The sequence below is a fragment of the Pseudomonas sp. FeS53a genome (assembly GCF_000931385.1).
Lineage (GTDB): Bacteria > Pseudomonadota > Gammaproteobacteria > Pseudomonadales > Pseudomonadaceae > Metapseudomonas > Metapseudomonas otitidis.
Genome location: NZ_JYFT01000041.1, coordinates 56,881 through 110,717 on the forward strand (window position 1 = coordinate 56,881; position 53,837 = coordinate 110,717).

53 protein-coding genes and 1 tRNA gene (1 of these 54 running past the window's edge) are annotated in these 53,837 nt (G+C 66.0%); 19 read left to right on the plus strand and 35 right to left on the minus strand.

The window, feature by feature from the left end:
• The 3 genes from guaA to SZ55_RS12140 form a co-directional block, all read right to left on the minus strand.
• A protein-coding gene (gene guaA / locus SZ55_RS12130) for a glutamine-hydrolyzing GMP synthase (RefSeq protein WP_044405949.1) crosses the window boundary here: on the minus strand, positions 1-493 show its 5' end (the start). It extends 1,088 nt beyond the left edge of the window; only the first 493 of its 1,581 coding nucleotides appear in the window; it begins with the start codon at positions 491-493; the stop codon falls past the left edge of the window.
• A gap of 98 nt (positions 494-591) precedes the next feature.
• The gene (gene guaB / locus SZ55_RS12135) at positions 592-2,061 is read right to left on the minus strand and encodes an IMP dehydrogenase (RefSeq protein ID WP_044405951.1); all 1,470 of its coding nucleotides are present in this window, start codon (positions 2,059-2,061) and stop codon (positions 592-594) included.
• Between the two features lie 94 nt (positions 2,062-2,155).
• On the minus strand, positions 2,156-2,932 hold the full coding sequence (locus SZ55_RS12140; protein ID WP_044405953.1) for a sulfite exporter TauE/SafE family protein: 777 nt from the start codon (positions 2,930-2,932) through the stop codon (positions 2,156-2,158).
• 100 nt (positions 2,933-3,032) lie between these two features.
• Here SZ55_RS12140 and SZ55_RS12145 point away from each other — a divergent pair, with 100 nt between their 5' ends.
• From SZ55_RS12145 to leuA, 7 genes are all read left to right on the plus strand, one after another.
• The gene (locus SZ55_RS12145; protein ID WP_044405955.1) at positions 3,033-3,947 is read left to right on the plus strand and encodes a LysR family transcriptional regulator; all 915 of its coding nucleotides are present in this window, start codon (positions 3,033-3,035) and stop codon (positions 3,945-3,947) included.
• Between the two features lie 51 nt (positions 3,948-3,998).
• Positions 3,999-4,550 (plus strand): hypothetical protein, encoded by a 552-nt coding sequence (locus SZ55_RS12150; RefSeq protein WP_044405957.1) that lies wholly within the window; start codon positions 3,999-4,001, stop codon positions 4,548-4,550.
• A 45-nt stretch (positions 4,551-4,595) separates the two neighbouring features.
• Positions 4,596-5,975 carry an exodeoxyribonuclease VII large subunit gene (xseA, locus tag SZ55_RS12155; RefSeq protein WP_044405960.1) on the plus strand — a complete coding sequence of 460 codons (1,380 nt, stop codon included), beginning with the start codon at positions 4,596-4,598 and terminating at the stop codon, positions 5,973-5,975.
• Between the two features lie 3 nt (positions 5,976-5,978).
• Entirely contained in the window at positions 5,979-6,800 is an 822-nt protein-coding gene (locus tag SZ55_RS12160) for a peptidoglycan DD-metalloendopeptidase family protein (RefSeq protein WP_044405962.1), read from the plus strand.
• A 130-nt stretch (positions 6,801-6,930) separates the two neighbouring features.
• Complete coding sequence (locus SZ55_RS12165) at positions 6,931-8,166, plus strand: mechanosensitive ion channel family protein (RefSeq protein WP_044405964.1); 1,236 nt, start codon at positions 6,931-6,933, stop codon at positions 8,164-8,166.
• Between the two features lie 87 nt (positions 8,167-8,253).
• A complete protein-coding gene (locus SZ55_RS12170) occupies positions 8,254-9,924 on the plus strand; it encodes a flagellinolysin (protein WP_152644475.1) in 1,671 nt (556 codons plus the stop codon).
• A 282-nt stretch (positions 9,925-10,206) separates the two neighbouring features.
• Complete coding sequence (leuA, locus tag SZ55_RS12175; protein WP_044405968.1) at positions 10,207-11,877, plus strand: 2-isopropylmalate synthase; 1,671 nt, start codon at positions 10,207-10,209, stop codon at positions 11,875-11,877.
• 67 nt (positions 11,878-11,944) lie between these two features.
• Here leuA and SZ55_RS12180 read toward each other — a convergent pair whose 3' ends face one another.
• From SZ55_RS12180 to trmJ, 23 genes are all read right to left on the minus strand, one after another.
• On the minus strand, positions 11,945-13,666 hold the full coding sequence (locus SZ55_RS12180) for a GEVED domain-containing protein (protein ID WP_044405971.1): 1,722 nt from the start codon (positions 13,664-13,666) through the stop codon (positions 11,945-11,947).
• A 154-nt stretch (positions 13,667-13,820) separates the two neighbouring features.
• The gene (locus SZ55_RS12185; RefSeq protein ID WP_044405973.1) at positions 13,821-14,186 is read right to left on the minus strand and encodes a winged helix-turn-helix transcriptional regulator; all 366 of its coding nucleotides are present in this window, start codon (positions 14,184-14,186) and stop codon (positions 13,821-13,823) included.
• Positions 14,187-14,216: 30 nt separating this feature from the next.
• Positions 14,217-15,011 carry an amidohydrolase gene (locus SZ55_RS12190; RefSeq protein WP_044405975.1) on the minus strand — a complete coding sequence of 265 codons (795 nt, stop codon included), beginning with the start codon at positions 15,009-15,011 and terminating at the stop codon, positions 14,217-14,219.
• Positions 14,999-16,147, minus strand: coding sequence for a pyridoxal phosphate-dependent aminotransferase (locus tag SZ55_RS12195; protein WP_044405977.1), 1,149 nt, complete (start codon positions 16,145-16,147; stop codon positions 14,999-15,001). Before SZ55_RS12195 ends, SZ55_RS12190 begins: the two co-directional genes overlap by 13 nt.
• A gap of 126 nt (positions 16,148-16,273) precedes the next feature.
• Positions 16,274-17,752: a ribosome biogenesis GTPase Der gene (gene der / locus SZ55_RS12200; protein WP_044405979.1), complete on the minus strand. Its 1,479-nt coding sequence runs from the start codon at positions 17,750-17,752 to the stop codon at positions 16,274-16,276.
• A 78-nt stretch (positions 17,753-17,830) separates the two neighbouring features.
• A complete protein-coding gene (gene bamB, locus SZ55_RS12205; protein WP_044405981.1) occupies positions 17,831-18,970 on the minus strand; it encodes an outer membrane protein assembly factor BamB in 1,140 nt (379 codons plus the stop codon).
• 2 nt (positions 18,971-18,972) lie between these two features.
• Positions 18,973-19,617 (minus strand): YfgM family protein, encoded by a 645-nt coding sequence (locus SZ55_RS12210; protein WP_044405983.1) that lies wholly within the window; start codon positions 19,615-19,617, stop codon positions 18,973-18,975.
• Positions 19,618-19,643: 26 nt separating this feature from the next.
• Positions 19,644-20,933 carry a histidine--tRNA ligase gene (hisS, locus tag SZ55_RS12215; RefSeq protein WP_044405985.1) on the minus strand — a complete coding sequence of 430 codons (1,290 nt, stop codon included), beginning with the start codon at positions 20,931-20,933 and terminating at the stop codon, positions 19,644-19,646.
• Positions 20,934-20,947: 14 nt separating this feature from the next.
• Positions 20,948-22,060, minus strand: coding sequence for a flavodoxin-dependent (E)-4-hydroxy-3-methylbut-2-enyl-diphosphate synthase (ispG, locus tag SZ55_RS12220; RefSeq protein ID WP_044405987.1), 1,113 nt, complete (start codon positions 22,058-22,060; stop codon positions 20,948-20,950).
• Positions 22,061-22,063: 3 nt separating this feature from the next.
• A complete protein-coding gene (locus tag SZ55_RS12225; RefSeq protein WP_044405988.1) occupies positions 22,064-23,080 on the minus strand; it encodes a RodZ domain-containing protein in 1,017 nt (338 codons plus the stop codon).
• Entirely contained in the window at positions 23,077-23,835 is a 759-nt protein-coding gene (gene pilW / locus SZ55_RS12230; protein ID WP_044405990.1) for a type IV pilus biogenesis/stability protein PilW, read from the minus strand. Before pilW ends, SZ55_RS12225 begins: the two co-directional genes overlap by 4 nt.
• Positions 23,836-23,848: 13 nt before the next feature.
• A complete protein-coding gene (gene rlmN / locus SZ55_RS12235) occupies positions 23,849-24,997 on the minus strand; it encodes a 23S rRNA (adenine(2503)-C(2))-methyltransferase RlmN (RefSeq protein WP_044405992.1) in 1,149 nt (382 codons plus the stop codon).
• Between the two features lie 24 nt (positions 24,998-25,021).
• Positions 25,022-25,453: a nucleoside-diphosphate kinase gene (gene ndk / locus SZ55_RS12240; protein WP_044405994.1), complete on the minus strand. Its 432-nt coding sequence runs from the start codon at positions 25,451-25,453 to the stop codon at positions 25,022-25,024.
• Positions 25,454-25,547: 94 nt separating this feature from the next.
• Entirely contained in the window at positions 25,548-25,748 is a 201-nt protein-coding gene (iscX, locus tag SZ55_RS12245; RefSeq protein WP_044405996.1) for a Fe-S cluster assembly protein IscX, read from the minus strand.
• 10 nt (positions 25,749-25,758) lie between these two features.
• Positions 25,759-26,097, minus strand: a complete 339-nt coding sequence (gene fdx, locus SZ55_RS12250) for an ISC system 2Fe-2S type ferredoxin (protein WP_044405997.1) — start codon at positions 26,095-26,097, stop codon at positions 25,759-25,761.
• 4 nt (positions 26,098-26,101) lie between these two features.
• Positions 26,102-27,961, minus strand: coding sequence for a Fe-S protein assembly chaperone HscA (hscA, locus tag SZ55_RS12255; RefSeq protein ID WP_044405999.1), 1,860 nt, complete (start codon positions 27,959-27,961; stop codon positions 26,102-26,104).
• A gap of 49 nt (positions 27,962-28,010) precedes the next feature.
• Positions 28,011-28,532 carry a co-chaperone HscB gene (gene hscB / locus SZ55_RS12260; protein ID WP_044406001.1) on the minus strand — a complete coding sequence of 174 codons (522 nt, stop codon included), beginning with the start codon at positions 28,530-28,532 and terminating at the stop codon, positions 28,011-28,013.
• 8 nt (positions 28,533-28,540) lie between these two features.
• Positions 28,541-28,864, minus strand: a complete 324-nt coding sequence (iscA, locus tag SZ55_RS12265) for an iron-sulfur cluster assembly protein IscA (protein ID WP_044406003.1) — start codon at positions 28,862-28,864, stop codon at positions 28,541-28,543.
• Between the two features lie 16 nt (positions 28,865-28,880).
• Positions 28,881-29,267 (minus strand): Fe-S cluster assembly scaffold IscU, encoded by a 387-nt coding sequence (iscU, locus tag SZ55_RS12270; RefSeq protein ID WP_044406005.1) that lies wholly within the window; start codon positions 29,265-29,267, stop codon positions 28,881-28,883.
• Positions 29,268-29,296: 29 nt separating this feature from the next.
• A complete protein-coding gene (locus tag SZ55_RS12275; protein WP_044406007.1) occupies positions 29,297-30,511 on the minus strand; it encodes an IscS subfamily cysteine desulfurase in 1,215 nt (404 codons plus the stop codon).
• A 30-nt stretch (positions 30,512-30,541) separates the two neighbouring features.
• Complete coding sequence (iscR, locus tag SZ55_RS12280; protein WP_044406009.1) at positions 30,542-31,048, minus strand: Fe-S cluster assembly transcriptional regulator IscR; 507 nt, start codon at positions 31,046-31,048, stop codon at positions 30,542-30,544.
• Positions 31,049-31,186: 138 nt separating this feature from the next.
• Complete coding sequence (cysE, locus tag SZ55_RS12285; protein WP_044406011.1) at positions 31,187-31,963, minus strand: serine O-acetyltransferase; 777 nt, start codon at positions 31,961-31,963, stop codon at positions 31,187-31,189.
• Complete coding sequence (gene trmJ / locus SZ55_RS12290) at positions 31,963-32,736, minus strand: tRNA (cytosine(32)/uridine(32)-2'-O)-methyltransferase TrmJ (RefSeq protein WP_162484936.1); 774 nt, start codon at positions 32,734-32,736, stop codon at positions 31,963-31,965. Before trmJ ends, cysE begins: the two co-directional genes overlap by 1 nt.
• Before the next feature lie 156 nt (positions 32,737-32,892).
• On the opposite strand from trmJ, the gene suhB reads away from it, so the two are divergent.
• On the plus strand, positions 32,893-33,708 hold the full coding sequence (gene suhB, locus SZ55_RS12295) for a type III secretion system regulator SuhB (RefSeq protein WP_044406015.1): 816 nt from the start codon (positions 32,893-32,895) through the stop codon (positions 33,706-33,708).
• A 60-nt stretch (positions 33,709-33,768) separates the two neighbouring features.
• Here the strand turns inward: suhB and SZ55_RS12300 are convergent, their stop codons facing one another.
• The 6 genes from SZ55_RS12300 to queA all read right to left on the minus strand — a co-directional run bounded on the left by SZ55_RS12300 (position 33,769) and on the right by queA (position 39,932).
• The gene (locus tag SZ55_RS12300) at positions 33,769-34,335 is read right to left on the minus strand and encodes a glycine zipper 2TM domain-containing protein (RefSeq protein ID WP_044406016.1); all 567 of its coding nucleotides are present in this window, start codon (positions 34,333-34,335) and stop codon (positions 33,769-33,771) included.
• A gap of 173 nt (positions 34,336-34,508) precedes the next feature.
• A complete protein-coding gene (secF, locus tag SZ55_RS12305) occupies positions 34,509-35,423 on the minus strand; it encodes a protein translocase subunit SecF (protein WP_044406017.1) in 915 nt (304 codons plus the stop codon).
• Positions 35,424-35,430: 7 nt separating this feature from the next.
• Positions 35,431-37,293 (minus strand): protein translocase subunit SecD, encoded by a 1,863-nt coding sequence (gene secD / locus SZ55_RS12310; protein WP_044406018.1) that lies wholly within the window; start codon positions 37,291-37,293, stop codon positions 35,431-35,433.
• Between the two features lie 60 nt (positions 37,294-37,353).
• Positions 37,354-37,695 carry a preprotein translocase subunit YajC gene (gene yajC, locus SZ55_RS12315; RefSeq protein WP_044406020.1) on the minus strand — a complete coding sequence of 114 codons (342 nt, stop codon included), beginning with the start codon at positions 37,693-37,695 and terminating at the stop codon, positions 37,354-37,356.
• Positions 37,696-37,752: 57 nt separating this feature from the next.
• On the minus strand, positions 37,753-38,868 hold the full coding sequence (tgt, locus tag SZ55_RS12320; protein WP_162484937.1) for a tRNA guanosine(34) transglycosylase Tgt: 1,116 nt from the start codon (positions 38,866-38,868) through the stop codon (positions 37,753-37,755).
• Positions 38,869-38,882: 14 nt separating this feature from the next.
• Positions 38,883-39,932, minus strand: a complete 1,050-nt coding sequence (gene queA, locus SZ55_RS12325) for a tRNA preQ1(34) S-adenosylmethionine ribosyltransferase-isomerase QueA (RefSeq protein WP_044406024.1) — start codon at positions 39,930-39,932, stop codon at positions 38,883-38,885.
• 106 nt (positions 39,933-40,038) lie between these two features.
• Here queA and SZ55_RS12330 point away from each other — a divergent pair.
• The 3 genes from SZ55_RS12330 to SZ55_RS12340 all read left to right on the plus strand — a co-directional run bounded on the left by SZ55_RS12330 (position 40,039) and on the right by SZ55_RS12340 (position 41,266).
• Positions 40,039-40,124 (plus strand) — tRNA-Leu (locus SZ55_RS12330).
• A 327-nt stretch (positions 40,125-40,451) separates the two neighbouring features.
• Positions 40,452-40,664: a cold-shock protein gene (locus SZ55_RS12335; RefSeq protein ID WP_044406025.1), complete on the plus strand. Its 213-nt coding sequence runs from the start codon at positions 40,452-40,454 to the stop codon at positions 40,662-40,664.
• A gap of 104 nt (positions 40,665-40,768) precedes the next feature.
• Positions 40,769-41,266 (plus strand): RDD family protein, encoded by a 498-nt coding sequence (locus SZ55_RS12340; protein WP_044406027.1) that lies wholly within the window; start codon positions 40,769-40,771, stop codon positions 41,264-41,266.
• Between the two features lie 49 nt (positions 41,267-41,315).
• On the opposite strand, the gene lptG is transcribed toward SZ55_RS12340, so the two are convergent.
• Complete coding sequence (lptG, locus tag SZ55_RS12345; protein WP_044406028.1) at positions 41,316-42,377, minus strand: LPS export ABC transporter permease LptG; 1,062 nt, start codon at positions 42,375-42,377, stop codon at positions 41,316-41,318.
• A complete protein-coding gene (gene lptF, locus SZ55_RS12350) occupies positions 42,370-43,488 on the minus strand; it encodes an LPS export ABC transporter permease LptF (RefSeq protein WP_044406030.1) in 1,119 nt (372 codons plus the stop codon). Before lptF ends, lptG begins: the two co-directional genes overlap by 8 nt.
• Before the next feature lie 141 nt (positions 43,489-43,629).
• Between lptF and SZ55_RS12355 the strand changes: the two genes are divergently transcribed.
• From SZ55_RS12355 to SZ55_RS12390, 8 genes are all read left to right on the plus strand, one after another.
• Complete coding sequence (locus SZ55_RS12355; protein ID WP_044406032.1) at positions 43,630-45,114, plus strand: leucyl aminopeptidase; 1,485 nt, start codon at positions 43,630-43,632, stop codon at positions 45,112-45,114.
• Positions 45,115-45,171: 57 nt separating this feature from the next.
• Positions 45,172-45,591, plus strand: coding sequence for a DNA polymerase III subunit chi (locus SZ55_RS12360; protein ID WP_044406034.1), 420 nt, complete (start codon positions 45,172-45,174; stop codon positions 45,589-45,591).
• An 8-nt stretch (positions 45,592-45,599) separates the two neighbouring features.
• On the plus strand, positions 45,600-46,112 hold the full coding sequence (locus tag SZ55_RS12365; RefSeq protein WP_044406036.1) for a hypothetical protein: 513 nt from the start codon (positions 45,600-45,602) through the stop codon (positions 46,110-46,112).
• 90 nt (positions 46,113-46,202) lie between these two features.
• Positions 46,203-49,052, plus strand: a complete 2,850-nt coding sequence (locus tag SZ55_RS12370; RefSeq protein WP_044406039.1) for a valine--tRNA ligase — start codon at positions 46,203-46,205, stop codon at positions 49,050-49,052.
• A gap of 79 nt (positions 49,053-49,131) precedes the next feature.
• Positions 49,132-50,481 (plus strand): sodium:proton antiporter NhaD, encoded by a 1,350-nt coding sequence (gene nhaD, locus SZ55_RS12375; protein ID WP_044406042.1) that lies wholly within the window; start codon positions 49,132-49,134, stop codon positions 50,479-50,481.
• Between the two features lie 14 nt (positions 50,482-50,495).
• A complete protein-coding gene (locus SZ55_RS12380; protein WP_044406046.1) occupies positions 50,496-50,960 on the plus strand; it encodes a hypothetical protein in 465 nt (154 codons plus the stop codon).
• A gap of 41 nt (positions 50,961-51,001) precedes the next feature.
• Entirely contained in the window at positions 51,002-51,298 is a 297-nt protein-coding gene (locus tag SZ55_RS12385) for a winged helix-turn-helix domain-containing protein (protein ID WP_044406049.1), read from the plus strand.
• 35 nt (positions 51,299-51,333) lie between these two features.
• Positions 51,334-53,163 carry an SLC13 family permease gene (locus SZ55_RS12390; RefSeq protein WP_044406051.1) on the plus strand — a complete coding sequence of 610 codons (1,830 nt, stop codon included), beginning with the start codon at positions 51,334-51,336 and terminating at the stop codon, positions 53,161-53,163.
• Between the two features lie 11 nt (positions 53,164-53,174).
• Here the strand turns inward: SZ55_RS12390 and SZ55_RS12395 are convergent, their stop codons facing one another.
• Complete coding sequence (locus SZ55_RS12395) at positions 53,175-53,636, minus strand: bacteriohemerythrin (protein WP_044406053.1); 462 nt, start codon at positions 53,634-53,636, stop codon at positions 53,175-53,177.
• Between the last annotated feature and the right edge of the window lie 201 nt (positions 53,637-53,837).

Genomic DNA, 53,837 nt, shown 5'->3' on the forward strand with positions numbered 1-53,837 from the left:
GGCAGCTCGGGGTGCTGGCGAGGATGTGGAAGCCCTCGGGCATGGCGGTGACCTTGTCGCCGTGGCTCATCCACACGTCCAGGCCCAGCAGGCCGTCCGCGTCGACGTGGTCTTCGATGCCGTCCAGCAGGCGCGCCTTGCCGACCACGTCGACACGGGCGTAGCCGAATTCGCGCAGGTCGGACCCCTGCACCTTGCCACCCAGTTGCTCGGCCATGGTCTGCATGCCGTAGCAGATGCCGAACAGCGGGACGTTGAGGTCGAACACCGCCTGCGGGGCGCGCGGGCTGTTGGCCTCATGCACCGACTCCGGGCCGCCAGCAAGGATGATGCCCTTGGGCGCGAAGGCGCGGATGGCATCGTTTTCCATGTCGAACGGGTGGATCTCGCAGTACACGCCGATCTCGCGAACGCGGCGGGCGATCAGCTGGGTGTATTGGGAACCGAAGTCGAGGATCAGGATGCGGTGAGCGTGGATGTCTTGATGAGCCATGTGCTTCCCCTGGGAAAGTGGCTGAAACGCTGAAGGCTGAAGGCTGGACGAAACCCTGTCCGTCCAGCCCCCAGCCTCCAGCTCCAGTGAAGTGTCAGTTAGCCGACCCGGTAGTTCGGCGCTTCCTTGGTGATCTGCACGTCATGCACGTGGGACTCGGCCATGCCGGCACCGGTGATGCGAACGAACTGCGGCTTGGTGCGCATCTCTTCGACGGTGGCGCAGCCGGTGTAGCCCATGGAGGCGCGCAGGCCGCCCATCAGCTGGTGGACGATGGCGGTCAGGCTGCCCTTGTACGGCACGCGGCCTTCGATGCCTTCCGGCACCAGCTTCTCGGCACCGGCGGCGGAGTCCTGGAAGTAGCGGTCGGACGAGCCCTGGGACTGCGCCATGGCACCCAGCGAACCCATGCCGCGGTAGGCCTTGTAGGAGCGGCCCTGGAACAGCTCGACCTCGCCCGGCGCCTCTTCGGTACCGGCGAACATGGAGCCCATCATCACGCAGGACGCGCCGGCCACGATGGCCTTGGACAGGTCGCCGGAGAAGCGGATGCCGCCGTCGGCGATCAGCGGAACGCCAGTGCCGGCCAGAGCGGCAGCAACGTTGGCGATGGCGGAGATCTGCGGTACACCGACGCCGGCGACGATACGGGTGGTGCAGATGGAGCCCGGGCCGATGCCGACCTTGACCGCATCGGCGCCGGCCTCGGCCAGGGCCTTGGCGGCTTCGCCGGTGGCGATGTTGCCGCCGATCACCTGGACCTGCGGGTAGGTTTCCTTGACCCAGCGAACGCGGTCGATCACGCCCTTGGAGTGGCCGTGGGCGGTGTCCACCACCACCACGTCGACGCCTGCGGCAACCAGGGCTGCGACGCGCTCGCCGGTGTCGGCGCCGGTGCCGACCGCTGCGCCGACGCGCAGGCGGCCCTGCTCGTCCTTGGAGGCCAGCGGGTAGGTCTTGGCCTTCTCGATGTCACGGAAGGTCACCAGGCCACGCAGGTAGAAGTTCTCGTCCACCACCAGCATCTTCTCGATGCGGTTCTCGTAGAGCTTGGCCTTGATGTCGTCCAGCGGGGTGCCCTCGTGGACGGTGACCAGCTTGTCCTTGGGGGTCATGATCGCCGCCACGGTGTCGCCGACGTTCGGCTTCACGCGCAGGTCGCGACCGGTGACGATGCCGACCAGCTCGCCCTCTTCCACCACCGGGAAGCCGGAGAAGCCGCACTCGCGGGCGATCTGCAGCAGTTCGAGGATCTTGGTGGAGGGGGTGACGGTGACCGGGTCACGAACGATGGCGGTCTCGTGACGCTTGACCTTGCGGACCTCGGAAGCCTGCTGCTCGATGGTCATGTTCTTGTGAACGATGCCGATGCCGCCTTCCTGAGCCATGGCGATGGCCAGCCGGGCTTCGGTCACGGTATCCATCGCGGCGGACACCAGGGGAATGTTCAGTTCGATGCCACGGGTCAGTCGGGTCTTGAGACTGACGTCCTTCGGCAGGACCTCGGAATACCCCGGGATCAGGAGTACGTCGTCGAAGGTAAGGGCTTCTTGGCTGATGCGCAGCATGGCGGGGGCTCCCAGGCGGGAAAATTGGAAGCGCGGCATTATATCTCAGCTGCGCACGGGCGCTCAATTGGCCATCACACACCGACGACAGGTCTCATGCCTGCGTCAGATAACGCGCCACCAGCGCCACCCCACTGCACAGCACCAGCCAGGTCACCAGCCGGACGAACGCCTCCCGCGACAGGCGCAACGTCACCCGCCGCCCCACCCACAACCCGGCGGCCATCCCCGGCAGCAGGCACAGGGCGATCAGCAGCAACGAGGCATCGGCATAGAAGCCCGCCAGCAGGAACAACCCCAAGCGGACGAAGGTGCTGCACCCGATCAGTGCGCTCTGGGTGGCGCGGATCTGCTCCTTCGCCTCCAGCCGCCCGCTCAGGTAGAGGGAATAGAGGAAGCCGCCACTGCCGAACAAGGCCCCGAACAAACCGCCGAACAGCCCGAACGGCACCACCCAGCCCACCGCCATCGGCGCACGGCGCACCGGCTGGAGGAACAGCGAATACAAGGCATAGAGGCAGACGAACACCCCCAGCAGCAGCATCAACAGCTCCGAGCGCAAGGTTGCCAGACCATAGACCCCTACCCCGCAACCCAACGCCATCAAGGGCAGCAGCCGGCGCAACTCGCTACCCGACACCGACCGACGCGCCGGCAGCCAGTTGCCGAACGAGGCGGTGAAATCCAGCAGCACCAGCAACGGGATCACCTGGGACAACGGCAGCCAACCCACCAGCAAGGGCGCGGCCACCAGCGCCGTACCGAACCCGGCGATGCCGAAGACCACATAGGCCAGCGCGATGACACCCTCCAGCAGCAGCCACTCCAGCGGCGTGAACGGCAGCGCCCCCAACAGCTCGAACAGGTGCATGAACGACTCCTTCCGAAAAACAGGTGGACTCTAGCGAGCACGCCTGCCATCTCACCAATACAATCCAAGCCCTCTCTCTATCTCGAAAAGGCATGGATCGATGGTCTCCCTTCGCCAACTGCGCTACTTCGTGGAAATCGTCGACGCCGGCAGCCTCAGCCGTGCGGCGGAGCGCCTGTTCATCGCCCAATCGGCCCTGAGCCGACAACTGAGGGAGCTGGAGGACGACCTGGGCACCGAACTGCTGCTGCGCGGCCCGCGCCAGGTGACGCTGACCGAAGCCGGCCAGGCCTTCCTGCCCCGGGCCCGGAGCCTGCTGCTGGACCTGGAAGCCGCCAGCGACCTGGCCCGCCAGGTCGGCCAGGGGCAGCACGGCAGCCTGCGCCTGGGCCACTCCAGCTCCGTGCCGCTTATCGCCCCGCTGCAGGCGGCACTGTGCAGCTACCTGGAAGCGCACCCCGGCGTCAGCCTCGAACTCATTCAGCAATCCTCCGAACAGCAACTGGCGGACCTGCGCGAAGGACGCCTGGACGCCTGCCTGCTGCGCCTGCCGGTCCTGCGCCAGCACCCCGGGTTGAGTCTCCGCCCGCTGTACCGCGAGCCCCTGCTGCTGGCGGTCGCCGTCGACCACCCGCTGGCGCGACGCGACGGGCCGGTGCCCCTGGCCGATCTGCGTGAAGAGGCCTTCGTCTCCATCCCCCACCTGCAACGGGGCGGCCTGAGCTACCGCGCCGCCGAACTGTGCCTGCGGGAAGGCTTCTTTCCCCGTGCCGCGCGGGTGGTGTCGCGCAAGACCAGCCAGCTGCACCTGATCGAAGCCGGCCTTGGCGTGGCCCTGGTGGCGGCCTCCATGAGCCGCATCGCCCCTGCCGACGTGCGCTTCCTGCCGCTGGCCGATCCCCAGGCCGACAGCGAGGTCGCCCTGGCCTGGCGCAGCGAGACCCGCGCCCTGGACCGGGGCCTGGTGGAGCACCTCTGCCAGCACCTCGCCAGCGACCCGACCACCGCCGATTGACGAGGCTGGCGGGGCGGGTAAGCTGCGCGCCCTCGTCCACCGGAGCCGGCCATGGAAACCCGTCAGTTGATCATCGTTCCCCAGGTCTCCAGCGTGCCCGGCCACCAGGCCCTGGCCGGGCGCCTGCTGCGCTGGCTGGTGCAGAGCGGCGTGGTCGAGGCGGTCCCGAGCGCCTTCGGCCGGGGCGGCAACCGCGCACTGCACGCCCCCGCTGCCGGTGCCCACCGCGTGGTGGAACATCCCGAGCACCTGCCCATCGGCCAGCAGGGCTGCGGCCTGGAGATCGTCGACAAGCGCTGCATCTATACCCCGGTGCGCGGCTTCCTCAACGAAGCCGGCTGCCCGGAATGCCGCCGGGAGATCGGCGAGCCGCTGTTCGACAGCCTGGAAGCCTGGTGGCCGGGCGAGACCGACAACTTCACCTGCCCCGAATGCGGCTTCGAGGACGACATCAACGGCTTCCTCTACCTGCAGCCCTGCGGCTTCTCCAACCTGGCCTTCATCTTCAACCACTGGGTGGAGGCCGGTTTCACCCGCGCCTTCCTCGACGGCTTCGCCGACCGCCTGGGTTTCCCCCTGCGCGTGGTGCGCGTCGAAGACTGACGCGCGCATTGGCGCCGTCCCCGTGCGCCCGTATCATCCCGCGCCATGTACAAGGACCCCTTCCAACGGCTGGGCCTCGACCGCGAGGTGCTGACCGTCAGCCAACTGAACCAGCGCGCCCGCCACCTGCTGGAGGACGTGTTCCCCCAGGTCTGGGTGGAAGGCGAGATCTCCAACCTCGCCCGGCCCGCATCCGGCCACCTCTATTTCACCCTCAAGGACAGCCAGGCCCAGGTGCGCTGTGCGCTGTTCCGGCAGAACGCCCTCAAGGTGCGCCAGGCGCTGCGTGACGGGCTGGCGGTGAAGGTGCGGGGCAAGGTCTCGCTGTTCGAAGGCCGTGGCGACTACCAGATGATCGCCGACGCCGTGGAGCCCGCCGGTGACGGCGCCCTGCGCCTGGCCTTCGAAGCGCTCAAGGAGAAGCTCGCCGGCGAGGGCCTGTTCGCCACCGAGCGCAAGCGCCCGCTGCCGGCCCATCCTCAGCGCGTAGGCATCGTCACCTCCCCCACCGGCGCGGTGATCCGCGACATCATCAGCGTGTTCCGCCGCCGTGCGCCCCAGGTCAGCCTGACCCTGGTGCCCACCGCCGTGCAGGGCCGCGAGGCCACCGCGCAGATCGTCCGCGCCCTGGCCCTGGCGGATGCCCAGGGCTTCGACGCGCTCATCCTGGCCCGGGGCGGCGGCTCCCTCGAAGACCTCTGGTGCTTCAACGAAGAGGCCGTGGCCCGCGCCGTCGCTACCTGCAAGACCCCCATCGTCAGCGCCGTGGGCCACGAGACGGATGTGTCCATCAGCGACTTCGTCGCCGACGTTCGCGCGCCGACGCCCTCTGCGGCCGCCGAGCTGCTGGCACCGGATTCCAGCGGCCTGCGCCAGCGCCTGGAGGGCCTGGAGCGCCGCCTGCAGCTGCGCATGCGCCAGCTGATCGCCCACCAGCACCTGCGCCTGGACGGGCTGACCCGACGCCTGCGCCACCCGGGCGAACGGCTGCGCCAGCAGGCCCAGCGCCTGGATGACCTGGAGATGCGCCTGCAACGCGCCCTCGACCGCCAAGTGAGCCAGCGCCGCGAGCACCTGGCCCGCCTGGAGACGCGCCTGGCGGCCCAGCACCCGGGGCGCGCCCTCGGCCTGCTGCGCCAGCGCCTCAACGCCCTGGCCGCGCGACTGCCCCGGGCCATGCGCGAAACCCTCGGTACCCGTCGCCTGGAACTGCAAAGCCAGGTGCAGACGCTGCACGCCTTCAGCCCCCTGGCCACCCTCGGCCGCGGCTACAGCATCCTCCTCGACGAGCGCGGCCAGGCCATCCGCAGCGCCAGCCAGACCCAGCCCGGCCAACGCCTCAAGGCACGCCTCGGCGAAGGTGAGCTGGAGGTACGGGTCGAGGACAACCATCTGGCCCCCGTCACCCTCTCACTGCTGGACTGATCGATGCGCCTGTTGCTCGCCCTGCTGCTTCTCGCCGCCCTCCCCGTCCAGGCCGAGGGCTTCATCACCCGCCTGCTGGACAAGCCGGTGCCCGGCGGTGTCGCCGTGGTCCAGCTCGGCCAGGGCGCCCAGGCGCCCACGGCCCGCTACCAGGGCAAGCCGGTGCTGGTGGTCAAGGAAGAGGGACGCGACTGGATCGCCATCGTCGGCATCCCACTGGGCACCGCCGCTGGCGAACAGCGCATCGAGGTGAGCGACGATCGCCGCCTGGCCTTCACGGTCGGCCCCCGCCACTACAAGGAACAGCGCATCACCCTGAAGAACACCCGCCAGGTGAACCCGCTGCCCGAGGACCTGAAGCGCATCGACCGCGAACTGGCGGAACAGACCCGCGCCTACCGCAGCTTCAGCCCCGGCACGCCGAGCAACCTGCTGTTCGACAAGCCGGTGAACGGCCCGCTCTCCAGCCCCTTCGGCCTGCGCCGCTTCTTCAACGGCGAGGAGCGCAACCCGCACTCCGGCCTGGACTTCGCAGTGGGAGCCGGCACCCCGATCAAGGCCCCGGCGGCCGGCAAGGTCATCCTCATCGGCGACTACTTCTTCAACGGCAAGACGGTTTTCGTCGATCACGGCCAGGGGCTGATCAGCATGTTCTGCCACCTGTCCAAGGTGGACGTTAAGCTCGGCCAGGCACTACCACGCGGCGGCGTGGTGGGGCGCGTCGGCGCCACCGGCCGGGCCACCGGGCCGCACATGCACTGGAACGTCAGCCTGAATAACGTGCGGGTCGACCCGGCCATCTTCATCGGTGCCTACACCCCCTGAACGTGACGGCCCAGGGCGCAGCGACACCTGCGCTTACACCCCCGGGCTTGGGCCGCCGGGCTGCGTTTTGCTAAGGTCCGGCGGTTTTGGGGCAGACCCCCACCCATCGGAACCCTGAAGGGAGCAGCCCATGCAAGACACGTTCAACCATTCCCTGGAGTGGCTGCGACAGCACCCGGAACTGCACACGCTCGTCGCCTCCTCCGTCCTCCTCCTGCTGGCCTGGCTGTCCAACTGGATCGTCCGGCGCATCCTCCTCAAGGGCCTGCTGCGCCTCGTTGGCGGGCAGATCCAGGACCAGGGGCTGATCAAGCGCCTGGCCAACGTCGTCCCCGCGCTGGTGCTGACCGCCGGGGTGAAGGTGGTGCCCGGCCTGCCCGCTGCGCTGGTGACGGTGGTCACCAATGTCTGCGCGGCGTTCATCATCCTCACCCTGGCCCTGGCGATCAGCGCCCTGCTGGACATCGTCAACAGCCTCTACAACCGCCGCCCAGACGCGCACCTGCGGCCCATCAAGGGCTACCTGCAGGTGCTGAAGATCGCCGTGTTCGCCATCGCCGCGATTCTCATGGTGGCCAGCCTGATCGACCGCTCGCCGCTGATCCTGCTGTCCGGCCTCGGTGCCATGGCCGCGGTGCTGATGCTGATCTTCCAGGACACCCTGCTGTCCCTGGTGGCCAGCGTGCAGATCACCTCCAACGACATCATCCGTGTCGGCGACTGGGTGGAGATGCCCCAGCTGAACGCCGACGGCGACGTGATCGACATCGCCCTGCACACGGTGAAAGTGCAGAACTGGGACAAGACCATCACCACCATCCCCACCAAGCGCTTCATCACCGACTCGTTCAAGAACTGGCGGGGCATGCAGGAGTCGGGCGGACGGCGGATCAAGCGCAGCCTCTACCTGGACCAGAACAGCGTGCATTTCCTCAGCGCCGACGAGCAGGCCGGCCTGCGCCGCTTCCGCCTGCTGGACAGTTACCTCAAGGCCAAGGAAAGCGAACTGCTGAGCTGGAATGCCCAGCTGGACGAGTCGGCCCGCCTGCCGGTCAACAGCCGTCAGCTGACCAACATCGGCACCTTCCGCGCCTACGTGGAGCAGTACCTGCGCCACCACCCGGAGATCCGCCAGGACATGACCCTGCTGGTGCGGCAGATGGCGCCGACCGCCGACGGCCTGCCGCTGGAGCTGTACTGCTTCACCAGCACCACGGCCTGGGCCCGCTACGAGGCGATCCAGTCGGACGTCTTCGACCACCTCCTGGCGATCCTCCCGGAGTTCGGCCTGCGGGTCTTCCAGCATCCCAGCGGTGCGGACCTGCGCGAGCTGCAACGCCCGCGCCCCCGCCATTCGTCGGCCTGAGACGAACGGCCATCAAGAAGCCAGCACGACCGCCGATGACCCTGACGAGCCGGAATTTCCCGGCCTCAGGGTCCGAGCGATCGATTGATGCTGACGGTCAATACCAACACCGCCTCATCGTTCACGCAGCGGCAACTGGGCGACACCAACAGGACGCTCGACAGGGCCATGCAGCGCCTCTCCACCGGCCAGCGCATCAACAGCGCCAAGGACGATGCGGCCGGCCTGCAAATCTCCAATGCCCTCACGTCTCAGGTGCGCGGCCTCGGTATTGCCGTGCGGAACGCCAATGACGGCCTGTCCATGCTGCAGGTGGGCGAAGGCGCGCTGCAAAGCGTGACCGGTGCGCTGCAGCGCATCCGCACGCTCGGGCTGCAGGCCATGAACGGCTCCAACACCGCCACCGAGCGCGCCGCGCTCAACCAGGAGGCGCAGCAGCTCCTGCAGGAGATCAACCGGGTCAACGAAACCACCACCTTCGGCGGCCGCCAGGTGTTCAACCAAGACAGCACCTCGCGCCTGGGCAAGCTCGATGAACGCGCCGTGCTCAACTCGCTGCAGGGGTTCTGGATCGGCGAAGGCGAAAAGCGCGTGCTGGATGCCTACGGACTGAAGGCGGACGGTGCTCCGCTGACCATCACCCTGACCAACGATCCGTCGAGCAACGCACTGGCCTCCGTCTCCGGCACTCCGGGGGCTGGCGGCAAGTACTACGACCAGGTGCTGAATGTGAACCTGGCCTATTTCGATGGCTCCACCCTGCCCAACGGCGGCACCAACCCCGGCCAGTACACCGACCGCGTGCTGGCCCACGAGATGGTGCACGCGGTGATGGGGCGGACGATGAATTTCAACGCCCTGCCCGGCTGGTTCAAGGAGGGCACGGCAGAGGCCGCCCAAGGCGCCGACGAGCGCCTGGCTGCCGACATTGCCGCCAGCGGCATCGGCGGGGKGATGGGCGCCTTCGGCAGCATCGCCAGCAGCGCCGGCTATTCGGCCTCCTACGCGGCCGTGCGCTACATGCACGCCGAGATCAAGGCAGCCGGCGGACTGGGCATTCGCGACGTGATGCAATACCTCGCCGGCCACGCCAACTCAACCCTGGACGACGCCCTGGCCAACGCCAGCCGCGGGGCCTTCGCCAGCACGGCGGACTTCACCACGAAGTTCAACACCGATGGCGCGGCCTTCATCGTCGCCATGAACCTGACCAACGCCGACACCGGTGCCATCGGCGGCTTCGATGCCGATGGCGGCGACGTGCTGACCGCCGAGAACGTGCTGCCCAACCGAGGCGTTGGCGTGCCAGGCTCCATCGGCTTCAAGCTCATCCCACCCAAGCTGTTCGACCCCAACGCCACCGGCGGCGGGACCCAGGTTTCCCTGCAGGTGGGCGCCAAGGCCTTTGAAACCATCGACGTGGGGCTGGACGCGTTCAACGTCGGCGCCATGGCACTGAACAACATCGACCTGATCAAGACACCCGGCCTGGCGGTGATGGACATCGACGATGCGCTGGCCTACGTCGACAGCCAACGTGCCTACATGGGCGCCATCCAGAACCGCCTGGACGCCACCATCTCCAACCTGCAGAACATCGGCGAGAACGTCAGCGCCAGCCGCTCGCGCATCCTCGACGCCGACTACGCCAGCGAAACCGCCACCCTCGCCTCCCAGCAGATCCTGCGCCAGGCCGCCCAGAGCGTGCTGGTGCAGGCCAACCAGATACCGCAGTCGGTCCTGACGCTGCTCCGCTGACGCGCAATTCCCCTCAAGCAACGCCCACCCAGAAAGCATAAAAACCCTTTAAAAATCCGCTTTAAGCTGCTTTCCACCAATTTTTCCGCAAGACTTGCCATCCACAACCCGAATCAATAGGGTTGTCCGCATGCAAAACGCTCACACCCTCATCCTCCTCCGGCAGCATGCCTGCCTCCGCCTGGTCAGCCCGCGACTGCGTAGCTGAACAGCGTCGCCTCATCCCGGCTTTTTCATTCGCCCAGGGCCCGCAACGACCAGGCCCAACACAAGGATTTCGCCATGAGCATGCTCAAAGACCCGTCCAGCAAGTACCGTCCGTTCCCCGCCATCAACCTGCCGGACCGCACCTGGCCGTCGAAGACCATCACCGAAGTGCCGATCTGGTGCAGCTCCGACCTGCGCGACGGCAACCAGTCGCTGATCGAGCCGATGGATGCGCAGAAGAAGATGCGCTTCTTCAAGACCCTGGTGCAGGTCGGTCTCAAGGAGATCGAGGTGGCCTTCCCCTCCGCCTCCGACACCGACTTCAACTTCGTCCGCGAGCTGATCGAAGGCGGCCACATCCCCGATGACGTGACCATCCAGGTGCTGACCCAGGCCCGCGAAGACCTGATCACCCGCACCTTCGAATCCCTCAAGGGCGCGAAGAAGGCCATCGTCCACGTCTACAACGCCACCGCGCCGTCCTTCCGCCGCATCGTCTTCAACCAGGACCGCCAAGGCGTGATCGACATCGCCACCAACGCCGCGCGCCTGATCAAGCAACTCGCCACCGAGCAACCTGAAACCCAGTGGACCTTCCAGTACTCGCCGGAAATCTTCAGCTCCACCGAGCAGGACTTCTCCCTGGCGGTGTGCAACGCGGTGATCGACGTCTGGGAACCGACCCCGACCAACAAGATCATCCTCAACCTGCCCGCCACCGTTGAGTGCGCCACGCCGAACGTCTACGCCGACCAGATCGAGTGGTTCGGCCGCCACATCAACAAGCGCGACAGCGTGATCATCAGCCTGCACACCCACAACGACCGCGGCACCGGCGTGGCCGCCACCGAGCTGGGCCTGCTGGCCGGCGCCGACCGCGTGGAAGGCTGCCTGTTCGGCAACGGCGAACGCACCGGCAACGTCGACCTGGTGACCCTGGCGCTGAACATGTACACCCAGGGCCTGCACCCGAAGCTGGACTTCTCCGACATCGACGCCGTGCGCAAAGTGGTGGAAGAGTGCAACCAGCTGCCGGTCCACCCGCGCCACCCCTACGTGGGCGACCTGGTGCACACCGCCTTCTCCGGCTCCCACCAGGACGCCATCCGCAAGGGCTTCGCCCAGCAGCAGGACGGCGCGCGCTGGGAGGTGCCCTACCTGCCGATCGACCCGGCCGACATCGGCCGCAGCTACGAGGCGGTCATCCGCGTCAACAGCCAGTCGGGCAAGGGCGGCATCACCTTCCTGCTGGAGCAGGAATACGGCATCAGCCTGCCGCGCCGCATGCAGATCGAGTTCAGCCAGGTGGTGCAGAAGGAAACCGACCGCCTCGGCCTGGAAATGACCGCCGAGCAGATCCACAAGCTGCTCGACGCCGAGTACCTGCAGGCCACCACGCCCTACACCCTGAAAGGCCATCGCCTGCAGGAAGAGAACGGCACCAGCGCGGTGGACATCGAGGTCCAGGTCAAGGGCGAGACCCAGCACCTGCGCGGCATGGGCAAGGGCCCGCTGGAAGCGCTGGTGGCCAGCCTGCCGGTGAAGGTGGAAGTGATGGACTACTCCGAGCACGCCATCGGGGCCGGCAGCAACGCCAAGGCCGCTGCCTACATCGAGCTGCGGGTGAACGGCGGCCGCGCCCTGCACGGCATCGGCATCGACGAGAACCTGACCACCGCCAGCTTCCGCGCCCTGTTCAGCGCCCTCAACCGCGCCCTGAGCCAGGCCGAGGCCGAAGCGGCCTGAGTGCAACCGCGCTGAAAAAAGAACCCCGCCGATTGGCGGGGTTCTTCGTTTCAGGGGAGCGTCGGACTCAGTAGCTGACCACCGGCGACACCCGCTGGTAGCGGCCATCGATGACCGCCTTCAGCCAGGTGCGATAGCGCTTGCCGGGGGTGTAGGCGAAGTAGTGGTAGCTCAGCTCGTTCTCTGCACCGCGCTCCAGCACGATCTGGCCATCCTCTTCGATCACCCAGGTCAACATGGTGTGCGTGCCCTGGGTGCGGGTGAGGTTCTGGCTGCCGTCCACCGACAACTGGTAGAGCGGCAGGTAGTCCTCGACCGGTGCCGCGGCCCGACCGTAACGCACCACGTTGGATACGCGCTGGTAGTAGCCGTTCTCGAAGCGGGTCAGCCAGACGCGGTAGCGCTTGGTGGGATAGAAGGGCGAGTAGGTGAAGGTCAGTTCGTTGGCTGCATTGCGCTGCAAAACGGTATTGCCGTCCTCTTCGATTACCCAGGTCAGGGGATCGTTGAGGCTGCCGCTGCGAGTCACCTCATTGTTCGCGCCGATGGTCAGCTGGAAGAGATCGGTGAGCCCCGGTGAGAAGTACTCGGCATCGGAGACCTGCACCGATTCGCCCCCAACGGTCTGTTCGATCCAGACCTTGTACTGGCGCCCCTTCTGGAAGGGATAGCGCAGTTCGGACGCACCGCCGGTGGGCTGGCGCAGTACTTCGACACCGTTCTCGCGGATGACCCAGCTCAGCGGCTTGCCGCTCGGTCCGTTGTGGCGGAGCTGGAAGTCCGCCTCCACCTCCAGGTCGATATAGGGCGACGGGAACCCCTCGCGGAAGGCCAGCGGGACGGAGATCGCCTCATCCTTGCCATTCACGTTGGCCTCGGCCCAGACCTGGTAGCGCTCACCATAGGTGAAGGCGAACTGCAGCGGCACGCCCGCCTGGGCCGGCTGGCGCACCACCTCGGCCCCTTGGCGGGCGATCACCCAGTTGCCCTGGAAGGCGGCCGAGGGGCTGATACTGCCCTGGCTGGCATCACGGGTCAGTACCACGCGATCGGTTACACCGGGCTGGTAGCTGACGGTATTGGACACGGTCTTGTAACCATCACCGTTGTTGGCTTCGAGCCAGATTCGGTAGCGACTTCCAGCGAGGTTGCGCCAGTACCGATCACGCAGGTTGCCGGCAGCATTGCGGTGGAGAACGCGCTCACCGTCCATCTCCACGATCATGCCCAGCTTGTCTCCCAGCTCACCGCTACGGGTCACCCAGAAACCGGGCTCCAGGGTGAGGGTGTAGGGGAACGTGGACGGTGCCGGGCCATCCGGCAGCTTGACGGTGTAGTCCTCGGTCTCACCGTAGCCAATGCTGCCGCAGGGCTGGGCCGCAGAGCCCCAGCGCATCTGCACGCGCATGCGCGTGGTGCCGGTGACGCCGGAGGGAATGGCGATGGGGGCGGACACAGCCGCGCTGCCCTGGGCGGTCAGGACCTTTTCGCTGGCCTCGAAGGTGCCGTTCTGGTTGAAGTCGATCCAGGCACCCCAGTTCTCGTTGTATTGGGAACCACGGAAGCCGGGACGCAGTTCCAGGCGGTCGCCCTTGCCAGTGAGCTGGAAAGGTGGCTTGCCGGTGGCATCCAGGTAGCCACCGTCACTGCCGGAGACCTGGGCCGTGCCATTGACGCTGACCCCGGCCACCCACTCGCTGCTGCTGTTGCCCCGGCTGTCGCAGTAGGTGGCGGCCATCACCGGGCCCATCGCCAGGCAGGTGCCCAGCGCCATGAGTGTCTTGTGCATTGAATTCGCTCCTTGCGTTCATGTTGGGCAGGGAGCGGCAACAACAAACCAGGCACACCTTGTGACCTGTCATCGACGCATCCCTGCATCGGCCATGTTAAGGGCTACGGCAACGGCTTTCCGGGAATTATTGGCAAACTGCCATCACGACGATTCAACCCTGTTGCTGCCAGTGGCACTTGCCCCAGGCGCACATTGCATCGAGCACCGGGCGCAGGCTGAGGCCGTGCTCGGTGAGGCTGTACTCCACCCGCGGCGGCACCTCGGCGTATACGGTGCGGGTGACCACGCCGTCGCGCTCCAGCTCCCGCAGTTGCTGGGCGAGCATCTTCTCGGTGATGTCCGGTACCAGGCGCTTGAGTTCGGAAAAGCGCCGGGTCTGCCCCATCAGGTGGTAGACCAGCAGCGCTTTCCACTTGCCCCCGACCACCGCGAGGGTGACCTCCACCGGTGTGTTGAACACCCGGTCCCCCAGCACCAGCCGGGGCCCGGAGGCAGGGAGCGGCTTCTGTTCGCTCATGCTTGATCCTCTTCCGTCGTCGCCTGGCGCTCAGGGCGCAAGCTGGAAGCCGTCGGCGTCGAGGTAGGCCGGGAAACGCTCGCGGTAGGTGGCGAGTGCGGTGGCCGACAGGGTCGTGCAGAAAACGCCATCGCCGTCATCGGCATTCAGCAAGGGCTCCCCCTGGAAATCGAGCACCTGACTATCGCCGCTGTAGGGGTGGCCTTTTCCGTCGCTGCCTACACGGTTGACGGCGGCGACGTAGCAGAGGTTCTCGATGGCACGGGCGGGGATCAGACGATTCCAGTGATGACGGCGGGCAGCAGGCCAGTTGGCGGTGTACAGCAGCAGGTCGGTGTCGTGCGGGTCACGGCTCCAGACCGGGAAGCGCAGGTCGTAGCAGATCAGCGGGCGTACCCGCCAACCCTTGAGCTCGAACAACGCCTGGGTCTCCCCCGGGCTGTAGTGCTTGTGCTCGCCGGCCATGCGGAACAGGTGGCGCTTGTCGTAATGCAGCACCTCGCCATCCGGGCGGGCCCAGAGCAAGCGGTTGCGGTGGCTGCCATCGGCAGCACGGATGATGACGCTGCCGGTGATCACGGCACCCAGCCGGGCAGCCTGGACCTTGAGCCAGGCATGGGTGGGGCCCTGTTCGGGTTCGGCAAGTGCTTCGGAGTCCATGGAGAAGCCGGTGGTGAACATCTCCGGCAGGATCACCAGGTCAGCGCCTTGCGCGGAATCCAGCAGGGTTTCGAACCGGGCCAGGTTGGCGTCGCGGTCGTGCCAGACCAGGGTGGTCTGAACCAGAACCAGCTTCAGGTCGGGCAGAAGGCTCAGATCGCGCATAGTTTTTCCGCTGCCTGGCGCAGCGTCTCCTCACGTTTGGCGAAGCAGAAGCGCACCAGCCGCAGGTCGGCCGGGGCGTGCTGGTAGAACACCGAGACGGGAATGGCGGCCACGCCGTGCTCACGGGTGAGCCACTCGGACATGGCGACATCGCCCAGGTCGGGGCGGATGCCGCTGTAGTCGACCAGCTGGAAATAGGTGCCGGCGGCGCGGGTGAAGCGGAAGCGCGAGTCAGCCAGCAGGTCACAGAAGAGGTCGCGCTTGGCCTGGTAGAAGCCGGGCAGCTCGGCCAGGTGCTCGGGGTGGGCGGCCATGAAATCGGCCAGCGCCCACTGCAACGGGGTGACACCGCAGAAGTTGACGTACTGGTGGACCTTGCGCAGCTCGGCGGAGAGCGCCGGAGGCGCCACCACGTAGCCGGTCTTCCAGCCGGTGACGTGGTAGGTCTTGCCGAAGGAACTGACCACGAAGGCGCGGGCATAGAGTTCGTCGTGGGCCAGTACGCTGACGTGTTGGACGCCATCGAACACCAGGTGTTCGTAGACCTCGTCGGACACCAGGTAGATGTCACGACTGCGGATCAGCGCCGCCAACTGGTCCAGCTCGGCACGGGAAATCAGCGCGCCGCTGGGGTTGTGCGGGCTGTTGAGGATGATCATGCGGGTGCGCGGACTGAGCGCATCCTGCATCCGCTGCCAATCGATGGCGAAACCCGGCAGGGCCAGCGGTACGTGCACGCAGCGCCCACCTGCCAGTTCCACCGAGGGCTCGTAGCTGTCGTAGCAGGGGTCGAGGACGATGACCTCGTCACCGGCGCGGACCACCGCCTGGATGGCGCAGAAAATGGCCTCGGTGGCGCCGGGGGTGATGGTCACTTCGCTGTCGGCGCTGACCGTGCGGCCGTAGAAGGTCGCCACCTTGGCGGCGACCTGCTCGCGCAGCGCCGGCAGCCCGGTCATGGGCGCGTACTGGTTGTGCCCCTGGGCGATGTGCTGGCCGACGGCGTCGCACAGCGCGGCGGGTGCGGCAAAGTCAGGAAAGCCCTGGGACAGGTTGATGGCGCCGACTTCGGCGGCCAGTTGCGACATGCGGGTGAAGATGGTGGTGCCGACGTTGGGCAGCTTGCTGGTGATCATTGCAATCCGGCTGTTGGCGACTGGGAAATGCGCCATAGCTTAAGCGCTGCGCGGGCCGCCGACCACAGCCGCCGCACGCCATGAAAAAGGGCGCCCACAGGCGCCCTCTTCCAACCGGCAGCGGGATCAGCGCTTCTTGTCGCGACGCTTCTTCTCGGCCTTCTTGTGGTGCGACATGAGGCGACGCTTCTTGTTCACCTGGCGCTCGGTGAGCTTGTTCTTCTTGCCCTCGAAGGGGTTTTCACCACCCTTGTACTCGATGCGGATCGGCGTACCGACCAGGCGCAGGACCCGACGGTAAGTGTTCTCCAGGTAACGGGTGTAGGACTTGGGCACCGCGTCCACCTGGTTACCGTGGATCACGATCAGCGGCGGGTTGGCGCCGCCCAGGTGGGCGTAGCGCAGCTTGATGCGGCGACCGTTGACCAGCGGTGGCTGGTGCTCCTGCACCGCGTCCTCGAGGATCTGGGTCAGGCGGCTGGTGGGCCAGCGGGTGATGGCGGAGTGGAAGGCAGCCTGGACGGACTTGTACAGGTGGCCCACGCCCGTGCCGTGCAGGGCGGAGATGAAGTGGATGTCGGCGAAGTCGACGAAGAACAGCCGGCGCTCCAGCTCGGTCTTCACGTAGTCGCGCTCGCCCGCCTCCATGCCGTCCCATTTGTTCAGGGCGATGACCAGGGCACGGCCGGTCTCCAGCACGAAGCCCAGCAGGTTGAGGTCGTGCTCGACCACGCCTTCGCGGGCGTCCATGACGAAGATCACCACGTTGGCGTCCTGGATCGCCTGGAGGGTCTTCACCACCGAGAACTTTTCCACCGCCTCGAAGATCTTGCCGCGACGGCGCACGCCGGCGGTGTCGATCAGGGTGTACTTCTCTTCGTTGCGCTCGAAGGGGATGTAGATGCTGTCGCGGGTGGTGCCGGCCTGGTCGTAGACGATGACCCGCTCCTCGCCGAGCATGCGGTTCACCAGGGTGGACTTGCCGACGTTGGGGCGGCCGATGATGGCGATCTTGATGCCGTCCTTCTCGCTCGGGCCGGGGATGCGCGTGGCCTCCTCGCCTTCGGCGACCTCTTCGGTCTCGGCGGCTTCCTGCTCGTCGGCATCGTCGTCACGGGGGAACTCGCCGAGGGCGGCCTGCAGCATCTGGCTGATGCCCCGGCCGTGGGCGGCGGCGATGGGCAGTGCGTCCCCCAGGCCCAGGGGGCTGAACTCGGCACGGGCCAGGTCCGGGTCGACGGTGTCGACCTTGTTGGCCACCAGGAAGGTGCGCTTGTTGCGGCGGCGCAGGTGCTCGGCGATGGACTGGTCGGCAGCGCTCATGCCGGCACGGGAATCCACCATGAACAGCACGGCATCGGCTTCCTCGATCGCCTGGAGGGACTGCTCAGCCATCTTCGCGTCGATGCCTTGCTCGTCACCCGAGATACCACCGGTGTCGATGACGATGTAGGTGCGTCCCTGCCACTTCGCCTCGCCGTACTGGCGATCACGGGTCAGACCGGCGTACTCCGCGACGATGGCGTTGCGGGTCTTGGTCAGGCGGTTAAACAGGGTGGACTTGCCGACGTTCGGGCGGCCCACCAGGGCGATTACGGGAACCATGAGGCTCTCCACTGCATTTTTCAGAAAACACAACGGCCGCTGCCGTCGAACGGCAGCGGCCGGACATTGAACACCAGCTTAGCGGATGGTCAGGGCAACCAGCTTCCCACCGTTGCCGAAGGCGTAGAGCATGTCGCCCACCACCAGCGGACGGGCGCGCAGGCCGTCGCCGTCGATCTTCTCGCGACCGACGAAGTGGCCGTCCACCTGGCTCAGCAGGTGCAGGTAGCCTTCGAAGTCACCGACCGCCACGTAGCTGGAAAACACCTCGGGTGCCGAGAGCTGGCGACGGGCCAGGGAGTCGTTGCTCCACAGAGCCGAGGTCGAACGCTCGTCGATGCCTTCGATGGTGCCGCTGGCCTGGCTGACGTAGACGCTGCCGAAGCCCTGGGCGACGCCCACGTAACTGGACGCTTCGCGCTGCCACAGCACGCGACCGCTTTCCAGGTCCAGGCCGGCGACGCGGCCCTGGTAGGTGGAGACGTACAGGGTGCCACCGGACAGCAGCAGGCCACCGTCGATGTCCACCACGCGATCCAGTTCGGAACGGCCCTGGGGTACAGCAACGCGCTGTTCCCACACCGGCAGGCCGCGCTGCACGTCGACGGCGATCACCTTGCCGGAGGACAGGCCGGCCACCGCCAGGCGGTTGGTCACGATCGGCGCACCGGTGCCGCGCAGGGTCAGCACGGCCGGGGTGTTCTCGTAGATCCAGCGCTGGTTGCCGGTGGACGCGTCGAAGCCGAACAGGGTGTCGTTCTGGGTCTGCACGACCACCACGTCACCGTTGGTGGCCGGCGGAGCCAGCACCTCGCCGTTGACGCGGGCACGCCAGCGCTCTTCGCCGTTGCTGGCGTCGAGGGCGATGATCTCACCCTTCAGGGTGCCCACCAGCACCAGGCCGTAGCCGGCACCGACCGCGCCGGACACCGGCAGGTCGAGTTCCTTGGTCCACAGCTTGTCGCCGGTCATGCGGTCCATGGCGACCACCAGGCCTTCGACGTCACCGGCATAGATGACCTCGCCGTCGACGGCGGGCACCAGCATGTTGTAGGTCTCGCCCTGGCCTTCGCCGATGGAGCGGCTCCAGACTTCCTTGAGCTGGACCTCTTCGGTGATCTTCGGCAGCTCGGCCGGCGGCAGTTCCTTCTTGCTGTTGCTGCTGCAACCGGCGGCCAGGACGGCCAGGGCCAGCAGTGCGGCGAATTTCCAGCGCATCGTCATGCGTCCCCTTTGGCGAGGTCGTCGAGCTTCATCTGCAGGCCACCGACTGCGGCGTCATCCGACAGCGCGGCCTTGGCCTTCTCGTAAGCGGCATGGGCATCATCGGCACGGCCCAGCTGGACCAGCAGATCACCCTTGAGTTCTTCGCGGCTGGCGAGGAACGCCTTGGTAGCGTCGCCTTCCAGCAGCTTCAGGGCGTCATCGACCTTGCCCTGGGCCGCCAGGACACGGGCCAGGCGCTGGCGTGCCAGCTCGCCCAAGGTCGGGTCGGCCGGCTTGTCGACGATCGCCTTGAGCTCGGCGGCCGCGTCGTCCAGCTTGCCGGACTCCACCGCCACCTTGGCGACGAACAGGCTGCCGTACTGGGCATAGTGAGTGCCGCCGAAATCGCTCTTCAGCTTGTTGGCCAGCTCCGCGACCTTGCCGGCGTCGGGCTTGCCGCTGGGGTTCAGGGCCGTCTCCAGCAGTTGCTGGTAGACGATGGAGGCGCCCTGGGACTGGTTGGTCTGGTACTTCTGCCAGGCCTGCCAGCCGAACACCACGGCCAGCGCCAGTGCGCCGCCAGTGACGAGGGGCTTGCCGTTGCGCTGCCACCAATCCTTGATCGCCGCCAGTTCTTCGTCTTCGCTACGCGTGCTCACCCCAATCAACTCCTATGTTCCAAAGCTCAAGCCTGTTGCAGGCAGGCGGCCAGGTGCTCGGTCAGAGCATCCCAGGCAATGTTCTGTTGTTCCTGGTCTTCGCGCAGGGGTTTGAAACCTACCACGCGCTTGGCCAGTTCGTCCTCACCCAGGATCAGCGCATACCGTGCGCCGCTCTTGTCGGCTTTCTTGAACTGGCTCTTGAAGCTGCCGGCGGCGGCATTGACCAGCAGGCGCAGGCCCGGCAGGCCATCACGCAGGCGTTCGGCCAGGGCCAGGGCAGCCAGCTCGGCCGGCTCGCCGAAGGCGCAGATGTAGACGTCGGCCGGGGCGTTGAGGGTGTCGGGGATCTGCTGCAGGGTCTCCAGCAGCAGCACCAGGCGCTCGACGCCCATGGCGAAGCCCACGCCCGGGGTCGGCTTGCCACCGAACTGGCTGACCAGCCCGTCGTAGCGGCCACCGGCACAGACGGTGCCCTGGGCGCCGAGCTTGTCGGTCACCCATTCGAAGACGGTGCGGCTGTAGTAGTCGAGGCCACGTACCAGCTTCTGGTTGATCTCGTAGCGGATACCGACGGCATCCAGGCGCGCCTTGAGGCCTTCGAAGTGCGCGACGGACTCTTCGTCCAGGTAGTCGTGAAGCGTCGGCGCATCCACCAGCAGTGCCTGGGTATCGGCATTCTTGCTGTCAAGGATGCGCAGCGGGTTGGTGGTGAGGCGACGCTGACTGTCTTCGTCCAGGCGGTCGAAACGCTCCTGCAGGTAGGCCACCAGGGCGTCACGGTAGCGCGCACGGGCCTCGCTGGAACCCAGGCTGTTCAGTTGCAGAGTCACGGCGTCGGCAATGCCGAGCTTCTGCCACAAGCGCCAGGTGAGCACGATCAGCTCGGCGTCGATGTCCGGCCCCGGGAGGTTGAACACTTCCACGCCGATCTGGTGGAACTGGCGGTAGCGGCCTTTCTGCGGCTTCTCGTAGCGGAACATCGGGCCGGCGTACCACAGCTTCTGCACCTGGCCGCCACCAGTGAGGCCGTGTTCGAGGACGGCACGCACGCAACCGGCTGTGCCTTCGGGACGCAGGGTCAGCGACTCTTCGTTGCGGTCGAGGAAGGTGTACATCTCCTTGTCGACCACGTCGGTGCCCTCGCCGATGCCGCGGGCAAACAGCTCAGTGAACTCGAGGATGGGCAGGCGGATTTCCTTGTAGCCATAGCCGTCGAGCAGCGTGGCGAAGGTGTTTTCCAGGTAGCGCCAGGCAGGGGTCTGCTCCGGCAGGATGTCGTTCATGCCACGGATGGCTTGGAGGGTCTTGCTCACGGGGTGTCCTTAATTCAGCTGCGGGCGATGACGGCCGCGTCAGCCTCGGCCTTCTCGGCCGCCTTGCGACGGATCAGCCTCTCCAGCTCATCCACCAGGTTCTCGTTCTGCAGTTTCTGCGCCGGCTTGCCGTCGATGTAGACCAGGTTGTTCGGCGTACCGCCGGTGAGGCCGACATGGGCCTCCTTGGCTTCGCCGGGGCCGTTGACCACGCAACCGATGACGGCGACGTCCAGCGGGACCAGCAGGTCCTCCAGGCGCCCTTCCAGCTCGTTCATGGTCTTGACCACATCGAAGTTCTGCCGCGAGCAACTCGGGCAGGCGATGAAGTTGATGCCACGGGAGCGCAGGCGCAGGGACTTGAGGATATCGAAACCGACCTTGATCTCTTCCACCGGGTCGGCGGCCAGGGAAATGCGGATGGTGTCGCCGATGCCTTCGGCGAGCAGCATGCCCAGTCCGACCGCCGATTTGACGGTACCCGAGCGCAGGCCACCGGCCTCGGTGATGCCAAGGTGAAGGGGCTGCTCGATCTGCTTGGCCAGCAGGCGATAGGCGGCGACGGCCATGAACACGTCGGAAGCCTTCACGCTGACCTTGAAGTTCTGGAAGTCCAGCTTGTCGAGGTAGTCCACATGGCGCATGGCCGATTCGAGCAGGGCTTCCGGGGTGGGCTCGCCGTACTTCTTCTGCAGGTCCTTCTCCAGGGAACCGGCGTTGACGCCGATGCGGATCGGGATATTGCGGTCACGGGCGGCGTCGACCACGGCCTTGACGCGGTCCTCGCGGCCGATGTTGCCGGGGTTGATCCGCAGGCAATCGACACCCAGTTCCGCCACGCGCAGGGCGATCTTGTAGTCGAAGTGGATATCGGCCACCAGCGGGACACGGACCTGCTGCTTGATCAGGCCGAAGGCTTCGGCTGCCTCCATGTCCGGCACGGATACACGCACGATATCGGCACCGGCTTCCTCCAGGCGACGAATCTGGCCGACGGTGGCGGCGACGTCGCAGGTGTCGGTGTTGGTCATGCTCTGCACGGCGATGGGGGCATCGCCCCCCACCGGCACGGAGCCGACCCAGATCTTGCGGGAGGGACGGCGTTTGATCGGGGATTCGCAATGCATCGTTTATTGACCCAGTTTCAGGCGAGCGGTCTCGCCATGGATGAACGGCGCGATATCCACGGGCTGGCCGTTGTAGCTGACCTGGGCGCCTCGGGCATAGCCCAGTCGCAGTTCGAGGGGGGCCTTGCCGGCAGCCTCGATGCTCTCGCCGGAGCGCTTGATCCCGCTCTGCAGCACGGCGCCGCCAGCGTCGGTGAGCTGGAACCAGCAGTTGGCGGTGAACTGCACACGCACCACGCCTTCACCGGCAGCGGCCACGACCGGGGCACTGGGCGACGCGGCAGGCGCGGGTGCCTGGGCCGGGATAGCGGGCTGGGCCGGCGCAGTGGCCGGTGCTGCGGTGCTGGGTTGCGCGGGCTGAGCGGCAGCGGAATTGACGGTGGGGGGGGGTGCGGTAGCAGCCGGCGCCTGGGACGGCGTAGCGGGCTGCTGCGGCGAAACCGGGGGAACAGCGGCGGTCTCGCTACCTGCGGCCTGGGCTTCCTGCTCGGCTTCGACAACGGCCTGGTCTTCCGGCTCGTCCAGCGGGTGGATCTGGGTGGTACCGTCGGCACTCTCGACTTCCACGTGCTCCAGGCTCAGCTCGCTGTTGTCGCTGGCGCGACGCTCGGCCTGATCCTGCCACCAGAGGAAGCCGATGACGCCGAGGGCGACGAGGATCGCGAAGCTGACGAAACGCAGCACGCTCTGGGACAAGCGAACCGGTTCCTCGATACGACCGAGGCTGTGCACGTTGCTGCCGGTGGCATCGGTGCCGGTGTAACGATCGAACTCGGCAACCAGTTCAGCCTGGTCGAGCCCGATGAGCTTGGCGTAGGCGCGGATGTAACCGCGCGCGAAGGTGTGCCCGGGAAGCTGCTCGAAAGAGCCGGCCTCCAGTTGGCGCAACGCGTATTCGGTCAGGTTCAGCTGGCGGGCGATGTCGGCCAGGTCCAGGCCCTGGTTCTCTCGCGCCTGGCGCAGCACTTCGCCCGGATTGCCCCGGGTCGCTGCAACAGGTTCGGGTTGCGACGATTTCATCTTTGCTCCGACAGGTATTGCTGGTACTCGGGCGTACCGGGATAGAGGCGTTTGAGCTGCAGGCCCAGGCTGGCGGCCTGGTCACGGTCGTCGAAGACCGTGGCGATGCGCACGCCGAGCAGGAGGCTGCGGGCTGTCTGGGGCGCCATGGACGAAAAGCTCAGGTAATAGTCGCGGGCGGGGACGTATTGCTTCTCGTCGTACAGCAACTGCGACATCTCGAGAAGCGCTCTGGGTTGCTGGCTGTTAAGACGAAGGGACTTCTCAAAATGCTGCTTGGCCAGGGCAGGCTGCTTCAGTTGGAGAGCTACCAGCCCCATATTCTCGAATACGCGGGAACGCTCTGGGTAAAGATTATCTTCGGCTGCAGCCTGGAACTGCTCGTAAGCTTCCTTGTAGCGCTTTTGCTCGAACAAGAAGCTTCCATAGTTGTTTCTGATGCGAGCATCAGCACGCGCAGAAAGCGCCCTTCGATAATGCTCATCAGCCAGCGCAGGTTCTAACTCATTTTGAAAGACAAGCGCTAACGCCGCATGGGCGTCGGGGTTGGAGGAGTCCAGATCCAGCGCCTGCTTCAACGGAACCTTGGCTTGCTCGGACTGCCCTTCCTGCAAATACCCGAGGCCAAGACGAATATAGGCATCACGCGCCTCATCTCGCCCTTTTGACGTTGAGAGGGGATCTACGCTCCCGCTCGAAACACATCCCATGCATAGGCTTGCGAGTAAAGCAGTCAGCGCGATGCGCAGGGTCATGGGGTTCCTCCCTTCAGTTTCGATTGGCGGCGTTCAGGCCGGCGTCCGCATCGGTATCGAGCTGACGCAGGGCGATGTAACGCTCACTGCGGCGGGTACGGTCCATGACCTGCCCGACCAGTTGCCCACACGCGGCGTCGATGTCGTCGCCACGGGTGGTGCGAACGGTGACGTTGTGGCCGGCCTTGTGCAACAGGTCCTGGAAACGGCGAATGGCGTTGTTGCTCGGCCGCTCGTACCCGGAGAAGGGGAAGGGATTAAACGGAATGAGGTTGATCTTGCAAGGAAAATCCTTGAGGAGTGCGATCATCTGCTCAGCATGGACAGGCTGATCGTTCACATCCTTGAGCAGTGTGTACTCGATGGTCAGGAAGCGCTTCTCTCCAAGGCGGGAGATGTAGCGATTGCAGGCATCCAGTACCACCGCGAGGGGGTACTTCTTGTTGATCGGTACCAGCTCGTTACGCAGTTCGTCATTGGGCGCGTGCAGGGACAGCGCCAGGGACACGTCGGTGACCTCAGCGAGCTTGTCGATCATCGGTGCCACGCCTGAGGTGGACAGGGTCACCTTGCGCTTGGAAATGCCGTAGCCGAGGTCGTCCATCATGATGGTCATGGCGGCGACGACGTTGTCGAAGTTCAGCAGCGGCTCGCCCATGCCCATCATCACCACGTTGGTGATGGCGCGGTCGATCTTGGCCGGCACGGTGCCGAAGGATTTGTTGGCGATCCAGACCTGGCCGATGATCTCGGCGGCGGTGAGGTCGCTGTTGAAGCCTTGCTTGCCCGTGGAGCAGAAGCTGCAGTCCAGCGCGCAACCAGCCTGGGACGAGACGCACAGCGTGCCGCGCCCTCCCTGGGGGATGTAGACGGTCTCGACGCAGCTGCCCGACGCCACCCGGACCACCCACTTGCGGGTGCCATCGCTGGAAATGTCCTGGCTGACCACTTCCGGGCCACGGATCTCGGCAGAGGCCTTGAGCTTTTCGCGCAAGGCCTTGCCGATATTGCTCATGGCGTCGAAGTCCTCGACGCCGAAGTGGTGAATCCACTTCATCACCTGACCGGCGCGGAAGCGTTTCTCCCCGATGGTTTCGAAGAAGCTTTCCAGTTGCGGCTGGGTCAGACCCAGCAGGTTCACTTTACCGGTCGATGCAGTCATGGCTTCACCCTCTCCCAGCCGCGATCAGCGGATGCGAGCGCACACCTCGGTGGCAGCGAAGAAGTAGGCGATCTCGCGAGCAGCGGAGGCCTCGGAGTCGGAACCGTGTACGGCGTTCTCGTCGATGGAAACGGCGAAATCAGCGCGGATGGTGCCGGCGTCGGCTTTCTTCGGATCGGTAGCGCCCATCAGTTCACGGTTCTTGGCAATGGCGCCTTCGCCTTCCAGGACCTGGACAACGACCGGACCGGAAGTCATGAAGGACACCAGGTCCTTGAAGAAGGGGCGCTCTTTGTGCTCGGCGTAGAAACCACCGGCTTCACGCTCGGACAGCTGGACCATCTTGGCGGCAACGACGCGCAGGCCGGCCTTTTCGAAGCGGGTGACGATCTCGCCGATGACGTTCTTGGAAACGGCGTCCGGCTTGATGATGGAGAGGGTACGTTCAACAGCCATGGAATTACTCCGGAAACTATGGATTAAAGCGAAAAATTAAACCCGCGAATTATACGCGGGTTCCTGTTAAATGCGTAGGGTGGCTGAGCAGGCCTCAGTCGGCCTCTTCGATCCAGGCCGCCTGGATCGCCTCCAGGACCTTCTCCCCGCCTCGCTGGGTGTCATCGTCGAACTCGGGCAGGCTGGTCACCCAGTTGTGGAGATCGACGAAATTGACGTAGCGCGGGTCCACGTCAGGCTTGCTTTCGGCGAGCTGGATGGCGATTTCCAGCACATCGACCCATTTCAGACTCATGGCGCGGCCCTCAGTGCTTTTCCGAAACCTGGTTGATGGTGTACTTCGGAATCTCCACCACCAGGTCCTCTTCGCCTACGACGGCCTGGCAGGACAGGCGCGACTCGGCCTCAAGCCCCCAGGCCTTGTCCAGCATGTCGTCCTCCAGCTCGTCGGAGGGCTCCATGGAGGCGAAGCCTTCACGCACGACCACGTGGCAGGTGGTGCAGGCACAGGACATCTCGCAGGCGTGCTCGATCTCCAGGCCGTTGCGCAGCGCCGCCGCGATGATGGTCTCGCCCGGCTGGGCCTCTACCACCAGCCCTTCGGGGCAGTGCTCGGCGTGGGGCAGGAATACGATCTGCGGCATGGGGTCATTCCTCGATTTCATTCAGTCGGCGCCCGGCGAGGGCTGCCTTGACACTGGCATCCATGCGCCGCGCCGCGAAGGCGTCGGTCACCTGGACCAGTCGTTTGGTCTGCTGCTCGATCGCCACGCCGTCACTGCCTTCGAGCAGTTCGCGCAACTGATCCAGCTGGTAGGCGATAGCGGCACGTTCGTCGGCGTCCAGCAGGGTGTCGCCGTCCGCCTGGACAGCCGCCTCGACCGCCTCGATCAGGCGACGGGCCTCAACCTGGTGCTCACGCAGCACCCGGGCCTGCTTGTCGTCATTGGCGTACTGGAAGGAGTCCTGCAGCATGCGGGCGATCTCGCCATCGGTCAGGCCGTAGGACGGCTTGACCTGAATGCTCGCCTCAACACCCGAGCCCAGCTCGCGCGCGGTCACGCCCAGCAGACCGTCGGCATCCACCTGGAAGGTGACACGGATCTTGGCCGCACCCGCCACCATCGGCGGGATGCCGCGTAGCTCGAAGCGGGCCAGGGAGCGGCAATCCTTGACCAGCTCGCGCTCGCCCTGGAGCACGTGGATCATCATGGCGGTCTGGCCGTCGCGGTAGGTGGTGAAGTCCTGCGCACGCGCCACCGGGATGGTGGTGTTGCGCGGGATGACCTTCTCCATCAATCCGCCCATGGTCTCGAGGCCAAGGGACAGCGGGATCACGTCGAGCAACAGCAGCTCTTCGCCGCGCTTGTTTCCCGCCAGGATGTCAGCCTGGATGGCGGCGCCGATGGCCACCACCTGGTCCGGATCGATGTCGGTGAGCGGCTCACGCCCGAACAGGCCGCCCACCGCCTCGCGAACGCGGGGCACGCGGGTCGAACCGCCGACCATCACCACCGCCTCCACATCCTCGACTTCGATGCCGGCATCCCGCACTGCGCGGCGGCAGGCCTTGAGGCTGCGCGCCACCATGGGCTCGATCAGCGACTCGAAGTGGGCACGGGTCAGACTGGAGGTCCAGCCACGGTAGGCAACATCTACCTGGTCGGCCGTGGTAAGCGCTTCCTTGGCGGCGCAGGCCACCTGCAGCAGGTTGCGCTGGGCACCGGCATCCAGGTCAGCGGAAAGACCGGCCTGCTCGACGATCCAGCCAGCGATGGCATGGTCGAAGTCATCACCGCCGAGGGCGCTGTCACCGCCGGTGGCCAGGACCTCGAAGACGCCACGGGTCAGGCGAAGGATGGAAACGTCGAAGGTGCCGCCGCCCAGGTCATAGATGGCGACAACACCCTGGGCCTGCTTGTCCAGGCCATAGGCGACCGCTGCCGCCGTCGGCTCATTGAGCAGGCGCAGCACATTCAGGCCAGCTAGGCGCGCAGCGTCCTTGGTGGCCTGCCGCTGGGCATCATCGAAATAGGCCGGCACGGTAATGACCGCACCCACCAGCTCGCCCCCCAGGCTCGACTCGGCACGCTGGCGCAATGCGCGAAGGATTTCGGCGGACACCTCGACCGGACTGCGGACGCCCTGCACGGTCTCGATGAACGGCATGTGGGATTCGCCCGCGACGAAGCGGTAGGGCAGGTGCTCGCCGAGGTGCTTCACATCCTCCAGGCCACGCCCCATCAGGCGCTTGACGGAGAGGATGGTGTTCAGCGGATCTTCAAGGGCGGTGTCACGGGCGGTACGCCCGACCTCGACCCGGTCGGCATGGTAGCGAACGGCCGAAGGGACGATCACGTCGCCCTGGGCATCGGGCAGGGGCTCGGCGACACCGCTTCTGACGGCGGCGACAAGGGAATTGGTGGTGCCGAGGTCGATGCCCACGGCCAGGCGACGCTGGTGCGGCTTGGGGCTCAGTCCGGGTTCGGCGATCTGCAGTAGGGCCATGCTGGTCTGCTAGTCAGGCGGCGCCCCCGCCATGGCGAGGGCGACAGGGTTAGTCGTCGAGGCGCTCTTCGAGTTGGCGCACTTCCTGGGCGAGCTTGTCGAGGAACTGCATGCGGCGCACGAGGCGCTCGGCCTCATCGCGGCGGGCTTCGTCATCCCAACAGGCTGCGAACGCCGACTCGAGCTCGGCCTGGGCCGAGCGCAGGCGGCGCTTGAACGAGGCAACGCCATCGAGATCGGCGGAGTCCTGAAGGTCTTCCAGCTCTTCGCGCCACTGCATCTGCTGCAGCAGGAAGCCGGGATCCTGGACGGTCGCCTCCAGCGGCAGCTCGCGCCCCTTCAGCGCCAACAGGTAGAGCGCACGCCGTGGGGCACTGCGCAGGACCTGGTAGGCCTCGTTGAGCTGGGCGGCATGCTCAAGCGCCAGACGCTGCTCGCGCTCGGGCGCATCGACGAAGCGGTCGGGGTGGACGGTACGGGCCAGCTCGCGATAGCGAACCGCCAGGCGCTCGGGATCGATCTCGAAGCCGGGCTTGAGATCGAACAGCGCGAAGTGACAGGGACTACCCACACCGAACCTCAGACGTTGAAGCTTTCGCCGCAACCGCACTCGCCGCGAACGTTCGGGTTATTGAACTTGAAGCCCTCGTTGAGACCTTCGCGGACGAAGTCCAGTTCGGTGCCGTCGAGATAGGCCAGGCTCTTGGGATCGATGATCACCTTGACCCCGTGGCTCTCGTAGACGAGATCCTCGGACGCCACCTCGTCGACGAACTCCAGCACGTAGGCCAGGCCGGAGCAGCCGGTGGTGCGGACGCCGAGTCGGATGCCCTCGCCCTTGCCGCGCCCCTCGAGGGAGCGACGGACATGGCTGGCGGCGGCTTCGGTCATGCTGATGGCCATAACGACTCCTCGATGATCAGATCAGACCCTTCTTCTGCTTGTAGTCCTGGACGGCCGCCTTGATGGCGTCCTCGGCCAGGACCGAGCAGTGGATCTTCACCGGCGGCAGGGCCAGCTCTTCGGCAATGGTGGTGTTCTTGATGGCAGCGGCCTCGTCCAGGGTCTTGCCCTTCATCCACTCGGTGGCGAGGGAGCTGGAGGCGATGGCGGAACCGCAGCCGTAGGTCTTGAACTTGGCGTCTTCGATCACGCCCTGCTCGTTGACCTTGATCTGCAGGCGCATCACGTCGCCGCATGCCGGGGCGCCGACCATGCCGGTGCCGACGTTCGGGTCCTCGGCGTCGAGCTTGCCGACGTTCCGGGGGTTCTCGTAGTGGTCGATGACCTTTTCGCTGTATGCCATGTGCTTATTCCTCGCTCATCAGGGGGGCGTCAGTGCGCCTGCCATTCGACCTTGGAGAGGTCGACGCCCTCTTTGTACATGTCCCACAGGGGGGACAACTCACGGAGTTTGTCCACCGCCTCGCGCACCTTGGCGGCCGCGTAGTCGACCTCTTCCTCGGTGGTGAAGCGGCCGAAGGTGAAGCGGATGGAGCTGTGCGCCAACTCGTCGTTACGGCCCAGGGCACGCAGCACGTAGGACGGCTCGAGGGAGGCGGAGGTGCAGGCCGAACCCGAGGACACGGCCAGGTCCTTGAGCGCCATGATCAGCGACTCACCTTCGACGTAGTTGAAGCTGAGGTTCAGGTTGTGCGGAACGCGGGCGGTGGCGCTGCCGTTCAGGTACAGCTCTTCCATACCATCCAGGGCAGCCCAGAAGCGCTGGCTGAGACCACGGATGCGCTCGTTCTCGGAGGCCATTTCCTGCTTGGCGATCTGGAAGGCTTCGCCCATGCCGACGATCTGGTGGGTGGCCAGGGTACCGGAACGCATGCCGCGCTCGTGACCGCCGCCGTGCATCATCGCCTCCAGGCGCACCCGCGGCTTGCGGCGTACGTAGAGAGCGCCGATGCCTTTCGGGCCGTAGGTCTTGTGGGCGGAGAAGGACATCAGGTCGACCTTGAGCTTCTCCAGGTCGATCTCCACCTTGCCGGTGGACTGGGCCGCATCCACGTGGAACAGGATGCCGCGGGCGCGGGTCAGCTCGCCGATGGCAGCGATGTCGTTGACGGTGCCGATCTCGTTGTTCACGTGCATGACGGAGACGAGGATGGTGTCGTCGCGCAGGGCCGCCTCGACCATCGCTGGAGTGATCAGGCCGTCTTCACCGGGCTCCAGGTAGGTGACCTCGAAGCCTTCGCGCTCCAGCTGGCGAGTGGTGTCCAGGACCGCCTTGTGCTCGATCTTGGAGGTGATCAGGTGCTTGCCCTTGCTCTGGTAGAAGTGCGCGACACCCTTGATGGCGAGGTTGTCGGACTCGGTGGCGCCGGAGGTCCAGACGATTTCGCGGGGGTCGGCATTGACCAGCTCGGCCACCTGGCGACGGGCGTTCTCCACCGCCTCCTCAGCTTTCCAGCCGAACACGTGGGAGCGGGAAGCGGGGTTACCGAAGTTGCCGTCGGCCAGCAGGCAATCGCTCATCTTCTGAGCAACGCGGGGGTCGACCGGAGTGGTTGCGGAGTAATCCAGGTAAATCGGCAATCTCATCGGTTGTCTCCTATCAGGCGGGTGCCCTGCTCATTCGATGGCGGACACTTCAATCTTTTCGGGGCTCGAATTCCGTCCACTGGGACGACGCTGGCCATGGCGCTCGTTCTGACGCTGGGCGACTTCCTGGACCTCGTTGCGACTGACGATGTCGCTCAGGCTGATGCTGCTGAGGAAGTCGTGGATCTGGAGGCTGAGGTCATCCCACAGATGGTGGGTCAGGCAGGCACCGCCGGAGGAGTCGCAGTTGCCCTGGCCCTGGCAGCGGGTGACATCGACGGACTCGTTGACCGCGTCGATGACCTGCGCCACGTAGATGCTGGAAACGTCGCGGGACAGCTGGTAGCCGCCCCCCGGGCCGCGAACGCTGCTGACCAGGTTGCCACGGCGCAACTTGGCGAACAGCTGCTCGAGATAAGAGAGGGAGATGCCCTGACGCTCGGAAATATCTGCCAGAGAAACCGGACCTTGCTGCGAGTGCAAAGCCAGGTCGAGCATGGCTGTGACGGCGTAGCGGCCTTTGGTGGTCAGTCGCATGGGAAGTCCACGGTTCGCTGAAGTGCGAGCGAGTATGCTATTCCCGACTATTTAAGTCAACTATAAGCCTGATTAAATAAGTCGGGTATTGCGCTAGGCAGGGGCGCGAATGATATCAGAATTTCACCCCCTCGCCTATCAGACCGCCGGACGCTCCGTGGCGCCCTTTTCATCCTCGAAGGCCTCGCAACGCAACTCGGGCAGGGCTGTCGCGCGGTAGTCGCTACCCAGCTCGGTGAGCGCCTTGCACATGCCATCGAGGCGCTGATCAACCGCCTGGACGTGATCGAGCAGTTGACCGATGGCGCGCGCCACCGGATCCGGCATGTCCTGCCCCACGCCATAGGCATCGAAGCCGAAGCGTTCGGCAAGGGCCTGGCGCCGCGCAGCCTGCTCGGAATCCTCCTTGATGATGATCCGCGCAGGAATGCCGACCGCCGTGGCGCCAGCCGGGACGGCCTTGGTCACCACTGCATTGGAGCCGATCTTGGCCCCCGCTCCGACCGTGAACGGGCCAAGCACCTTGGCCCCCGCTCCCACCACCACGCCATCTTCAAGAGTCGGGTGGCGCTTGCCCTTGTTCCAGCTGGTGCCACCCAGGGTCACGCCCTGGTAGAGGGTGACGTCGTCACCGATCTCGGCCGTCTCGCCAATGACGATGCCCATGCCGTGGTCGATGAAGAAGCGCCGACCGATCCGCGCACCGGGGTGGATCTCAATGCCGGTCAGCCAGCGACCGAAGTTCGACACCAGCCGCGCCGCCCACTTCCACCCGGCAACCCACAGCGCGTGCGCGACGCGATGCAGCCAGATGGCATGCAGCCCCGGGTAGCAGGTGAGCACCTCGAAGGCCGTGCGCGCTGCCGGGTCACGGTGGAATACACCCCGGATGTCTTCTCGCATGCGAGCCAGCATTACTTCTCCCTCCGCTTCTGGATCTCGCCGCGCGCCGCCTTCTGCGTCTCGGTGAGGATGCCGCGCAGGATGTTCATCTCGAGCTTGCTGATGGCGGCGCGACCGTAGAGGCGGCGCAGGCGGGTCATCAGATGCCGGGGACGCTCAGGGTCGAGGAAGGCGATGTCCACCAGGGTCTGCTCCAGGTGGCCGAAGAAGCGCTCGAGCTCGTCGACCGTCACCGGCTGTACATTCTCCTCGGCCGTGAGCTCCACCTTCTCCATCTTGGTCGGCTGGCCCTGGACCTGCAGCCAGGCCATGCGCGCCTCGTAGGTCAGCACCTGCACGGCGGACGCCAGGTTCAGGGAGCCAAAGGCCGGGTCGGATGGGATATGCACATGGAACTGGCAACGCTGCAGCTCGTCGTTGGTCAGGCCGGCGTATTCGCGCCCGAACACCAGGGCGACCTCGGCCCCATCGCTGATCTGCTCGACGCAACTGGCCGCGCACTCGCGAGGGTCCAGCAGCGGCCAGGGGATATGGCGATCCCGCGCGCTGGTGCCATAGACCAGGCTGCAGCCCACCAGCGCCTGCTCCAGGGTGTCCACCACCAGGGCGGATTCGAGGATATCGTCGGCACCCGAGGCGCGGGCATAGGCCTCGCGATCGGGGAACTGCTCCGGCTGGACCAGCACGAGCTTCGACAGGCCCATGTTCTTCATCGCCCGCGCGGCACCGCCGATGTTGCCGGGATGACTGGTGCCGACCAGCACCACACGAATGTTCTGCAGCACGCCCGCCTGCTCCCACATGGACTACAAACAAAAGGGTGGGAAATCTTACAGAAACAGTCGGGTAAACACCACGAAGGCCGATGGGCGCATCTACATGGCCCGGGCTTTTCTGCTAGAATTCGCGGCTTTCTTTAACGACCCCAGGTATACGCCCCCATGCAGCCCATGCTGAACATCGCCCTGCGCGCCGCTCGCAGCGCCGGCGAATTGATCTTCCGTTCGATCGAGCGCCTGGACGTGATCGCCATCAACGAGAAGGACGCCAAGGACTACGTCACCGAAGTCGACCGCGCTGCCGAGGAAACCATCATCCAGGCCCTGCGCAAGGCGTATCCGACCCACGGCATCCTGGGCGAGGAAGGCACCTCCATCGCCGGCACCGGCGAGGGCGCCGACTACCAGTGGATCATCGACCCGCTGGACGGCACCACCAACTTCATCCGCGGCGTCCCGCACTTCGCCGTCAGCATCGCCTGCAAATACAAGGGCCGCCTGGAACATGCGGTGGTCCTCGATCCGGTCCGCCAGGAAGAGTTCACCGCCAGCCGTGGCCGTGGCGCCGCCCTGAATGGCCGCCGCCTGCGCGTCAGCAACCGCAAGAGCCTGGAAGGCGCCCTGCTCGGCACCGGCTTCCCCTTCCGTGACAGCCAGCTCGACCACCTGGACAACTACCTGAACATGTTCCGCAGCCTGGTCGGCCAGACCGCAGGCCTTCGCCGCGCCGGCTCCGCGAGCCTGGACCTGGCCTATGTCGCCGCCGGCCGCTTCGATGCGTTCTGGGAGTTCGGCCTGTCCGAGTGGGACATGGCAGCAGGCGCCCTGCTGGTACAGGAAGCCGGCGGCCTGGTGAGCGACTTCACCGGCGGCCACGACTTCCTGGAAAAGGGCCACGTCGTGGCCGGCAACACCAAGTGCTTCAAGGCCGTGCTGACTGCCATCCAGCCGCACCTGCCGCCCTCGCTGAAGCGCTGAACCGCGACCACAACGAAAAAGGCGCCTTACGGCGCCTTTTTCATGGGCGAGAACCAGCGGTTACTGGTTGACGCCGGCCTGCTGCAACGGCTGGCGCTGCGACAGGATCAGGCGACCGTCCTTGCCCACCGGGATCTGAGCACCCGGATCGTGATCCATGCGCACCTGGTTCACACGACCGTCCAGCTGGTACTGCACGTCATAACCGACCACCTTCTCGCTGGTCTCGTGCACGGTGTTGCAGCGGGTTTCGGTGGTGGTGTAGGTGTCGCTGTTCTGCATGTGCTCCTGCACCTTGTTACCCGCATAACCGCCGCCCACGGCGCCAGCCACGGTCGCGATCTTCTTGCCGTTGCCGCCGCCGACCTGGTTGCCCAGCAGGCCACCCGCCACCGCGCCGAGCACGGTACCGGCGATCTGGTGCTGGTCCTGGACCGGCCGTTGACGGGTCACGGCGACATCCTTGCAGACCTCGCGCGGGGTCTTGATGGTCTCCTTGACGGGCTGTACCGCGAGCACCTCGGCGTATTCCGGGCTGTTGCCCACAAGGCTGTAGGTTGCGACGGCGCCACCGGCGGTTACACCGACCGCACCCAGCACCGCGCCGACGAGCATCGACTTGTTCACTTGAACCTCCTGGTTTCACTCCGGGCTTTCGCCCTATGCCTTGCCTTGGATTACACGCATTCACCCAAGTTCCTACAGTCCGACCAGCAACACAGCCAATGGGATGTCTTTCACAAAGCCAGAAACGAGAAAGGCCCGCTTTCGCGGGCCTTTACGATGAAGCACACCTGCTGTCAGGGACGCTCGTCCACTTCGGCAGTCGCGGCCGGCGGAATGAGGTCCTCGGAGGTCAGTTTCAGCCAGATGAGCACCGGCGCACTGATGTAGATCGAGGAGTAGGTCCCCACCACGACACCCACCATCAGCGACAGGGCAAAGCCGTGCAGGCTGTCGCCACCGAACAGCAGCAGCGCCAGCAGGGCCAATGCCGTGGAGGTGGAAGTGGCGATGGTACGCAGCAGCGTCTGGGTGCAGGACACGTCGATGTTCTCGATCAGGTCCGCCTTGCGCAGGACGCGGAAGTTCTCGCGGATCCGGTCGAAGATGATGATGGTGTCGTTGAGCGAGTAACCGATCATCGCCAGCACCGCCGCCAGCACAGTCAGGTCGAACGGCACCTGGAAGAACGCCAGGATGCCCAGGGTGACGATCACGTCGTGGACCAGCGATGCCACCGCACCGACGCCGAACTTCCACTGGAAGCGGAAGCCGAGGTACAGCAGGATGCCACCCAGCGCCAGAAGCATCGCCAGGCCGCCCTGGTCGCGCAGCTCCTCACCCACTTGCGGGCCGACGAACTCGACGCGCTTCACGGTGAACTGGGTGTCGGCGTCGATCTTGCGCAGCGAAGCCGCCACCTGGTTACCCAGCTGCGGGTCTTCGCCAGCCAGGCGGACCAGCACGTCGGTGGTGGCGCCGAAGCTCTGCACCACCGCATCGCGGTAACCGGCCTGCCCCAGCTCTTCCTTGATGCGCTCCAGGTTGGCCGGCTTCTCGTAGGACAGCTCGATCAGGGTGCCGCCGGTGAAGTCCAGGCCGAAGTTCAGGCCCTTCATGAACAGGGCACCGATGCCGATCAGGCTGATGACGACGGTGATGGCGAACGCGAGGTTGCGGATCGCCATGAAGCGAATGGTTGACTTGATCATGGCTGCCTCAGATCCACAGTTTCTTGAAGTTGCGGCCACCGAAGATCAGGTTGACCTGGCCTCGGGTGAACATGATCGCGGTGAACATCGAGGTGACGATACCCAGCGACATGGTGACGGCGAAGCCCTTGATCGGCCCGGTACCCAGGGCGAAGAGGATGCCGCCCACCAGCAGGGTGGTCAGGTTCGAGTCGACGATCGCGGTGTAGGCACGGTCGAAGCCCTCGTGGATCGCACGCTGGACCCCCATCCCATTGGCCAGCTCCTCGCGTATCCGCGAGTAGATCAGCACGTTGGCGTCCACCGCCATGCCCAGGGTTAGGACGATACCGGCGATACCCGGCAGGGTCAGGGTGGCACCGATCACCGACATCAGGCCGACCAGCAGCACCAGGTTGAATGCCAGGGCCACGGTGGCCAGCACACCGAAGAAGCGGTAGATCGCGATGATGAACAGCGACACGAAGACCATCGCCCACTCGGTGGACTCGATGCCCTTGACGATGTTCTCGGCACCCAGGCTCGGGCCGATGGTGCGCTCTTCGGCGAAGTACATCGGCGCAGCCAGACCACCGGCACGCAGCAGCAGGGCCAGCTCGGAGGATTCACCCTGGCCGTTCAGGCCGGTGATACGGAACTGGCTGCCCAGCGGCGACTGGATGGTCGCCAGGCTGATGATCTTCTTCTCTTCCTTGAAGCTCTGGACCTCGACTTCCTTCTCGACGCCATCCACCACCTGCTTCACGTAGCGGCTCTGCGGACGTTGCTCGATGAAGATCACCGCCATGCTGCGGCCCACGTTGTTGCGGGTGGCACGGTTCATCAGCTCGCCGCCGTGGCCATCGAGGCGGATGTTCACCTGCGGGCGGCCATTCTCGTCGTAGCTCGCCTGGGCATCGGTGACCTGGTCACCGGTGATGATCAGGCTGCGCTCCAGCGGCACCGGCGGACGACCCGGCTCGCGGAATTCGAAGGACTCGGTGCTGGCCTTGTTGGCATCGGCCGCAGCCGCCAGGCGGAACTCGAGGTTGGCGGTCTTGCCGAGGATACGCTTGGCTTCGGCAGTGTCCTGCACGCCGGGCAGTTCCACCACGATGCGGTTGGCGCCCTGGCGCTGGACCAGCGGCTCGGCGACGCCCAGCTCGTTCACGCGGTTGCGGACGGTGGTGAGGTTCTGCTTGATGGAGTATTCGCGGATCTCGGTGACCTTGGCCTGGGTCAGGGTGAGGGTCAGGACCTGCTGGTCGCCCCGCTCGCCGGTCTTAAGGTCGAAGTCATTGAAGGTCTTGCGGATCAGGGACTGGGCCTTGTCCAGGCTCTCCTGGTCGCTGAAGCCCAGCTGGAAGCCGTTGTCGACGCCCGGCAGGCTGCGGTAGCGCACGCGCTCCTTGCGCAGCAGGGTGCGGACTTCGCCTTCGTAGATTTTCAGGCGCGAGGTCAGGGCCTTCTCCATGTCCACTTCCAGCAGGAAGTGCACACCACCGGAGAGGTCGAGGCCCAGCTTCATCGGCGAGGCACCCAGGCTGCGCAGCCACTGGGGCGTGGTGGGGGCCAGGTTGAGGGCAACCACGTAGTCGTCACCCAGTGCACGGCGGATGGCGTCCTTGGCCGGCAGCTGGTCGCCCAGCTTGGTCAGACGGAACAGGCCGCCACGTTCGCTGATGCTGGAGCTCTTGACCTCGATGCCGGCTTCCTTCAGCGCCGCCAGCGCGCGGTCCACATCGGGCTGCTGGATCTTCAGCGCGGTGCTGGTACCGGAAATCTGGATCGCCGGATCATCGGGGTAGAGGTTGGGTGCGGAATAGATGAGGCCGACGGTGAGGACCGCCAGGATCAGCAGGTACTTCCACAGGGGATATTTGTTGAGCATGACACCGCCCGTTATGACGCGGGGCGCCCAAGGCGCCCCGTGAATGGTGAAGATGATTCGTTAGATGGCTTTCAGCGTGCCTTTCGGCAGAGTCGCGGCGATAGCGACCTTCTGGATCTTCAGCTCGACGGTGTCGGACACCTCGATGACCACGAAGTCATCGGACACCTTGACCACCTTGCCGGCGATGCCGCCGGAGGTAACCACTTCGTCACCTTTCTGCAGGCCGGAGAGCAGGTTCTTGTGCTCCTTGGCGCGCTTGGACTGGGGACGCCAGATCATCAGGTAGAAGATGACCAGGAAACCGATCAGGAAAACCCACTCGAAGCCGGTGCCGGCAGGACCTGCGGCGGCGGCCGGAGCGGCTGCGTCGGCGTAGGCGGCGGGGATCAGAAAGCTCATGTAGCACTCCTGTTGCGGAAATTTGAAAAGTGTTCGGCTTGGAAAAATGCGGCGTTATCAGTCCAGGGGCGGTGTCGGTAGTCCGCGCCGGGCGTAGAAGGCATCGACGAAGTCGGCCAATTTACCCTGTTGAATAGCCTCGCGCAAACCAGCCATCAGGCGCTGGTAATGCCGCAAGTTGTGGATTGTATTCAACATGCTGCCGAGCATTTCGCCGCATTTATCCAGATGGTGGAGATAAGCGCGTGAGAAGTGTTTACAGGTGTAACAGTCGCAGCCAGGTTCCAGCGGCGAATCATCGTGACGGTGCACGGCGTTGCGGATTTTCAGCACGCCGGTGTCGATGAACAGGTGGCCGTTGCGCGCGTTGCGGGTGGGCATCACACAGTCGAACATGTCGACGCCACGGCGCACGCCTTCCACCAGGTCCTCCGGCTTGCCGACACCCATCAGGTAGCGCGGCTTGTCCGCCGGCAGGTGCGGCGGGAGGAAGTCGAGCACGCGGATCATCTCTTCCTTGGGCTCGCCCACCGACAACCCGCCGATGGCCAGGCCGTCGAAGCCGATTTCCAGCAGGCCTTCGAGGGAGCGCAGACGAAGCTCCTCGTGCATACCGCCCTGGACGATGCCGAACAGCGCGGCGGTGTTCTCGCCATGGGCAGCCTTGGAGCGCTTGGCCCAGCGCAGCGACAGCTCCATGGAGCGCTTCGCGGTGTCGAAGTCCGCCGGGTACGGGGTGCATTCGTCGAAGATCATCACGATGTCGGAGCCCAGGTCACGCTGGACCTGCATGGACTCCTCGGGCCCCATGAACACCTTGGCGCCATCCACCGGCGAGGCGAAGGTCACGCCCTCTTCCTTGATCTTGCGCATCGCCCCCAGGCTGAACACCTGGAAGCCGCCGGAGTCGGTGAGGATCGGGCCCTGCCACTGCATGAAGTCGTGCAAGTCGCCGTGGCGCTTGATCACCTCGGTACCCGGGCGCAGCCAGAGGTGGAAGGTGTTGCCGAGGATGATCTGCGCACCGATGCCTTCGATATCACGCGGCAGCATCCCCTTCACCGTGCCGTAGGTGCCTACGGGCATGAAGGCGGGCGTCTCGACCACGCCACGGGGGAAAGTCAGGCGCCCGCGACGGGCCTTGCCCTCGGTGGCGAGCAGTTCGAAGCTCATGCGGCAGGTGCGCGTCATGCGAGGTCCTCGGGCCCGCGCGGAGCGGGGTTGCGGGTGATGAACATGGCATCACCGTAGCTGAAGAAGCGATAGCCCTGCTCCACCGCCGCCCCGTAGGCGGCCATGGTCTCCGGATAGCCGGCGAAGGCCGAGACCAGCATCAGCAGGGTGGATTCGGGCAGGTGGAAATTGGTGACCAGGGCATCCACCACATGGAAGGGCCGCCCCGGGTACAGGAAAATGTCGGTGTCGCCACTGAAGGGTTTGAGCTGACCATCCCGCGCGGCGCTTTCCAGCGAACGCACGCTGGTGGTGCCGACGGCGATCACGCGCCCGCCGCGCGCCCGGCAGGCGGCGACGGCATCCACCACGTCCTGCTTCACCTCGAGCCACTCGCTGTGCATGTGGTGGTCCTCGATACGCTCCACCCGTACCGGCTGGAAGGTACCGGCCCCCACGTGCAGGGTGACGAAAGCGCGTTCGACGCCCTTGGCGGCGATGGCGTCCAGCAGAGCCTGGTCGAAATGCAGGCCCGCAGTGGGCGCCGCGACGGCACCAGCGTGCTGCGCGTACACCGTCTGGTAGCGCTCGCGGTCGGTGTCCTCGTCAGGGCGATCTATATAAGGAGGCAACGGCATGTGCCCGACCCGCTCCAGCAGCGGCAGCACCTCTTCGGCGAAGCCCAGCTCGAACAGCGCGTCATGGCGAGCCAGCATGGTGACCTCGGCGCCGCCGTCGATGAGAATCGTCGAACCCGGCTTGGGCGACTTGCTCGAACGGACGTGAGCCAGCACGCGATGGCTGTCCAGCACACGCTCCACCAGGATCTCCAGCTTGCCGCCCGAAGCCTTCTGCCCGAACAGACGCGCCGGGATCACCCGGGTGTTGTTGAACACCATCAGGTCGCCAGGGCGCAGGTAGTCGAGCAGATCGGCAAAGCCACGGTGGGCCATTTCGCCGCTGGCGCCATCGAGCACGAGCAGGCGACTGGCACGTCGCTCGCTCAGCGGGTGGCGGGCGATCAGGTGTTCGGGAAGGTCGAAATGGAAATCGGCAACGCGCATGGTGGGTCGTCTCACAGGGGCGCGAATAGTAGCGGAATTACGCAAATCTGACCACGCAGGCGGATTGACCGCCCCAGGCGCCCTCCCTATACTGCGCCGCCATCGTGCCTCGGTGGCGGAATGGTAGACGCGGCGGATTCAAAATCCGTTTCTGGCGACAGAGTGAGAGTTCGAGTCTCTCCCGGGGCACCACGATCCTTAGGTCGCAAGACCACCTCCCCTCGTATCAATTCGTCCTTGTCTGCGCTGTTCAGCGTTTCCAGAACGACATGTCGTCGCTTGCGCACATGCCGCGTCGAAACTCGCCCGCACGGGGGATTGGCAGCCCCGGACAGTTAGCGTAGAGTGTCACGCACTGTGTTTGCATGGGTCGCTGTTGAATCGTGACCTGATGCAGTAGATCCGACAGATCCGCTACATCCCGCTCGACTTCTCTTACTCTTTGCAACCAGTTCCTAGCCCTCGGCCCAATGTCGGGCAGAGGCTGAAAATCAACTCCAGTTCCAAGGAAATTGAGACATGTCGAATCGTCAAACCGGCACCGTTAAGTGGTTCAACGACGAGAAGGGCTTTGGCTTCATCACCCCCGAGAGCGGTCCGGATCTGTTCGTACACTTCCGCGCCATCGAAGGCAGCGGCTTCCGCAGCCTGAAGGAAGGCCAGAAGGTTACCTTCGAAGCCGTCCAAGGCCAGAAAGGCATGCAAGCTGACAAAGTCCAAGTCCTGGCCTAAGTCGCTGCAAGAGAACCCCTGATGTTTCATCAGGGGTTTTTTATGCCCGCGTTTCAGTGCCTGCCCTTAGAATGCGGCGTCTTCACACGTCACAAGGGCCCTCCATGCCGAAACACATCCTGCGCCCGGAAGGCGAGTTCCCCACAGCCGGGGCCGTTCGCCGCTTCGCCGCCATCTTCTATGACTTCCTCCTCAGCGTCGCCCTGCTGATGGTGGTCACCCTCTTCTACCAGCAGGTCATCCTGCGCTCGATCTACGGCGGCGAGCGCCTGCGGGAAATGGCCGAGCAGGGCCTGCTGGCCCACGATCCGGTCCTGTCCACCGTGCTGCTCTTCAGCTTGTTCGCCTTCTTCGCCAAGTTCTGGACCCACAACGGCCAGACCCTCGGCATGCAGGTGTGGGGTGTGCGTATCCAGAATCGCGACGGCTCGGCGGTCAGCCTGTGGCAGGCCCTGCTGCGCTTCGTGGTCGCCATGGGCTCCTGGCTCTGCTTCGGCCTCGGCTTCCTGTGGATGCTCTGGGACAAGGACAAACGTACCTGGCACGACCGCTACTCGGAGAGCATCGTGGTGCAACTTCCCAAGAGCGCTCACAAGAAATAGCGAACACGAAAAAGCCGGCTCGAAGCCGGCTTTTTCATGAGCGATCTGATCAGCCAGCCCGGCGCAACAGCCAGACACCTGCCAACGCACAGATACCCGCAGGGATCAGCACCGCCAGGAACGGCGGGAAGCCGAACACCAGGCTCGACGGTCCCAGCAGGTCCTGGCTGATACGCACCACGAAACCGATGACCACGCCGGTGAAGATGCGCTGCCCCAGGGTCACCGAACGCAGCGGCCCGAAGATGAACGAAATCGCCATCAGCACCAGCGCCCCCGTCACCAATGGCTGCAGCAGCTTGGTCCAGAAGGCCAGCCAGTAGCGACTGTTGTTCAGGCCCTGCTCCGCCAGGTAGTGCACATAGCTCCACAAGCCACTGATGGACAACGCCTCGGGCTCCATCACCACCGTACTGAGCAGTTGCGGGTTGAGCTGGATGTCCCAGCGCTCGCTGCCTGCCTCTACCACCTCGGTGTGGTCGCCACGGAAGTGCGTGGTGGTCACCTCCTCCAACTGCCAGTGATCGCCCTGGTACAACGCACGCCGGGCGAAGCTGGCGGCCTGCATGTGCCGCTCGCCGTCGAATTCATAGCGGGTCACGCCATAGAGCACGCCATTGGGTTGCACGGCGTTGATGTGCACGAACTCATTGCCCTGGCGGTGCCACAGGCCGCGCTTGGAGGTCTGGGCCTCGCCGCCGCCCTGCGCCAGGGCGCGGTTGGCCTGGGCCAGGTTCTCGCTCCAGGGCGCCACGTACTCGCCCAGCAGGATGCCCGCCAGCATCAGCACCAGCAGCGGCTTCATCACCGCCCAGACGATACGGCCGATGGAAACACCGGCCGCCCGCATGATGGTCAGCTCACTGCTGCTGGCCAGGGTGCCGAGGCCGATCAGGCTGCCGATCAGCGCCGCCATGGGCAGCATCTCGTAGGCGCGACGCGGCGCGGTGAGCAGCACGTAGCAGATGGCGTCCATCAGGGTGTAGCTGCCCTCGATGTCGCCCAACTCATCGATGAAGGCGAACAGCAGCGCCAGGCTGACGATCACACCCAGCACCGCCAGGATGCCGAAGAACACGCTGGTACCGATGTACCTGTCCAGCTTAGCCATGGGCCACCTCACGAGCGGAACGACGGGCAGCCCACTTCAGGCGGAGCGGTTCCCAGTAGAGCAACAGCAGCCCCACGCTCAGGAAGATGCCATGCACCCACCACAAGCCGAGGGCCATCGGGATCTTGCCCTTGTCGAGCTGGCCACGGGCGGCGATCAGCATCGACAGGTAAGCCATATAAAGAAGGATCGCCGGCAGCAGCTTGAGGAAGCGCCCCTGCCGCGGATTCACCCGCGACAGCGGCACCGCCAGCAGGGTCACCACGAACACCAGCACCGGGATGGACAGGCGCCACTGCAGCTCGGCCTGGTAGCGCGGGTTGTCGCTGCCCAGCAGGTCGCGGGTCGGGATCGCCTCGCGCTCGCCGATCTCGGCACTGATCTCCGGCTTCGGCAGGAGGATGCCGTAGGTCCCGTACTTGATGGCACGGTAGTCGGCCTTGCCTGGATTACCGTCGTAGCGGTAGCCGTTCTCCAGGATCAGGTAGCGGCTGCCGTCCTCGTGGATGACCTGGCGCCCGCTCTCGGCCACCAGCACCCCGATGCCCTGCTCCTTGTTGTCCTGGGACAGGCGCTTCTCGGAGATGAACACCCCGCCCAGCTCGCCACGGTCCGCCGACAGGCTCTCGGTGTAGGTCACCCGGTTGCCATTCTTCAGGGTCTGGAAGCGCCCCGGTACCAGCGTGTCGAACTCGGTCAGCGCGTCCTGCTGGTTGAGGATGCGGCCCACCGCCGTCACGCCCTGGGGCGCCAGGCCCAGGCTCAGCCAGGCCACCATCAGCGCGACCAGCGTCGCCGGCGCCAGGCTGTACGCCATCAGGCGCTGCTGGCTCATGCCGGTGGCGGAAAGCACCGTCATCTCGCTGTCCAGGTACAGCCGACCGTAGGCCAGCAGGAAGCCGAGGAACAGGCCAAGCGGCAGGATCAGCTGGAGGAAGCCCGGTATGCGGTAGCCCATGATCAGGAACAGCACGCCAGGATCCAGGGCACCCTGCGCCGCCTGGGCCAGGTACTTGATGAATCGACCGCTCATGATGATCACCAGCAACACGGCGCTCACCGCACTGAGGGTCACCAGGACTTCGCGGGACAGGTAACGGAAGACGATCAAACCAGACACTCCAGGGTTGTCAGGCTCAGGCGGCTACGCTCAAACTAGCCGCTTTGTGGCCGGCACGCCCGAACGGGCACGCCACGGAAAATGGCCGGCATTATACCCTGCAATCCCGACTCTTTGTCTTGGGGACATCACATGGAATTCCTCGTCAAAAGCGCACGCCCGGAAACCCTGAAGACCGCCACCCTGGTGGTCGCCGTCGGCGAAGGCCGCAAGCTCGGCACCGCTGCCGGCGCGCTGGACACCGCCACCGGCGGCGCCATCGCCGCCCTGCTCAAGCGCGGCGACCTGGCCGGCAAGGTCGGCCAGACCCTGCTGCTGCACAGCCTGCCCAACCTGAAGGCCGACCGCGTGCTGCTGGTCGGCGTCGGCAAGGAGCGCGAGCTGACCGACCGTCAGTTCCGCAAGGTGGCCGCGGCCGTCGGCGGCGTGCTCAAGGGCCTGGGCGGCAGCGATGCCGTGCTCACCCTCGGTGAACTCAAGGTCAAGGGCCGCGACGCCTACGGCAAGGCCCGCCTGCTGGTGGAGACCCTGGCCGACGGCAGCTACCGCTTCGACCGCTTCAAGAGCACCAAGGCCGATGCCCCGGCCCTGAAGAAGATCACCCTGCTGGCCGAGAAGGCCGAGCAAGCCGACGTCGAGCGCGGCAGCCTGCATGCCCGCGCCATCGCCACCGGCATGGCCTACACCCGCGACCTGGGCAACCTGCCGCCGAACCTCTGCCACCCCAGCTTCCTCGCCGAAGAAGCCAAGGCCCTGGCCAAGGCCCACAAGAACCTCAAGGTCGAGGTGCTGGACGAGAAGAAGCTCAAGGAGCTCGGCGCCGGCGCCTTCCTTGCCGTCGCCCAGGGCAGCGAGCAGCCGCCGCGGATGATCGTGCTCAACTACCAGGGCGGCAAGAAGGACGACAAACCCTTCGCCCTGGTCGGCAAGGGCATCACCTTCGACACCGGCGGCATCAGCATCAAGCCCGCCGCCGGCATGGACGAGATGAAGTACGACATGTGCGGCGCCGCCAGCGTCCTCGGCACCTTCCGTGCCGTACTGGAGCTGCAGCTGCCGATCAACCTCGTCGGCCTGCTGGCCTGCGCCGAGAACATGCCCAGCGGTGGTGCCACCCGCCCCGGTGACATCGTCACCACCATGAGCGGCCAGACCGTCGAGATCCTCAACACCGACGCCGAAGGCCGCCTGGTGCTGTGCGACACCCTCACCTACGCCGAGCGCTTCAAGCCCCAGGCCGTGATCGACATCGCCACCCTCACCGGAGCCTGCATCGTCGCCCTGGGCGCCAACACCTCCGGCCTGATGGGCAACAACGACGCACTGGTGAAGCAGATCCTCAAGGCCGGCGAGTACGCCGACGACCGCGCCTGGCAGCTGCCGCTGTTCGAGGAATACCAGGAGCAGCTCGACAGCCCCTTCGCCGACATCGCCAACATCGGCGGCCCCAAGGCCGGCACCATCACCGCCGGCTGCTTCCTGTCGCGCTTCGCCAAGAAGTTCCACTGGGCCCACCTGGACATCGCCGGCACCGCCTGGGTCAGCGGCGGCAAGGACAAGGGCGCCACCGGCCGCCCGGTCCCGCTGCTCACCCAGTACCTGCTCGACCGTCTCTGATCCACTGCGACACCTCCCGGCGCCCCAGGCGCCGGGCCTCTTTCCAGGAACACCGAAATGACCCGCGTCGAGTTCTACGTCCTGTCCACCAGTACCCCGGCAGACCGCCTGCGCGCCGCCTGCCAGCTGGCCGGCAAGGCCTGGCGCCACGGCATGCCGGTGTTCGTCCGCTGCGCAGACGACGCCCAAGGCCAAGCCCTGGACGAACTGCTCTGGCAGTTCCGTGCCGAGACCTTCATCCCCCACGCCCAGCACGGGGAAGACCCGCACGCCCCGGTGGTCATCGGCCGGGACCAGCAGCCCGACGCCAGCCAGGGCCTGCTGATCAACCTCGACCCGACCCTCTCGCCCCACCTCGGCCACTTCAGCCGGGTCATCGAGATCGTCAACCAGGAGCCGGACCTGCTTGCCGCCTGCCGGGAGAATTTCCGCACCTACCGGCAGCGGGGCTATGATCCCAAACGAGTCGAACTCTGAGCCGCACCATGGACAACCCCAGCCAGCCTCCCCGCCCGGCCCACCTGCTGGACGACCTCGAGTCCATCCGCGCCCTGCTCGATGAACACACCAGCAGCGAGCCGCCCCTGCTCACCGAATCGGTGGACCCTGCCAGCATCCCCCTGCTGTCCGAGATCGTCGAACCGCCGCCGTTCAGCCTCAGCCCCGCCCCCGCGCCCCAGGCCGCCCAGCCGGCGACGCCCGCTGCTCCGCGCCCGGCGCCCGCGCCGACGCCCACGCCCGTGAAGGCCGCCGCCCCCGTACCGCCCGTCACCCCGGCGCCTGCAGCGCCCAGTGCCGCCCAGCCCTCCGTGCGCGCCGGCGTCGAAGCCGCCACGCAAACCCAGCTCGATCGCCTGGACGGCGAGCTGCGCGCCGCCGCCCAACTGATCCTGCAGGACGTCATCGACGACTTCGTCCCGCAGATCGAAGCCGAGCTCAAGCGCCGCCTCAACGCCCGCCTCGCCCGCCTGCTTCCCCAACTGCCGCGACGCAGCTGACCGCCTGCTTAGCGGCCTTTGGCCGCCTGGGTTTTGCCCGTTATACTCGGCGGCTTTCCGATCAGTTGCCGACACGGTCCCGCCGCACACATGGACAAGACCTACCAGCCCCACGCCATCGAAACTTCCTGGTACCAGACCTGGGAGAAGAACAACTACTTCGCCCCGCAAGGTTCCGGCGAGCCCTACACCATCATGATCCCGCCGCCGAACGTCACCGGCAGCCTGCACATGGGCCACGGCTTCAACAACGCGATCATGGATGCGCTGATCCGCTTCCGCCGCATGCAGGGCCGCAACACCCTGTGGCAGCCCGGCACCGACCACGCCGGTATCGCCACCCAGATGGTGGTGGAGCGCCAACTGGCCGCCCAGGGCATCAGCCGCCATGACCTCGGCCGCGAGCAGTTCCTCGACAAGGTCTGGGAGTGGAAGGAACAGTCCGGCGGCACCATCACCCGCCAGATCCGCCGCCTCGGCTCCTCCGTCGACTGGTCGCGCGAGCGCTTCACCATGGACGACGGCCTCTCCGAAGCGGTCAAGGAAGCCTTCGTGCGCCTGCACGAAGACGGCCTGATCTACCGCGGCAAGCGCCTGGTCAACTGGGACACCAAGTTCCACACCGCCATCTCCGACCTCGAAGTGGAGAACCACGACGAGAAAGGCCACCTGTGGAACCTGCGCTACCCCCTGGCCGACGGCAAGAAGACCGCCGAAGGCAACGGCTACCTGATCGTCGCCACCACCCGCCCGGAAACCATGCTGGGTGACAGCGCCGTCGCCGTGCACCCGGAAGACGAACGCTACAAGGCCCTGATCGGCAGCTTCGTCGAACTGCCCCTGGTCGGCCGCCGCATCCCCATCGTCGCCGACGAGTACTGCGACCCCGAGTTCGGCACCGGCTGCGTCAAGATCACCCCCGCCCACGACTTCAACGACTACGAAGTCGGCAAGCGCCACGACCTGCCGCTGATCAACATCTTCGACAAGAACGCCGCCGTGCTCGCCACCGCCCAGGTGTTCAACCTAGACGGCAGCGTCAACGACAGCCTCGACGCCACCCTCCCGGCCCAGTTCGCCGGCCTCGACCGCTTCGAAGCACGCAAGCAGATCGTCGCCGCCTTCGAACAGCTCGGCCTGCTGGAGAAGATCGAAGACCACGCCCTCAAGGTGCCCAAGGGCGACCGTTCCGGCACCGTCATCGAACCCTGGCTGACCGACCAGTGGTACGTCTCCACCAAGCCCCTGGCCGAACCGGCCATCGCCGCCGTGGAAGATGGCCGCATCCAGTTCGTGCCCAAGCAGTACGAGAACATGTACTTCTCCTGGATGCGTGACATCCAGGACTGGTGCATCAGCCGCCAGCTCTGGTGGGGCCACCGCATCCCCGCCTGGTACGACGAAGCCGGCAACGTCTACGTCGGCCGCGACGAGGCCGAAGTCCGCGCCAAGCACAACCTCGGCGACCAGCCGCTGCGCCAGGACGAAGACGTCCTCGACACCTGGTTCAGCTCCGGCCTGTGGACCTTCTCCACCCTCGGCTGGCCGGAACAGACCGAGTTCCTCAAGACCTTCCACCCCACCGACGTCCTGGTCACCGGCTTCGACATCATCTTCTTCTGGGTCGCCCGCATGATCATGCTGACCATGCACCTGGTGAAGAACGAGGACGGCACCCCGCAGGTTCCGTTCAAGACCGTCTACGTCCACGGCCTGGTGCGCGACGGCCAGGGCCAGAAGATGTCCAAGTCCAAGGGCAACGTCCTCGACCCGCTGGACATCGTCGACGGCATCACCCTCGACGCCCTGCTGGAGAAGCGCACCAGCGGCATGATGCAGCCCAAGCTCGCCGAGAAGATCGCCAAGCAGACCCGCATCGAATTCCCCGACGGCATCAACAGCTTCGGCACCGACGCCCTGCGCTTCACCTTCTGCTCGCTGGCCTCCACCGGCCGCGACATCAAGTTCGACATGGGCCGCGTCGAGGGCTACCGCAACTTCTGCAACAAGCTGTGGAACGCCGCCAACTTCGTCATCGAGAACACCGACGGCCAGGACACCGGCGTCAACGGCGAAGCCGTCGACCTCTCCTCCGTCGACCGCTGGATCATCAGCCAGCTGCAGCGCACCGAAGCCGAAGTCACCCGCCAGCTCGACGCCTTCCGCTTCGACCTGGCCGCCCAGGCCCTCTACGAGTTCGTCTGGGACGAGTACTGCGCCTGGTACCTCGAACTGGTCAAACCCGTGCTCTGGGACGAGAACGCCCCCATCGAGCGCCAGCGCGGCACCCGCCGCACCCTGGTGCGCGTGCTGGAGGTCATCCTGCGCCTGGCCCACCCGTTCATGCCCTTCATCACCGAAGAGATCTGGCAGCGCATCAAGGGCCAGGCCGGCGTCAGCGGCGACACCCTCATGCTGCAACCCTGGCCGGTGGCCAACGAAAGCCGCATCGACGCCGCTGCCGAAGGCGACATCGAATGGGTCAAGACCCTGATGCTCGGCGTGCGCCAGATCCGTGGCGAGATGAAGATCTCCATGGCCAAGCGCATCGACATCATCGTCGCCAACACCAATGCCGAAGACCTGCGCCGCCTGGCCGACTTCGAGCCCCTGCTGAACAAGCTGGCCAAGCTCGAATCCGTCCGCGTCCTGGCCAGCGGCGAAGAAGCCCCCATGTCCGCCACCGCCCTGGTGGGCGACATGCAGGTGCTGGTGCCCATGGCCGGCCTGATCGACAAGGACGCCGAACTGGCGCGCCTGGACAAGGAAATCCAGCGCCTGGACGGCGAGGTCAAGCGCGTCGGCGGCAAGCTCGCCAACGAAGGCTTCGTCGCCAAGGCCCCGGCCGAGGTGCTCGAGAAGGAGCGCGCCAAGCTGGCCGAGGCCGAACAGGCCCTGGCCAACCTCACCGAGCAGCGCGGGCGCATCGCCAGCCTGTGATGCACAAGAGCCCGCCCATCGACAGATCGGCGGGCTTTTTACTCCCTGCGATCCCGTTCACCGCTGAAAGGATGTCCCCATGTACGCGCTGATGGCCCTGCTGTTCATCGCCGGTTACCTGTGCATCGCCCTGGAACACCCGCTCAAGGTGGACAAGGCCGCCTCGGCCCTGATCACCGCCGTCCTCTGCTGGACCGTCCTGGTCCTCGGCGTCGACAGCATCGCCCCCGGCCTGGCCCAGGGTGAGCACGGCGTCAGCGGCGAACTGCGCCACCACCTGGGGGAAATCTCCGAGATCCTGTTCTTCCTGCTCGGCGCCATGACCATCGTCGAACTGGTCGATGCCCACGAAGGCTTCAAGGTCATCACCGACCGCATCCAGACCCACAAGCGCGTCACCCTGCTCTGGCTGATCGGCTTCATCACCTTCTTCCTCTCCGCCGTGCTGGACAACCTCACCACCACCATCGTCATGGTGTCCCTGCTGCGCAAACTGATCCGCCACCAGCACGAGCGCTGGTTCTACGCCGGCATCGTGGTGATCGCCGCCAACGCCGGCGGCGCCTGGTCCCCCATCGGCGACGTCACCACCACCATGCTCTGGATCGGCCACCAGATCAGCGCCAGCGGCATCATCAGCAGCCTGTTCATCCCCAGCCTGGTGTGCCTGCTGGTCCCCCTCGTCATCCTCAGCTTCATCCTGCGGGGCGAATTCCAGCGTCCCGACGACGAAGCCGACGCGGCCGAGCACGACCCCACCACCCCTTTCGAGCGCAACCTGGTGTTCGTCCTCGGCCTCGGCGCCCTGCTCTTCGTCCCGGTGTTCAAGGGCATCACCCACCTGCCGCCCTACATGGGCATCCTCCTCGGCCTCGGCGTCCTCTGGGTCGTCACCGAATGGCTGCACCGCGGCAAGCACGACGAAGACAAGCACCCGCTCTCGGTGATCGGCGTCCTGCGGCGCATCGACACCCCCAGCATCCTGTTCTTCCTCGGCATCCTCCTGGCCGTCTCCAGCCTCGCCACCGCCGGCCACCTCACCCAGGTCGCCGCCGCCCTCAAGGACAGCCTCGGCAACGTCTACGCCATCAACATCGCCATCGGCCTGCTGTCCTCCGTGGTCGACAACGTGCCCCTGGTGGCCGGCGCCATGAAGATGTACCCGCTGGCCACCCCCGAGGCCGTCGCCGCAGCCGGCGACCAGGCCGGCTGGCTCGGCCACTTCGTCGTCGACGGCACCTTCTGGGAACTCCTCGCCTTCTGCGCCGGCACCGGCGGCAGCTGCCTCATCATCGGCTCCGCCGCCGGCGTCGCCGCCATGGGCATGGAGCGCATCGACTTCCTCTGGTACCTCAAGCGCATCAGCCTCCTGGCCCTGCTCGGCTACCTCGCCGGCGCCGCCACCTACATCGGCCTCGCCCAGCTCTGAAGGGAACGACACGGATGTCCAGCCCGATCCAGCTGCAATTCGAATCCACCCTGCCCATCACGGCAGAGACCGCCTGGCGCTGGATCACCGACGTCGACCTGCTGCGCGCAGAAATGCGCCCCTGGCTGCGCATGAGCGTCCCACCCGGCGTCCGCTCCCTCGACGACCTCACCCTCGTACCGGGACGCCCCCTGTTCACCAGCCGCCTCTGGCTGCTCGGCTGCCTGCCCATGGGCCACTCCCACCTCACGCTGGAATCCCTCGAACCCGGCCACGGCTTCGTCGAAGCCTCCCCCATGACCGGCATGCGCCTGTGGCGCCACGAACGCACGCTGCACGCCGTCGAAGGCGGCGTGCGGCTCTGCGACCGGTTGACCTTCGAGCCCTACCTGGCCGCTACGCTGGTTCGCACCCTCACCCGTTTCTTCTTCAATCAACGCCACCGGGTACTCCGGCACCGAGCCACCGCCACGGATTAGCGCCCCAGCCCCGCCCTCGCCTGCCTCGACAAGGACCTGCCATGGAAACCAGCAAGACCCGCACCAGCTTCTACCGCCGCCTCTACGTCGCCTGGCTGATCGACAGCGGCACCGCCACCAGCGTCCCCGCGCTGATGGAGGCCACAGGCATGCCCCGCCGCACCGCCCAGGACACCCTCGCCGCCCTCGCCGAACTGGACATCGACTGCCGCTTCGACCAGGCCGAAGGCGAGCGCAACAACAGCGGCCACTACCGCATCCACGACTGGGGCCCCATCGACCCGGCCTGGATCGATGCCAACCTGAGCCCGATCAAGGCGGTGCTCGGCTATCCCTGACAAGCTGCCGCCGCGTCAGAAACAGGAAGCCCCGCGTGAACAACGACCTGCTGATGGTCCTCGGCCTGCTGGCCGGCGCCGTCACCCTCTTCGCCCTCAACCGCCCGCGCATGGACGTGGTCGCCCTGCTGGTGCTCGTCGCCCTGCCCCTCACCGGCGTGCTCGACACCAGCGAAGCCCTTTCCGGCTTCAGCGACCCCAACGTGGTGCTGATCGCCGCCCTGTTCATCATCGGCGACGGCCTGGTGCGCACCGGCATCGCCTACCGCCTGGGCGACTGGCTGGTGGCCAGGGCAGGCAGCAGCGAAACGCGCCTGCTGGTCCTGCTGATGCTGGCCGCTGCCGGGCTCGGCTCGGTGATGAGTTCCACCGGCGTGGTGGCCATCTTCATCCCGGTTGCCCTCGGCGTCGCCTCGCGCCTGCGCATTCCGCCGGGCCGGCTGATGATGCCGCTGGCCTTCGCCGGGCTCATCAGCGGCATGCTCACCCTGGTGGCCACCGCCCCCAACCTGGTGGTCCACGCCGAGCTCAAGCGCGCCGGCCTGGAGGGCTTCGGCTTCTTCAGCATGACCCCGGTGGGGCTCGCCGTGCTGGTCCTCGGCATCGGCTACATGCTGCTGGTACGCCGCTGGCTCACCCCGCGGGGCGATGACGGCCACGCCAATGCCCCACGCCTGACCCTCGCCGACCTCGCCCGCGCCTACCGCCTGGACGAACGCGAGCGGCGCCTGCGGGTGCGCGCCGACTCGCCCCTGGCCTGCCAGGCCCTCAACGAACTGGAGCTGCGCAGCCAGTACGGCATCAACGTCATCGCCGTGGAACGCCAGCGGCGCTTCCGCACCCTGCTGCTGATGGCCACCGGCGACACCCAGCTGGAGCCCGGCGACGTGCTGCTGGTGGACCTCGCCAGCCCCGCCATCGGCCTGCTCGGCGCCTACCAGCAGCTGGGGCTGGAACCCATGCCCCTGGCCGATTCCTACTTCAGCCTGCACGCCCACCAGCTCGGCCTGGCCGAGGTGGCGATGCCGCCGGAATCCCAATTGCCGGGCAAGACCATCCAGGAACTGGGCTTCCGCACCCGGCACAAGCTCAACGTGGTCGGCCTGCGCCGGAGCGGCAAGGCCCTGGAAGGGGTGCTGGTGGACGAGAAGCTCAAGGCCTCCGACACCCTGCTGGTGGCCGGCGAATGGCGGGCCATCCACCGCCTGCAGGGGCTGAGCCGCGACTTCCTGGTGCTCAGCCTGCCGGCCGAGGTGGACGAGGTCGCCCCCACCGCGCGCAAGGCGCCCTACGCCCTGCTCAGCCTGGGGGTGATGATCGCGCTGATGGTGTCCGGGCTGGTGCCCAACGTGCTCGCCGCCCTGATCGGCTGCCTGCTGATGGGCGCCTTCCGCTGCATCGACCTGGACAGCGCCTACCGCGCCATCCACTGGCCGACCCTGGTGCTGATCGTCGGCATGCTGCCTTTCGCCACCGCCCTGCAACGCACCGGCGGCATCGATCTTGCTGTGCAGGGCCTGGTCGCCCTGCTCGGCAACGCCGGGCCCTACGCCATGCTGGCCAGCCTGTTCGCCGTCACCGCGCTGATCGGCCTGTTCATCTCCAACACCGCCACCGCCGTGCTCATGGGCCCGGTGGCCATCGCCACGGCGCAGCAACTGGGTGCCTCACCGCTGCCCTTCGCGCTGATCGTCGCCCTTGCCGCCTCGGCCGCCTTCATGACGCCGATCTCCTCCCCGGTGAACACCCTGGTGGTCGGCCCCGGACACTACCGCTTCGGCGACTTCGTAAAGATCGGCGTGCCCTTCACCCTGCTGGTGATGCTCGTCAGCGTGGTGCTGGTGCCCTGGCTGTTCCCGCTCTGAGCGGGCAGCCCTCAGGCCGTGCGCAGGAAGAAGCGCTTGGTGGCGCGGCGCAGCCAGTTGGACTCGGCCGCCAGGCGGGTGAGGTTCTCGCGCACCGCGCCCACATAGTCGCGGTCGTCGTTGAGGATGTGGTTGAACAGCCAGCGGCCCAGCAGGGACTTCAGCTCATCGGCCACGTCCTCGCCCCGTACGAAGCGCTCGCGGTACTCCCCCACCCGGCGGATGAACAGCTCGTGCACACGCTTGTGGGCACGGGTGAAGGCGTAGCCGGCCTCCTCCATCATCGATTCCTCGAAAGCAAAGTGGGACAGGGTGTAGTCCACCAGCTCCTCGATCACCGTGGCGACGACCCCGGCATCCGCCCGGAGCTGCGCCTCGTGGAGCTGGTTGATCATGTCGACGATGCGCCGGTGCTGGTCGTCGATCACGCTGATGCCACTGTCCAGCTCGTCACGCCATTGAAGAAAAGCCATGGTGTCCTCCTGATCTCGCGGTCTGCCCGACAACCTAAGCGGCCCGCCCCTCTCGCCCCATGACACGCATCAACAGAGTTCCCCTCGCCACGGCGTTGCACGGCAAAACAGGCGCTTCCCACAAGGCACTGGCTGCGCATCCGACCGCTGACTTCAGCCTCCAGCCGTGGGAAAATCCCGCGTCCACCCCCAGCCGACAGC

Excerpts from the sequence above, each read along its gene's own strand:
- rlmN (WP_044405992.1), bottom strand. The coding sequence starts at position 24,997 with ATGACTGCATCGACCGGTAAAGTGAACCTGCTGGGTCTGACCCAGCCG.
- SZ55_RS12165 (WP_044405964.1), top strand. The coding sequence starts at position 6,931 with ATGCAAGACACGTTCAACCATTCCCTGGAGTGGCTGCGACAGCACCCG.
- SZ55_RS12190 (WP_044405975.1), bottom strand. The coding sequence starts at position 15,011 with ATGCGCGATCTGAGCCTTCTGCCCGACCTGAAGCTGGTTCTGGTTCAG.
- SZ55_RS12365 (WP_044406036.1), top strand. The coding sequence starts at position 45,600 with ATGGACAACCCCAGCCAGCCTCCCCGCCCGGCCCACCTGCTGGACGAC.
- cysE (WP_044406011.1), bottom strand. The coding sequence starts at position 31,963 with ATGCTGGCTCGCATGCGAGAAGACATCCGGGGTGTATTCCACCGTGAC.
- SZ55_RS12395 (WP_044406053.1), bottom strand. The coding sequence starts at position 53,636 with ATGGCTTTTCTTCAATGGCGTGACGAGCTGGACAGTGGCATCAGCGTG.
- SZ55_RS12370 (WP_044406039.1), top strand. The coding sequence starts at position 46,203 with ATGGACAAGACCTACCAGCCCCACGCCATCGAAACTTCCTGGTACCAG.
- suhB (WP_044406015.1), top strand. The coding sequence starts at position 32,893 with ATGCAGCCCATGCTGAACATCGCCCTGCGCGCCGCTCGCAGCGCCGGC.
- iscX (WP_044405996.1), bottom strand. The coding sequence starts at position 25,748 with ATGAGTCTGAAATGGGTCGATGTGCTGGAAATCGCCATCCAGCTCGCC.
- iscR (WP_044406009.1), bottom strand. The coding sequence starts at position 31,048 with ATGCGACTGACCACCAAAGGCCGCTACGCCGTCACAGCCATGCTCGAC.
- SZ55_RS12150 (WP_044405957.1), top strand. The coding sequence starts at position 3,999 with ATGGAAACCCGTCAGTTGATCATCGTTCCCCAGGTCTCCAGCGTGCCC.
- leuA (WP_044405968.1), top strand. The coding sequence starts at position 10,207 with ATGAGCATGCTCAAAGACCCGTCCAGCAAGTACCGTCCGTTCCCCGCC.
- lptG (WP_044406028.1), bottom strand. The coding sequence starts at position 42,377 with ATGGCTAAGCTGGACAGGTACATCGGTACCAGCGTGTTCTTCGGCATC.
- xseA (WP_044405960.1), top strand. The coding sequence starts at position 4,596 with ATGTACAAGGACCCCTTCCAACGGCTGGGCCTCGACCGCGAGGTGCTG.
- SZ55_RS12335 (WP_044406025.1), top strand. The coding sequence starts at position 40,452 with ATGTCGAATCGTCAAACCGGCACCGTTAAGTGGTTCAACGACGAGAAG.
- hscA (WP_044405999.1), bottom strand. The coding sequence starts at position 27,961 with ATGGCCCTACTGCAGATCGCCGAACCCGGACTGAGCCCCAAGCCGCAC.
- iscU (WP_044406005.1), bottom strand. The coding sequence starts at position 29,267 with ATGGCATACAGCGAAAAGGTCATCGACCACTACGAGAACCCCCGGAAC.
- pilW (WP_044405990.1), bottom strand. The coding sequence starts at position 23,835 with ATGACCCTGCGCATCGCGCTGACTGCTTTACTCGCAAGCCTATGCATG.
- SZ55_RS12360 (WP_044406034.1), top strand. The coding sequence starts at position 45,172 with ATGACCCGCGTCGAGTTCTACGTCCTGTCCACCAGTACCCCGGCAGAC.
- SZ55_RS12180 (WP_044405971.1), bottom strand. The coding sequence starts at position 13,666 with ATGCACAAGACACTCATGGCGCTGGGCACCTGCCTGGCGATGGGCCCG.
- tgt (WP_162484937.1), bottom strand. The coding sequence starts at position 38,868 with ATGAGCTTCGAACTGCTCGCCACCGAGGGCAAGGCCCGTCGCGGGCGC.
- SZ55_RS12225 (WP_044405988.1), bottom strand. The coding sequence starts at position 23,080 with ATGAAATCGTCGCAACCCGAACCTGTTGCAGCGACCCGGGGCAATCCG.
- SZ55_RS12385 (WP_044406049.1), top strand. The coding sequence starts at position 51,002 with ATGGAAACCAGCAAGACCCGCACCAGCTTCTACCGCCGCCTCTACGTC.
- SZ55_RS12160 (WP_044405962.1), top strand. The coding sequence starts at position 5,979 with ATGCGCCTGTTGCTCGCCCTGCTGCTTCTCGCCGCCCTCCCCGTCCAG.
- SZ55_RS12275 (WP_044406007.1), bottom strand. The coding sequence starts at position 30,511 with ATGAGATTGCCGATTTACCTGGATTACTCCGCAACCACTCCGGTCGAC.
- SZ55_RS12195 (WP_044405977.1), bottom strand. The coding sequence starts at position 16,147 with ATGATCACCAGCAAGCTGCCCAACGTCGGCACCACCATCTTCACCCGC.
- iscA (WP_044406003.1), bottom strand. The coding sequence starts at position 28,864 with ATGGCCATCAGCATGACCGAAGCCGCCGCCAGCCATGTCCGTCGCTCC.
- fdx (WP_044405997.1), bottom strand. The coding sequence starts at position 26,097 with ATGCCGCAGATCGTATTCCTGCCCCACGCCGAGCACTGCCCCGAAGGG.
- queA (WP_044406024.1), bottom strand. The coding sequence starts at position 39,932 with ATGCGCGTTGCCGATTTCCATTTCGACCTTCCCGAACACCTGATCGCC.
- nhaD (WP_044406042.1), top strand. The coding sequence starts at position 49,132 with ATGTACGCGCTGATGGCCCTGCTGTTCATCGCCGGTTACCTGTGCATC.
- ispG (WP_044405987.1), bottom strand. The coding sequence starts at position 22,060 with ATGCATTGCGAATCCCCGATCAAACGCCGTCCCTCCCGCAAGATCTGG.
- secF (WP_044406017.1), bottom strand. The coding sequence starts at position 35,423 with ATGATCAAGTCAACCATTCGCTTCATGGCGATCCGCAACCTCGCGTTC.
- SZ55_RS12380 (WP_044406046.1), top strand. The coding sequence starts at position 50,496 with ATGTCCAGCCCGATCCAGCTGCAATTCGAATCCACCCTGCCCATCACG.
- SZ55_RS12145 (WP_044405955.1), top strand. The coding sequence starts at position 3,033 with ATGGTCTCCCTTCGCCAACTGCGCTACTTCGTGGAAATCGTCGACGCC.
- secD (WP_044406018.1), bottom strand. The coding sequence starts at position 37,293 with ATGCTCAACAAATATCCCCTGTGGAAGTACCTGCTGATCCTGGCGGTC.
- bamB (WP_044405981.1), bottom strand. The coding sequence starts at position 18,970 with ATGCGCTGGAAATTCGCCGCACTGCTGGCCCTGGCCGTCCTGGCCGCC.
- SZ55_RS12140 (WP_044405953.1), bottom strand. The coding sequence starts at position 2,932 with ATGCACCTGTTCGAGCTGTTGGGGGCGCTGCCGTTCACGCCGCTGGAG.
- yajC (WP_044406020.1), bottom strand. The coding sequence starts at position 37,695 with ATGAGCTTTCTGATCCCCGCCGCCTACGCCGACGCAGCCGCTCCGGCC.
- guaB (WP_044405951.1), bottom strand. The coding sequence starts at position 2,061 with ATGCTGCGCATCAGCCAAGAAGCCCTTACCTTCGACGACGTACTCCTG.
- SZ55_RS12355 (WP_044406032.1), top strand. The coding sequence starts at position 43,630 with ATGGAATTCCTCGTCAAAAGCGCACGCCCGGAAACCCTGAAGACCGCC.
- SZ55_RS12340 (WP_044406027.1), top strand. The coding sequence starts at position 40,769 with ATGCCGAAACACATCCTGCGCCCGGAAGGCGAGTTCCCCACAGCCGGG.
- ndk (WP_044405994.1), bottom strand. The coding sequence starts at position 25,453 with ATGGCTGTTGAACGTACCCTCTCCATCATCAAGCCGGACGCCGTTTCC.
- SZ55_RS12185 (WP_044405973.1), bottom strand. The coding sequence starts at position 14,186 with ATGAGCGAACAGAAGCCGCTCCCTGCCTCCGGGCCCCGGCTGGTGCTG.
- der (WP_044405979.1), bottom strand. The coding sequence starts at position 17,752 with ATGGTTCCCGTAATCGCCCTGGTGGGCCGCCCGAACGTCGGCAAGTCC.